General features: G+C 62.5%; 53 protein-coding genes and 7 pseudogenes (1 of these 60 only partly in view). 22 read left to right on the top strand and 38 right to left on the bottom strand.

Annotation, left to right across the window (positions count from 1 at the left end):
* The 4 genes from ACSBOB_RS09675 to ACSBOB_RS09660 all read right to left on the bottom strand — a co-directional run.
* Nucleotides 1–57, bottom strand: the start of a protein-coding gene (locus ACSBOB_RS09675) for an SH3-like domain-containing protein (protein WP_442582195.1). Its footprint begins 240 nt before the window's first position; 57 of the gene's 297 nt are visible here — the first part of the coding sequence; the start codon lies at nt 55–57; its stop codon lies beyond the left edge, outside the window.
* Complete coding sequence (locus ACSBOB_RS09670) at nt 54–404, bottom strand: hypothetical protein (protein ID WP_442582194.1); 351 nt, start codon at nt 402–404, stop codon at nt 54–56. Before ACSBOB_RS09670 ends, ACSBOB_RS09675 begins: the two co-directional genes overlap by 4 nt.
* A 17-nt stretch (nt 405–421) precedes the next feature.
* Nucleotides 422–1,195, bottom strand: coding sequence for a TetR family transcriptional regulator (locus tag ACSBOB_RS09665; protein WP_442582193.1), 774 nt, complete (start codon nt 1,193–1,195; stop codon nt 422–424).
* A 135-nt stretch (nt 1,196–1,330) separates the two neighbouring features.
* Nucleotides 1,331–2,281 (bottom strand): hydantoinase B/oxoprolinase family protein, encoded by a 951-nt coding sequence (locus ACSBOB_RS09660; protein WP_442582192.1) that lies wholly within the window; start codon nt 2,279–2,281, stop codon nt 1,331–1,333.
* 114 nt (nt 2,282–2,395) lie between these two features.
* On the opposite strand from ACSBOB_RS09660, the gene istA reads away from it, so the two are divergent.
* Nucleotides 2,396–3,925 (top strand): IS21 family transposase, encoded by a 1,530-nt coding sequence (gene istA / locus ACSBOB_RS09655; RefSeq protein ID WP_442583696.1) that lies wholly within the window; start codon nt 2,396–2,398, stop codon nt 3,923–3,925.
* Nucleotides 3,915–4,727, top strand: a complete 813-nt coding sequence (istB, locus tag ACSBOB_RS09650) for an IS21-like element helper ATPase IstB (RefSeq protein ID WP_442577702.1) — start codon at nt 3,915–3,917, stop codon at nt 4,725–4,727. The genes istA and istB overlap by 11 nt, the downstream gene beginning before the upstream one ends.
* Nucleotides 4,728–5,301: 574 nt before the next feature.
* Here the strand turns inward: istB and ACSBOB_RS09645 are convergent.
* Nucleotides 5,302–5,478 carry a hypothetical protein gene (locus tag ACSBOB_RS09645; protein WP_442582191.1) on the bottom strand — a complete coding sequence of 59 codons (177 nt, stop codon included), beginning with the start codon at nt 5,476–5,478 and terminating at the stop codon, nt 5,302–5,304.
* A 105-nt stretch (nt 5,479–5,583) separates the two neighbouring features.
* Here ACSBOB_RS09645 and ACSBOB_RS09640 point away from each other — a divergent pair.
* Nucleotides 5,584–5,936 (top strand): annotated as a pseudogene (locus ACSBOB_RS09640) (hypothetical protein); the annotation flags it as partial.
* Nucleotides 5,937–6,179: 243 nt separating this feature from the next.
* On the opposite strand, the gene ACSBOB_RS09635 reads toward ACSBOB_RS09640, so the two are convergent.
* The 16 genes and pseudogenes from ACSBOB_RS09635 to ACSBOB_RS09560 all read right to left on the bottom strand — a co-directional run.
* The gene (locus ACSBOB_RS09635) at nt 6,180–6,920 is read right to left on the bottom strand and encodes an AprI/Inh family metalloprotease inhibitor (protein WP_442582190.1); all 741 of its coding nucleotides are present in this window, start codon (nt 6,918–6,920) and stop codon (nt 6,180–6,182) included.
* A 149-nt stretch (nt 6,921–7,069) separates the two neighbouring features.
* On the bottom strand, nt 7,070–7,447 hold the full coding sequence (gene csgH / locus ACSBOB_RS09630) for a curli-like amyloid fiber formation chaperone CsgH (RefSeq protein ID WP_442582189.1): 378 nt from the start codon (nt 7,445–7,447) through the stop codon (nt 7,070–7,072).
* Nucleotides 7,448–7,457: 10 nt separating this feature from the next.
* On the bottom strand, nt 7,458–8,153 hold the full coding sequence (locus ACSBOB_RS09625) for a hypothetical protein (RefSeq protein WP_442582188.1): 696 nt from the start codon (nt 8,151–8,153) through the stop codon (nt 7,458–7,460).
* 26 nt (nt 8,154–8,179) lie between these two features.
* Entirely contained in the window at nt 8,180–8,674 is a 495-nt protein-coding gene (locus tag ACSBOB_RS09620) for a hypothetical protein (protein ID WP_442582187.1), read from the bottom strand.
* Between the two features lie 115 nt (nt 8,675–8,789).
* Nucleotides 8,790–8,960 (bottom strand): hypothetical protein, encoded by a 171-nt coding sequence (locus ACSBOB_RS09615; RefSeq protein ID WP_442582186.1) that lies wholly within the window; start codon nt 8,958–8,960, stop codon nt 8,790–8,792.
* Between the two features lie 197 nt (nt 8,961–9,157).
* Nucleotides 9,158–10,255 (bottom strand): CsgG/HfaB family protein, encoded by a 1,098-nt coding sequence (locus ACSBOB_RS09610; protein WP_442582185.1) that lies wholly within the window; start codon nt 10,253–10,255, stop codon nt 9,158–9,160.
* 143 nt (nt 10,256–10,398) lie between these two features.
* Nucleotides 10,399–10,977 carry a curli assembly protein CsgF gene (locus ACSBOB_RS09605; RefSeq protein WP_442582184.1) on the bottom strand — a complete coding sequence of 193 codons (579 nt, stop codon included), beginning with the start codon at nt 10,975–10,977 and terminating at the stop codon, nt 10,399–10,401.
* Between the two features lie 4 nt (nt 10,978–10,981).
* On the bottom strand, nt 10,982–11,398 hold the full coding sequence (locus ACSBOB_RS09600; protein WP_442582183.1) for a curlin repeat-containing protein: 417 nt from the start codon (nt 11,396–11,398) through the stop codon (nt 10,982–10,984).
* Nucleotides 11,399–11,441: 43 nt separating this feature from the next.
* Nucleotides 11,442–13,568, bottom strand: a complete 2,127-nt coding sequence (locus ACSBOB_RS09595) for a beta strand repeat-containing protein (protein WP_442582182.1) — start codon at nt 13,566–13,568, stop codon at nt 11,442–11,444.
* Between the two features lie 74 nt (nt 13,569–13,642).
* Nucleotides 13,643–14,863 (bottom strand): hypothetical protein, encoded by a 1,221-nt coding sequence (locus ACSBOB_RS09590; protein WP_442582181.1) that lies wholly within the window; start codon nt 14,861–14,863, stop codon nt 13,643–13,645.
* Between the two features lie 79 nt (nt 14,864–14,942).
* Entirely contained in the window at nt 14,943–17,102 is a 2,160-nt protein-coding gene (locus ACSBOB_RS09585) for a beta strand repeat-containing protein (protein WP_442582180.1), read from the bottom strand.
* Nucleotides 17,103–17,327: 225 nt separating this feature from the next.
* Nucleotides 17,328–18,323, bottom strand: coding sequence for a TRAP transporter substrate-binding protein (locus ACSBOB_RS09580; protein WP_442582179.1), 996 nt, complete (start codon nt 18,321–18,323; stop codon nt 17,328–17,330).
* Nucleotides 18,324–18,609: 286 nt separating this feature from the next.
* Nucleotides 18,610–19,593 (bottom strand): cupin domain-containing protein, encoded by a 984-nt coding sequence (locus ACSBOB_RS09575; RefSeq protein WP_442582178.1) that lies wholly within the window; start codon nt 19,591–19,593, stop codon nt 18,610–18,612.
* Between the two features lie 254 nt (nt 19,594–19,847).
* On the bottom strand, nt 19,848–20,792 hold the full coding sequence (locus tag ACSBOB_RS09570) for a 2-hydroxyacid dehydrogenase (RefSeq protein ID WP_442582177.1): 945 nt from the start codon (nt 20,790–20,792) through the stop codon (nt 19,848–19,850).
* A gap of 385 nt (nt 20,793–21,177) precedes the next feature.
* The gene (locus ACSBOB_RS09565; RefSeq protein WP_442583956.1) at nt 21,178–21,429 is read right to left on the bottom strand and encodes a hypothetical protein; all 252 of its coding nucleotides are present in this window, start codon (nt 21,427–21,429) and stop codon (nt 21,178–21,180) included.
* Nucleotides 21,430–21,679: 250 nt separating this feature from the next.
* A pseudogene (locus ACSBOB_RS09560) lies at nt 21,680–21,799 on the bottom strand (hypothetical protein); the annotation flags it as partial.
* Nucleotides 21,800–22,056: 257 nt separating this feature from the next.
* Here ACSBOB_RS09560 and ACSBOB_RS09555 point away from each other — a divergent pair.
* Nucleotides 22,057–23,184, top strand: coding sequence for an iron-containing alcohol dehydrogenase (locus ACSBOB_RS09555; protein WP_442582176.1), 1,128 nt, complete (start codon nt 22,057–22,059; stop codon nt 23,182–23,184).
* 40 nt (nt 23,185–23,224) lie between these two features.
* On the top strand, nt 23,225–23,971 hold the full coding sequence (locus ACSBOB_RS09550; protein WP_442582175.1) for an SDR family oxidoreductase: 747 nt from the start codon (nt 23,225–23,227) through the stop codon (nt 23,969–23,971).
* A 35-nt stretch (nt 23,972–24,006) separates the two neighbouring features.
* Here ACSBOB_RS09550 and ACSBOB_RS09545 read toward each other — a convergent pair whose 3' ends face one another.
* The 6 genes from ACSBOB_RS09545 to ACSBOB_RS09520 all read right to left on the bottom strand — a co-directional run bounded on the left by ACSBOB_RS09545 (nt 24,007) and on the right by ACSBOB_RS09520 (nt 30,400).
* Nucleotides 24,007–24,885 (bottom strand): hypothetical protein, encoded by an 879-nt coding sequence (locus ACSBOB_RS09545; protein WP_442582174.1) that lies wholly within the window; start codon nt 24,883–24,885, stop codon nt 24,007–24,009.
* A 105-nt stretch (nt 24,886–24,990) separates the two neighbouring features.
* Nucleotides 24,991–25,512 (bottom strand): prepilin peptidase, encoded by a 522-nt coding sequence (locus ACSBOB_RS09540; RefSeq protein WP_442582173.1) that lies wholly within the window; start codon nt 25,510–25,512, stop codon nt 24,991–24,993.
* A gap of 35 nt (nt 25,513–25,547) precedes the next feature.
* Nucleotides 25,548–27,782 (bottom strand): type II secretion system secretin GspD, encoded by a 2,235-nt coding sequence (gene gspD, locus ACSBOB_RS09535; protein WP_442582172.1) that lies wholly within the window; start codon nt 27,780–27,782, stop codon nt 25,548–25,550.
* Nucleotides 27,783–28,073: 291 nt separating this feature from the next.
* Nucleotides 28,074–29,351, bottom strand: coding sequence for a TRAP transporter large permease (locus tag ACSBOB_RS09530; RefSeq protein WP_442582171.1), 1,278 nt, complete (start codon nt 29,349–29,351; stop codon nt 28,074–28,076).
* Nucleotides 29,348–29,893 (bottom strand): TRAP transporter small permease, encoded by a 546-nt coding sequence (locus ACSBOB_RS09525; RefSeq protein WP_442582170.1) that lies wholly within the window; start codon nt 29,891–29,893, stop codon nt 29,348–29,350. The genes ACSBOB_RS09530 and ACSBOB_RS09525 overlap by 4 nt, the downstream gene beginning before the upstream one ends.
* 216 nt (nt 29,894–30,109) lie before the next feature.
* On the bottom strand, nt 30,110–30,400 hold the full coding sequence (locus tag ACSBOB_RS09520) for a DUF1330 domain-containing protein (protein ID WP_442582169.1): 291 nt from the start codon (nt 30,398–30,400) through the stop codon (nt 30,110–30,112).
* Between the two features lie 212 nt (nt 30,401–30,612).
* Between ACSBOB_RS09520 and ACSBOB_RS09515 the strand changes: the two genes are divergently transcribed.
* The 5 genes from ACSBOB_RS09515 to ACSBOB_RS09495 all read left to right on the top strand — a co-directional run bounded on the left by ACSBOB_RS09515 (nt 30,613) and on the right by ACSBOB_RS09495 (nt 34,791).
* Complete coding sequence (locus ACSBOB_RS09515; protein ID WP_442582168.1) at nt 30,613–31,422, top strand: IclR family transcriptional regulator; 810 nt, start codon at nt 30,613–30,615, stop codon at nt 31,420–31,422.
* A 205-nt stretch (nt 31,423–31,627) separates the two neighbouring features.
* Complete coding sequence (locus tag ACSBOB_RS09510; RefSeq protein WP_442582167.1) at nt 31,628–32,089, top strand: ZrgA family zinc uptake protein; 462 nt, start codon at nt 31,628–31,630, stop codon at nt 32,087–32,089.
* The gene (locus ACSBOB_RS09505) at nt 32,031–32,816 is read left to right on the top strand and encodes an ABC transporter ATP-binding protein (RefSeq protein ID WP_442582166.1); all 786 of its coding nucleotides are present in this window, start codon (nt 32,031–32,033) and stop codon (nt 32,814–32,816) included. Before ACSBOB_RS09510 ends, ACSBOB_RS09505 begins: the two co-directional genes overlap by 59 nt.
* Nucleotides 32,813–34,069 carry an ABC transporter permease gene (locus ACSBOB_RS09500; RefSeq protein WP_442582165.1) on the top strand — a complete coding sequence of 419 codons (1,257 nt, stop codon included), beginning with the start codon at nt 32,813–32,815 and terminating at the stop codon, nt 34,067–34,069. The genes ACSBOB_RS09505 and ACSBOB_RS09500 overlap by 4 nt, the downstream gene beginning before the upstream one ends.
* The gene (locus ACSBOB_RS09495; protein ID WP_442582164.1) at nt 34,066–34,791 is read left to right on the top strand and encodes a DUF3299 domain-containing protein; all 726 of its coding nucleotides are present in this window, start codon (nt 34,066–34,068) and stop codon (nt 34,789–34,791) included. Before ACSBOB_RS09500 ends, ACSBOB_RS09495 begins: the two co-directional genes overlap by 4 nt.
* A 76-nt stretch (nt 34,792–34,867) precedes the next feature.
* On the opposite strand, the gene ACSBOB_RS09490 is transcribed toward ACSBOB_RS09495, so the two are convergent.
* From ACSBOB_RS09490 to ACSBOB_RS09475, 4 genes are all read right to left on the bottom strand, one after another.
* A complete protein-coding gene (locus ACSBOB_RS09490; protein ID WP_442582163.1) occupies nt 34,868–36,361 on the bottom strand; it encodes a GspE/PulE family protein in 1,494 nt (497 codons plus the stop codon).
* Nucleotides 36,362–37,035: 674 nt separating this feature from the next.
* Nucleotides 37,036–38,439 (bottom strand): NAD(P)(+) transhydrogenase (Re/Si-specific) subunit beta, encoded by a 1,404-nt coding sequence (locus tag ACSBOB_RS09485; RefSeq protein ID WP_442581515.1) that lies wholly within the window; start codon nt 38,437–38,439, stop codon nt 37,036–37,038.
* A gap of 10 nt (nt 38,440–38,449) precedes the next feature.
* Complete coding sequence (locus ACSBOB_RS09480) at nt 38,450–38,878, bottom strand: NAD(P) transhydrogenase subunit alpha (RefSeq protein WP_442581514.1); 429 nt, start codon at nt 38,876–38,878, stop codon at nt 38,450–38,452.
* Complete coding sequence (locus ACSBOB_RS09475; RefSeq protein WP_442582162.1) at nt 38,878–40,248, bottom strand: Re/Si-specific NAD(P)(+) transhydrogenase subunit alpha; 1,371 nt, start codon at nt 40,246–40,248, stop codon at nt 38,878–38,880. The genes ACSBOB_RS09480 and ACSBOB_RS09475 overlap by 1 nt, the downstream gene beginning before the upstream one ends.
* 171 nt (nt 40,249–40,419) lie before the next feature.
* Here ACSBOB_RS09475 and ACSBOB_RS09470 point away from each other — a divergent pair, with 171 nt between their 5' ends.
* The 10 genes from ACSBOB_RS09470 (at nt 40,420) to ACSBOB_RS09425 (ending at nt 50,315) form a co-directional block, all read left to right on the top strand.
* Nucleotides 40,420–42,222, top strand: a complete 1,803-nt coding sequence (locus ACSBOB_RS09470; RefSeq protein ID WP_442582161.1) for an IlvD/Edd family dehydratase — start codon at nt 40,420–40,422, stop codon at nt 42,220–42,222.
* Nucleotides 42,223–42,621: 399 nt separating this feature from the next.
* Nucleotides 42,622–43,689, top strand: coding sequence for a PilN domain-containing protein (locus ACSBOB_RS09465; RefSeq protein ID WP_442582160.1), 1,068 nt, complete (start codon nt 42,622–42,624; stop codon nt 43,687–43,689).
* Entirely contained in the window at nt 43,686–44,300 is a 615-nt protein-coding gene (gene gspM, locus ACSBOB_RS09460; protein ID WP_442582159.1) for a type II secretion system protein GspM, read from the top strand. Before ACSBOB_RS09465 ends, gspM begins: the two co-directional genes overlap by 4 nt.
* Nucleotides 44,301–44,305: 5 nt before the next feature.
* Nucleotides 44,306–44,791: a hypothetical protein gene (locus tag ACSBOB_RS09455; protein ID WP_442582158.1), complete on the top strand. Its 486-nt coding sequence runs from the start codon at nt 44,306–44,308 to the stop codon at nt 44,789–44,791.
* Nucleotides 44,792–44,794: 3 nt separating this feature from the next.
* Nucleotides 44,795–46,003 (top strand): type II secretion system F family protein, encoded by a 1,209-nt coding sequence (locus ACSBOB_RS09450; protein WP_442582157.1) that lies wholly within the window; start codon nt 44,795–44,797, stop codon nt 46,001–46,003.
* 12 nt (nt 46,004–46,015) lie between these two features.
* The gene (gene gspG, locus ACSBOB_RS09445) at nt 46,016–46,456 is read left to right on the top strand and encodes a type II secretion system major pseudopilin GspG (protein ID WP_442582156.1); all 441 of its coding nucleotides are present in this window, start codon (nt 46,016–46,018) and stop codon (nt 46,454–46,456) included.
* Complete coding sequence (locus ACSBOB_RS09440) at nt 46,437–46,913, top strand: hypothetical protein (RefSeq protein ID WP_442582155.1); 477 nt, start codon at nt 46,437–46,439, stop codon at nt 46,911–46,913. Before gspG ends, ACSBOB_RS09440 begins: the two co-directional genes overlap by 20 nt.
* Nucleotides 46,910–47,278: a PulJ/GspJ family protein gene (locus ACSBOB_RS09435; protein ID WP_442582154.1), complete on the top strand. Its 369-nt coding sequence runs from the start codon at nt 46,910–46,912 to the stop codon at nt 47,276–47,278. The genes ACSBOB_RS09440 and ACSBOB_RS09435 overlap by 4 nt, the downstream gene beginning before the upstream one ends.
* Nucleotides 47,275–47,925, top strand: a complete 651-nt coding sequence (locus tag ACSBOB_RS09430; protein ID WP_442582153.1) for a PulJ/GspJ family protein — start codon at nt 47,275–47,277, stop codon at nt 47,923–47,925. Before ACSBOB_RS09435 ends, ACSBOB_RS09430 begins: the two co-directional genes overlap by 4 nt.
* 665 nt (nt 47,926–48,590) lie before the next feature.
* Entirely contained in the window at nt 48,591–50,315 is a 1,725-nt protein-coding gene (locus tag ACSBOB_RS09425; RefSeq protein WP_442582152.1) for an FAD-dependent oxidoreductase, read from the top strand.
* Nucleotides 50,316–50,577: 262 nt separating this feature from the next.
* Here ACSBOB_RS09425 and ACSBOB_RS09420 read toward each other — a convergent pair whose 3' ends face one another.
* On the bottom strand, nt 50,578–51,027 hold the full coding sequence (locus tag ACSBOB_RS09420; protein ID WP_442582151.1) for a hypothetical protein: 450 nt from the start codon (nt 51,025–51,027) through the stop codon (nt 50,578–50,580).
* A 214-nt stretch (nt 51,028–51,241) separates the two neighbouring features.
* Here ACSBOB_RS09420 and ACSBOB_RS09415 point away from each other — a divergent pair.
* Nucleotides 51,242–52,048 (top strand): annotated as a pseudogene (locus tag ACSBOB_RS09415) (IS110 family transposase); the annotation flags it as partial.
* A gap of 7 nt (nt 52,049–52,055) precedes the next feature.
* Here ACSBOB_RS09415 and ACSBOB_RS09410 read toward each other — a convergent pair.
* The 3 genes and pseudogenes from ACSBOB_RS09410 to ACSBOB_RS09400 form a co-directional block, all read right to left on the bottom strand.
* Entirely contained in the window at nt 52,056–52,490 is a 435-nt protein-coding gene (locus tag ACSBOB_RS09410; RefSeq protein WP_442583695.1) for an iron-containing alcohol dehydrogenase, read from the bottom strand.
* A 191-nt stretch (nt 52,491–52,681) separates the two neighbouring features.
* Entirely contained in the window at nt 52,682–53,608 is a 927-nt protein-coding gene (locus tag ACSBOB_RS09405) for a LysR family transcriptional regulator (protein WP_442582150.1), read from the bottom strand.
* Between the two features lie 155 nt (nt 53,609–53,763).
* A pseudogene (locus ACSBOB_RS09400) lies at nt 53,764–54,004 on the bottom strand (transposase); the annotation flags it as partial.
* 182 nt (nt 54,005–54,186) lie between these two features.
* Between ACSBOB_RS09400 and ACSBOB_RS09395 the strand changes: the two are divergent.
* Nucleotides 54,187–55,003 (top strand): annotated as a pseudogene (locus ACSBOB_RS09395) (IS701 family transposase); the annotation flags it as partial.
* A gap of 145 nt (nt 55,004–55,148) precedes the next feature.
* Here ACSBOB_RS09395 and ACSBOB_RS09390 read toward each other — a convergent pair.
* The 3 genes and pseudogenes from ACSBOB_RS09390 to ACSBOB_RS09380 form a co-directional block, all read right to left on the bottom strand.
* A pseudogene (locus ACSBOB_RS09390) lies at nt 55,149–55,340 on the bottom strand (transposase); the annotation flags it as partial.
* A gap of 409 nt (nt 55,341–55,749) precedes the next feature.
* Nucleotides 55,750–56,349 (bottom strand): IS5 family transposase, encoded by a 600-nt coding sequence (locus tag ACSBOB_RS09385; RefSeq protein WP_442583693.1) that lies wholly within the window; start codon nt 56,347–56,349, stop codon nt 55,750–55,752.
* An 11-nt stretch (nt 56,350–56,360) separates the two neighbouring features.
* Nucleotides 56,361–56,519: pseudogene (locus ACSBOB_RS09380) on the bottom strand (hypothetical protein); the annotation flags it as partial.
* Nucleotides 56,520–56,597 lie beyond the last annotated feature (78 nt).

Raw genomic sequence — 56,597 nt, 5'->3', positions numbered from 1 at the left:
GGCCTGGCGACGCGTGGAGACGCCAACACGGTCGCCGATGCGAAATCGCGCGCTCATTCGGTCTTTCGGCTCCTGATCTCGTCCATCTTTGCGGCAAGCTCATCCTGCGTAACGATCTGCTTCGACACCAGAATCCTGGACATCGCCGCCACCCAGCGCTCGTAGTAGTTGAAGCGGTCGTAATCTTCGGCGCTGAGTGACTCGCGCATCCAGCGCAATTCGTCGGCCCGGAGAATGTTGCGCCGCGAATCGGCCAGCAACTGGTAAACCGCATCGACGCGCAGTTCCCAATGGGTCGCGTCGTGATGGACCACATCGACGGGACCCGCAGGCTTCCCTCCGCAGTCGTGATGATCGTGTGCCGCCGCTTCCGGCGATGCTTGATCGCCGCAGAGTTCGTTCATTGCGGAAAGCTCCCGGGTCATTCCTCACGTTTCCGTATGGGATAGTCGGCTGGAGAATCGATGTTGCTGACCAGGACGTAGCGCATGATCATATCGACGATGTGCACCTTGCGCTGCTCGACGTATTCGGCCGTCTTCAAATCGCGATCGAAGATCAGCGACAAGGTATACTTGTTGGACAGGTAGAAATAGCCGAGGCCGGACATGGAAATGTAGAGATCGACCGGGTCCAGATTTCGCCGGAAGACCCCGGCCTCGACACCCTGATCGAGGATCGTCGACAGCGAAGACGCCAGACGTTCGTAAAGCATCCGGATGATCGGCGACTTCTTGACGTGCCGGCCGCGATGGAGGTTCTCCGTGTTCAGTATGGTGATGATGTCCGGCTCGTCGACAAACACCTGAAAGGTTTTTTCGCAAAGCGCGGTCATCGCGGCGACCGGCTCAACCCCCAGCAGGGTAAGTTCGTCCTGGCGCCGGCGAAGCGTTTCGTAGATACGCTCCAGCACACGGATGTAAAGCTGCTCCTTGCTTTCGAAATAGTAGTAGACGAGGTTCTTGCTGACCTTGGCGCGCGAGACGATGGCTTCGACGCGAGCTCCATCATATCCCTTGCCGGCAAATTCGGCCTGGGCGGCGCTTAGAATGCGATCCTGGGTTTTGACCGCGTTGCGCTGCGGCGTCACGTTCAGTCTCCGTGCGCCACGCCCAGACGGTTGGTCGGGCAAGGCCGCGGCCGTCGGGACCTCAACGGTCTTTCGCGGTTTTCCGGTTGCAGCCGATGCGGTCATGCATGTCCTCCGCGTTCCAACGCCTTCACTTGGACCTCCACCTCGCGATCCCATGCGCGGCCAGATCCTCCCGGCAATCCGAATGAAGGCATCGCCGATCCTTTGGCGTCATACAAGTCGGTTCGGTCAAGCTGATCATGCCTGTGCTATTTGCCTCGACTTGCGCAATGCCGATGTGCCGGCCTCATCGATCGCGTTGCCGGCAAGGACAACGCCGAAATGTTCGCGCGCATACGACAAGCTGATTTTCCCGTCCAGAACATCTCCAAGTATTGCGCCGAAGGGCCGGTCGTAGGGATTGCCGTAACCGCCGCCGCCGGCCTGCTCGTGACGGATCACGTCATTCCTGCCAACTTCGCGGGTCACCTTGCTGGCAAGGAGTTCGCTGCGACCGTCGCGGATGAGATAGTTGCGCGACAGAGCGCCGCCATTCCCGCCGAACAGACCGTAGGGAGCGGTGTGGTAGCGATCAGTGCGCAATTGCAGGATCGCTTCGTCCGCGAGCAGCCGATACTGGCGAACGACGCTCAACCCGCCCCTCGTTCGTCCCGCACCGCAGGAATCCTCGCGCAAGGAATACTCTTCGATGCGGAGCGGATAGGTGGCCTCCATGATCTCGATCGGCATGTTCGACATGTTCTGGGTCGGGTTGGTGATGGCGTCTATGCCGTCGCGCGTGGCGCGCGCGCCCAGAGCGCCATTGATCATGTCGACGACGATGAAGGGCTCGCCGGTCGCCTTGTCGTAGCCGCCGAGGCAGACGACGGAGTTGCCGCCTTCGCCGGCGGCGACGACGCGCTCCGGCACGATTCCAGCCAGCGCTCCCAGCACCGTGTCGGCGACCCGGTATCCGGTCAAGGCCCGCGCCGCGACAGGCGCGGGGAAGTTCGGGTTCAGAACCGTACCCTTCGGCGCGTCGACGTCGATGCATCGATAGACGCCGGAATTGTTCGGCACATCGGATTCAAGCACGCAGCGCACCGCCAGATAGGTCGCGGATTTGACGAAGGATAGGGTCGAGTTGATGGCTCCCTTGACCTGCGGTGAACTGCCGTCGAAGGAGATGGCAAGCTGGTCGCCAGCCACCTTGACTGTTGATTGCCTTTGAGAACTGACCCGGCAGCGCAGGATATTTCCATCGAGAATTGACCCATGTTTGAACCACCCCTGCATGACAGTGGGGGCATTGGAGTGATCGACATGGCGTTATTGAGCGTAATCCGACGCTGGCATTTTCGAGAGAATCTATCGATCCGTGAGATTGGCCGTAGGACTGGCCTGTCGCGGAACACCATCCGCAAATATCTACGCTCTGATGGCGTGGAGCCTCAGTTCAAGGTTCCGGAGCGGCCGAGCAAGCTTGACCCGTTTGCCGACCGTTTGTCGGCCTGGCTGAGGGCGGAAGCAAAGAAGAACCGCAAACAGAAGCGGACCGTCAAGCAGTTCCATTCCGATCTGGTGAGCCTTGGCTATGAGGGGTCTTACGGTCGTGTTGCTGCTTTCGCCCGGGAGTGGAAGGCAAATCTTCAGAGGGAATTGCAGACGACAGGACGAGGGACATTCGTGCCGCTGGCGTTCGAGCCTGGAGAGGCGTTCCAGTTCGATTGGTCCGAGGATTGGGCCATCATCGGCAACGAGCGCACCAAGCTGCAGGTGGCGCATACGAAGCTCAGCTACTCCAGGGCCTTCATCGTTCGAGCCTATCTGCTGCAGACGCACGAGATGCTGTTCGACGCCCACAATCATGCCTTCCGTGTCTTTGGCGGCGTTCCCCGGCGCGGCATCTACGACAACATGCGCACGGCGATCGACAAGGTCGGGCGCGGCAAGGAGCGCGACGTCAACGTCCGCTTCATGGCGATGGCCAGCCACTACCTGTTCGAACCCGAGTTCTGCAATCCAGCGTCAGGCTGGGAGAAGGGGCAGGTCGAGAAGAACGTCCAGGATGCGCGTCATCGCCTGTGGCAACCCATTCCGCGCTTTGCCTCGCTCGAAGCCCTGAACGACTGGCTGGAGCTTCGATGCAAGGAGTTTTGGCAGAAGACCCCGCATGGAAAGATGCGCGGCACCATTGCCGATATCTGGGCAGAGGAATCCCAGGCCCTCATGCCGACATCACGTCTCTTCGACGGGTTTGTCGAATACACCAAACGGGTCTCCCCGACCTGTCTCGTGCATTTAGAGCGCAACCGCTACAGCGTTCCGGCATCCTTTGCCAATCGGCCTGTCAGCGTTCGGATCTATCCGGATCGCATCGTTGTTGCCGCGGAGGGTTTGATCCTCTGTGAGCATCGCCGCATCATCGATCGCTCGCATGATCGGCCGGGTCAGACGATCTATGACTGGCGCCACTATCTGGCTGTTGTTCAGCGCAAACCAGGCGCGCTGCGCAACGGAGCACCGTTTGCTGAACTCCCCGATGCGTTCAGGAATTTGCAACAACACTTGCTCAAGAAGCCAGGCGGCGATCGCGAGATGGTCGACATCCTGGCGCTCGTCTTGCAACACGACGAGCAGGCCGTGCTATGTGCCGTGGAGATGGCGTTGGAAGCCGGCGTTCCAACCAAAACCCATGTGCTGAATCTGCTCCATCGTCTGATCGACGGCAAATCGCTCACACCCCCGACCATCAGTGCTCCTCAGGCCCTAACGCTCACCAATGAGCCGAAGGCAAACGTCGAGCGCTACGATGCCTTGAGGAAGGCCGCAGAGGTGCGCCATGCGTCATAACCCTGCCAGCGGCGCAATAGTCATCATGCTTCGAAGCCTGAAGATGCACGGCATGGCGCAAGCTGTCGGCGAACTCACCGAACAGGGGGCGCCCGCATTTGAAGCCGCCATTCCGATCCTGTCGCAACTGCTGAAGGCCGAAACGGCGGAACGGGAGGTCAGGTCCACAGCCTATCAGCTCAAGACGGCGCGCTTTCCAGCCTATCGCGATCTCAATGGCTTTGACTTCGCCAGCAGTGAGATAAACGAGGCCCTGGTGCGTCAGCTTCATCGTGGCGAGTTCATCGATGACGCCAACAATGTTGTCCTCGTCGGCGGCCCAGGCACAGGCAAAACCCATATTGCGACCGCGCTTGGCGTGCAGGCCATCGAGCATCATCACAAACGGGTTCGCTTCTTCTCGACTGTCGAGTTGGTCAATGCGCTCGAACAGGAAAAGGCACAGGGACGATCAGGCCAGATCGCCAATCGCCTCGTGCATTCCGATCTCGTTATCCTGGATGAGCTCGGCTATCTGCCGTTCAGCGCATCAGGTGGCGCATTGCTCTTCCATCTGCTGAGCAAGCTCTACGAACGCACCAGCGTGATCATCACCACAAACCTCAGCTTCAGCGAGTGGGCGACCGTTTTTGGCGATGCCAAGATGACAACCGCGCTTCTCGACCGGCTGACCCATCACTGCCACATCCTGGAGACCGGGAACGACAGCTTCCGGTTCAAGAACAGCTCTGCCCAAGAGCCGAAAAGAGCAAAGGAGAAAGCTAGAACCTTGACCGTCCCCGCAGAACCAAAACATACATGAAGGGCGGGTCACTTCTCGGTGAAAATGCCGGGTCAGTTCTCAGTGAAAATCAACACCCGGCCCTATCCCCGCATCGCAAAGGACGAGCCGGTCATGCCATCGCACAAGGAAACATCCGAGATTGGGACAAAAGAAACCGCTCGGGTCCAAACCCGAAAGCCTCAGCTCCTGCCAATCGCGAAGCCGAGTGCCCGGAAACGATTGGTCGACTGCAACGGAGGCGGGAGATGCATCGGAGATAGCGCTGACGAGACCAGCGAGCATGAGCAACACCCGAAATTAGTTCGTTCTTAGAACTAATTCATCATTTTCCTGTCGAGTCAAGTGTATCAGGATCGGCTACCTACCCGAAAAATAGTTATTATCGTTCCAATCTGGAACTATCTCGATGGGCAGGGTGTTGATTTCCGCTGAGAACCGATCCGGATTAGGATGCCTTCCGCAGCGGGACTAAATGTTTAGATGGGATATTCGGCTGTCCCTCTGCAGGCCGTCGCCCCTCTGCTCATGATCTGCGAGCGCCTGTCACCGTTCGTCACGCCGGTCATCAGTGCCACGAAAGAGCCGCTGTCGTTCAAACAAGTTCGTCAACGGAACGGTGCTGATCGGTATAGGATTTCGGTTTTCGGTCGTTACTAGGACTGGCCGGGCGGTTCAGCGGATGGGCCATGACGGTCAGAGCTTCGGGCGTCATGATCTCGGCCGGCGTGCCGCGTGCGGTGAGCTTGCCGGTGGCGAGCATGTCGCTCACGATATCGTCGCTGCAGGGTTTTTCCTCCGTTTGTCCTTGAAAAAACCAGCGAAGGTGTTGTCACGCTAACTTTTGCTCAGCGATCGTTGACCTAGAAGCTGCGGCATGAACACGCCAGCCGTCAGCTTCAAACACCACCGTTTTCCGCCTCAGATCATCGCCCATGCAGTTTGGCTGTATTACCGATTTCGGTTCTTTCGCAAACTCTTCTGTAATGACGGCGAGGGCATGAAGGCTCTTTGTTTTCGGGAGTCGTCATGTTCAAGGGCCGTCATTTCGACCAGTCGGTGATCCTGCTTTGCGTACGCTGGTACCTTGCCTACAATCTGAGCCTGCGCGATCTGGAAGAAATGATGGCTGAACGTGGCCTGAGCCTCGATCACTCCACCGTGCATCGCTGGGTCGTGCGCTTCGCGCCGCAACTGCTGGAGCGCTTCAACCGGCGCAAGCGGACCGTCACCGGCGCATCAAGCAGCGCATCCGATCCATGCTCGGCCTCAAGTCGCAGACGAGCGCCGCCATGATTTTATCCGGCATCGAGATGATCCACATGATGCGCAAAAGACAGGCGAGGTATGCCTACAATCCCAGGCCGTCGATCGCCGAACAGTTCGAAATCCTCGCCGCCTGAACGGCCCAAGTCTGCGCCGAGCGCATCTCTCGCGTGGGATTGCGACAGAACCGTCTACTGAATCGAAAGTCTAACTGCCCTGCTTGGGACAAAAGTTTTCGAAGGTGACGATGGCCCAGCGGTTCTGGCGCAAGGCCAGCTTTCGCATCCAGCCGGTCGTCTCGCCGAATTTGGCGCGGCACCAAGCGCCGTCGGTCGCCATCAAGCACAGTTCGGTCGTGACGCAGGTTTGCGTCGGCACCACGCCGACCACCTCGGCGTCGTCGCGCGCCTCGGCACGGACGTTCAGGTTGACTAGGACCTGCACGCTGGCGCGTTCCGGCGCGGGAGGCGCGGCCTCTGCCGCATCCACACACTTGCTGGTGAAGCCCGAATAGAAGCAGCCGCCGGCCCGCCTGGCAGCCTCGAGCATGGCTGCAGTGCCGGCAACACCTACCTTCTCGAATATCAACGGAGAGCCCGATGTACTTGTGCCGCTAATCCGCCGCTGACTGCCGCCAAGACGGGCGATCACCGCGCCGGAGGCATCGAACAGGGTCATCTGCCCCTCGCTGACGCCCCAGGATTTGACCATAGCGGCCTCGCCGCGGCAGCCCTGTCCCTCGACAGCGAAGCGGCCGTCTGCTTCAGCTTTCGAGCCCAGCACCATATTGCAGGTCGACGGAGGGTTGGAGTAGCGGCCATCGACGAGTTGCCAGCTGCCGTTGAATGCCTGGAGGAATTGGTCCACGGACTGCGCCCGCACCATCGTGGCCAGCGACAACGCGCCGGCCGCGGCCAACATGACCGTCAAAAATCTCGCTACTTTCATGGCTCCCCTCCGTTACGTAAAAGTCGAAAATTAGGGAGAGGTTTGTCAACTCACGCGCCGCGATTTCTATAGCACAAGTGCAGGTTTCGCAAAGAAAAGACGCGGCAGGCCGGGGAGTTTGAACGGGAACTCGAGACCTGGCGTTTGCCTTAGGGTTCGCCCGCCGAAACATTGGCCTCGCCGATCACCCTCCCCTCCTCCCGAAGTACCACTCTGATGGAGATGCGGTCGCCCTTGGCAAGAGAAAGCACCGTCCTGGCTATGTCCTGGGACTGGCCGGCGGAGAGCTTCAGCGTACGGTTCTGGCGCGTGGTCACTGTGCCCGAACCGCCGGTACGGTCGATCTCAACCGAGCCCTCGATTTCGGCAGCGCCAAAGCCGACGGCCGATGCGGTGATCTGGACACCGGCCTCCGTAGGCACGATGGCGATGGAGGGAACCGCAACGGCGCCTCCATCCTGCGCCACCGCGTCGCCTACACTGCAGGCGGCGGCAAGACCTACGACGAGTGCAGCCGCGCGGCGCATGGAAGCTTCGTTAGAAGCTGGTCTGGTTTATCGAAACCGTTCCCGGCGACGTCGAGAACACCTGCATGCCCGTCACGCCGACCGGGCTCAGATTGTTGCCGTTCTGCGTGATGGTTACGGAGGTGTTGGCGGCGACCGACGTGGAGAAGGTGTTGCCGTTGCCGTTCTGAATGATCTCGCCGCTGCCACCGGGGCCTACGGTGAGTGAGTTGGCATTGCCGCTGCCGTTCTGCACGATCAGACCGCTCGCGCCACCGCCGACGGTCAGCGATGCATCGTTGCCATCGCCGATCTGCAGGACGGCGCCAAGGGAATCGGCTCCAAACGCGCTCAGCTGAGCCGAATTGCCCGACGTGCCGCCAGCCGAATTGTCCTGGAGAAGCAGCAACTGACCGCCGTTGCCTTCGATGGTCAGCGTCGCAGTGTTGCGCTGGCCTGACTGAACCCCGGACGGCGCGGTCGCCTGGTCCATGCGGGACAGGTCGCCGACATGAAGCGCGCCGTCGAGCGCGTCCTCGATCATCTGCTGCGTCGGGCCGGCGACAAGCGAGTTGTTGGCCAGCGACTGGTCTGACGATAGGTTGTTGCCAGCGAGCGCGCCGGGAGGGCTGGTCTGGATAATCTTCAGGACGTTGTTGTCGCCAGCAAAGACCGGAAAGGAACCAAAGACGAGAATGCCCGCGAGAATAGCCGTATATTTGCCCATAATGCGAACAAACTCTTTGTAGGAGGTCACCAGGACGTCTGCGAGATACTGACTATATTGTCAATTCCGGTCTGTGAAAACCCCACAACGTTATTTATTCCGTTCTGGGTGACGGCAGCCTGGTTTGCCGTGCCCGAAATCGAGGCTCCAATCCGGTTGCCGCTGCCTTCCTGCGCGAAAGCGAAGAGATTGTGGCTGCCGATGACGCTGGCGGTGATGCGGTTGTCGAATCCACTCTGGGTAATCGAACCGGGCGTCAGGCCAACCGAGAGCGCGGCTCCGGTGAAGGACGCGCCAAGCGGGCCGCCGTTGAAGTCGCCCTTGATGTCGAGAACGATCATGTTCGGCGCGCCGAGACCGTTGTGGACCTGGGGAACGGACACCGCATTGAAGCTGCCGTTGACGTCGAGCATAAGCGAATTGGACACCTCGTCCTCGTTCAGGATGACCAGTTCGTTGCTGGCCTGGGCGGGCGCGGATGCCAGGACGACGCCGGCAACAAGGACCGAACGCATTTTCATTGTGAGAGACTCCCCGTGATGCGAGATATCATCGCAAGTGAGGCTTAAAGTTCAGGCCACGGGATCGATAAAAGTTGAAGCAATGTCGCTTTCTCCAGTCGGACCGAAGAGCACGTCAGTACTGGCGTACGAACGGGACGTTGGCAGAGCCCGCTTGAGCCAACTGCGACATGTTCGTTGCGCCGGTTTGGACAACGCCGAACTGGTAGCCCTCCTGGGCGATGATGATGGAGTTGGTTATGCCGGCCTGGCCTATCCAGACCTCGTTTCCGGGAAGCTGTGCCATGGCCGACCTTGGCACCAGCGTCGCAGTGCCTGCACGACAAGCAAAAAGGCCAGAGGCCCAAATTGCTTCTCGATCATCAGTCTCTGCCCTACGGCCTTTAGTCGGTCGGCCTGCTGCGTTGCGCTTCAGCTACACTGCATCGCTCAGCCGCAATCGCAAGGGTCCATGTCAACCAACGGTTAACCTGAACAGCACCGTCAACGCATAAGCGCTATCGAGGCCACATAGTCACGTTGCCGGGCCGCCTTCGGTGTCGGGGCAGGGTCTAGCGCCTTCGCTGCACCGACGACCGCAGGCAAAGCCTCGGGAACGGACCCTTCCACCTCCGTCTCTAGCGAGCCGACTGTTTCGTCGGGCGCCGCGGGAGGCGGAGCCACTGAAGGGGGCGGCCGGGACGGAGTCGTGGGACGCGGCGCAGCCGCCGGGCGCGGCCATGCGGCTGTCGTCTCGACGACGTCCGCGGCATTGCGCGTCTTTGGTGGCGGCACGATTTCAGCCGCCGCAGTCAGCTTGGTGCCGTACTTCTCGTTGCGGTAGTCGGCGATCACCTTGCGGCTGGCCTCGCTGTCCGCGAACGACCAGACGCCAAGTTCGGCGCCTTCGATGATGATGCCCATCACCGCCTTCTCGATGGCCTGCTGCACGGCGATCTGCTTCGGCTCGTTCTGAGTGACGCCCGCCTCAGCCTCGAGGATCTTGTCCAGGGCGACATAGCGGAACGCACCGCCTTGCAGCGCGTAGGAGGCGATCATCTTGTGGACCGCCACGCTGGACAGCACCTCTCCCGTGTTTGTCGAAACGGCCCGCAATGTGACGGTAACGGTGTCCTGCTGCCATTTCACATCAGCGCCGATGCCCAGATAGCGCGCGCCGATTCCGCCCGTCATGGTGTTGGTATCGTAACCGGTGATTCCGCCCTGGAGGATAATGCCCGCGTGATCGAGCGGCGGCAGGACGCTCGCGTCGATACGCTGCTCGTTGCGGTAGAGCCGCCGCATCTCGGTGACGATCTGCCGTTCCTTCAGCAGGTCGTCGAGGCGGGCGCGGTCGAGCACCGTGAACCACCGCTTCTCGCCAGCATCCTGCAAGGCCTTGATAAGCATCGGCGCGCCGCCCTGGGTGACAGCCCGCGACATGGTCTGGACGAGTTCGCGTTCCTTGTACTGGCCGGTCAGATCAGGGAAATCGTAGACGGCGACGGTAATTCGCTTCGCCGGCGCCGGGATGGTGCGCAGGCTGTTGCTCTGCTTCGTCACAGGCGTGTAAACGGGCTGCAGAACGCCTTCGACCGGCACCGCCTGGCATCCGCCAAGCACAGACGCGAGTGCGCATATGACGGCGACTTTTGCGACTATTGTCCCAAAGCGCCGGCCTTTCGGCATGTCGCGCTTCATCGATGCCGCTGCCCGCACGTGCATTGATCCGTCCCGCGCCGGAATCAATCGAGCCCCGGGCTGAGCGACGTGCCCGACGTCAGGTCGCCGCTCAGGGTGCCGGTGTTCAATCCGCCGGACAGAGCCTTGCTCGATCCGAGGGCACCTGCGTTCTGCATGAGGGAATTCGGAGTGTTGTTGCTCGCGACCAGCAGGGGCACCACGATCTCGGTGACGCCGGTTGGGTCGGTAATGATCAGCCGAATCGAATCGATGGTCCGCTCGAACGTGACGGTCGTGTCGCCAAAAGTGACAGTGCCCGAGTCCTGCGGATTCTCACCGAAGATCGCCTCGGTAACCTGACTTGCGAGCGCCGAAAGCAGGCGGCTCTGGAGCTGGCGGACGAAGAGGTCCGCGTCAGTAGAGCCCGGATTGGCCGGATTGGTCGGATCCGTGCCTGGGCGCGGCGTGCGGGCCGTGGCCGTACGCTGGGCGTTGGCCAGGCCGAGCAGGTGAGACGAGTTCAGCGGGCTGCCGCCGAAGGAGGGATTGATCGGAGTGTAGACCATATCCTGAGCGGCCGAATCGCCCGCGGCAGTCAGTACAACGCCAGCGGCCAGAAGCACCGCGCAAGCAATCTTCATTATTCTAATCTCCTACCCACCTTCTGAACGAGAAACACCATAACGGCGCTTCTTGCAAAAACTTCCAGGTACCGTTTCCGCCACCCTGCCGGTTTTCCCCGACGGACATGCCAGGATCGCTAGTGCGTCCGCCCTCATTGCGTTCTTCACGGAAAGCGATGACGGAAGCTGCCCAGCAACGCTCCTGCGAGACGCCGATGCTGTTGAAGTTGCCGATCTGGCTGAACGATGCGTAGTTGCTGTTCCCTGCCTGGACGATCGCGACCTCGTTGCCAATTCCCGCGGTTGACCCGTCGAGCGCTTTGCCGTCGCCGTGCCGCACGCAAGCGAACTGGTTGTCGTTGGAATTCGGCGACAGCGCCGACCCGACTTGGAGCACGATGGAGTTCCCGGCTCCCATCTGAACGAGGTCGGCGATCAATGCCGGAAGGCGGCCGGACGGTTTCCCGCCCGGCCGGTCGTGGTTACTGCGAGACGGAGAGGTTGTTCGAACCTCCACCGTTCTGGGCGAATGACGTCACGTTGTTCGACCCGTTTTGCACCACGGCAGCCTGGTTTCCATCGGATGCGCCGGCGTTGCCGACCAGGCCGGTGATGGAGTTGCCGCCGCCGATCTGGGCGAAGGCGAACTGGTTCAGATTACCTACGACCTCATAGGTCAGGCTGTTGCCCGACAGCGCCGAGGACGAGTCCTGAAGCGCCCTGCCCGCCACGAGCTGACCGCCAGACGTGCTGACCAGCGATCCTGCGGCGCCGGTCAGGGTGCCACTGCCGTTCGAGTCCCCCTGAAAGGTCATGCTGACCGTATTGACACTGCCTATCTGGTCGATCAGCGCCTTATTGTCGTTGCCGTTCGCCAGCGCCACCGCGTCGTTGAAATCGCCGTTCTGGTCGACGTCGAACTGGTTGCCGTTTCCGGAGATATCCACCAGCGCGCTGTTGATGGCGCCGTTCTGGTCGAGCGTTACGCCGTTAAGGTTTCCGGTGACGGAGACCTCGCCCGCATTGATGTCCCCCTTCTGGTCGACCGCCACGTCGTTCTCGTCGCCCTCGATGTCGACGGTCGCCTCATTGGAGCCGAGTTGGTCGACGGACGCCGTGTTGCTGTCTCCATCGACGAGGATCCCTGCTTCATTGCCGAGGGAAGCGCTGGAGTCCTGGTCGAGCGAAACGACGTTGAGGTTTCCGGTGACGGACACCTCGCCCGTATTGCTGCCCGCCTGGTCGACCGCCACGTCGTTCTCGTCGCCGAGGATGTCGACGGTCCCGTAGTTGCTGCCGATCAAGCCCAGTTGGTCGAGCGAGATCGTGTTGGCGTTCCCATCGACGTAGATCTCGCCAACATTGCCGAACGAGGCGAGGCTGTCCTGGTTCAGGACCACCACATTGTCGTCACTGCTGCCGGCGGTCCGGTCGCCGATCAGGATCTCGCCGAGATTGGCAATTCCGATCTGGCTCAGCGCGAGTTCGTTGGCGTTGCCATTCGCAAACGCCAGCGCCTCATTTCCTTCGCCAATCTGGGTAATACCAAACTGGTTGCTGTCTCCGAGGATCTCAAGTTCTGCGCTGTTGCCGTCGCCCTCCTGCGATATCGCGACCTGATTGGCGTTTCCGTCCACAGTACCAGCGATCCAGTTGTCGACCCCGTCCTGGACGAGACCGAACAGGTTGTCGTCGCCACTGACGACATAGCTGATGTCATTGCCTTCGCCGGTCTGGCGAACGCGCGACTGAAGCACTCCGACAGCGAGGGCCGGCCCCGTCAGGACACCGGAGATCGCGCCATTGCCGTCGCCGGAAAAGATCAGCGTCGCAGTGTTGTCCGCCGCGCCCGTATTGACCTGGCTCAGTTCGCGAAGCTGGTTGCCGTTGCCGCCGCCCTGGCTGATGTTCGCCGTGTTGGCGCCGCCGGCTGAGAGGTTGTTGGTCTGTGTCGCCGTATAGACGAGTTGCGAGTTACCCGTCTGGATGATCGTCAGCTCGTTGCCGAAGCCGGTCTGGTGTGCGCCGCTGCCATCGTTGCGCGGGCCGCTGCTGGTGTTGCCCACACGTGAGGACTGGCCGATCTGGGTAATGGTGACGTCGTTCGCATCGTCCGTTGCGCTGCCGGTGAAGGTCTGGCGCAGGTTGGAGACGCGCGCCGACCAGCCGCCGTTCTGGGTGATCGTTGCGTTGTTGGAAGCGGTCGTCGCTGACGTGCCGCCATTCTGCTGAACCTCGAAGACAGCCTGGTTGGCGCCTGTCTGGTCGATTCGCAGATAGTTGGAGTTTCCGATCTGGTCGACGCCAAGGCCCGCTTGGTCGCCCGGCGATCCCACCCGGTTGATCTGGTTGCGCGGCGGGCTGTTGACGTTCGAGTCATGCGTCTGGTTGATGATCAGCTCGTTGTCGGAGCCGTCTTGCCGGAGCTGATCCGTCGTATAGCCGGCCCTGTTGCCAACCACCGAACCGTTCGACTGGCCCTGGACGATCGCTGCCGAGTTACCGTCGCCGACCTGGTCGATGTAGACCTCGTTGTTGCTGCCCGCCAATGCCGCGCCCATCAGAAGTCCGAGCGCCGTGGTGGTCACAAGTGTCAGCTTGAATGTCATCGTGTAACTCCTGTCATGCGGTTGAATGTTGCTCGAAGAAGTCGGCCGGGCGGTTTCCCGCCGGCCGATAGTGCTCACTGCGAGACGGAGAGGTTGTTCGAGCCACCGTTCTGGGTGAAGGACGTCACGTTGTTCGACCCGTTCTGCAACACGGCGACCTGGTTTCCATCGGACGCGCCGGCATTGCCGACCAGGCCGCTGATGAAGTTGCCGCCGCCAATCTGAGCAAAGGCGAACTTGTTCAGATTGCCCACGACCTCATAGGTCAGACTGTTTCCCGACAGCGCCAAGGATGAGTACTGCAGTGCCCTGCCCGCCACGAGGAGGCCGCCCGAGTTGCTGACCAGGGTACCCGCGGCGCCAGTCAATCCGACGAGGCCGTTCGAGTCCCCTTCGAAGCTCATGCCGATCGTATTGAAGCTGCCGCTCTGGTCGATCAGCGCCTCGTTGTAGTTTCCATCCTGGAACAGCCGCGCGGAGTTCTTCGTATCCGAGGTGAAGTCGCCCTGCAGAACGCTGAACTGGTTGTAGTCGCCGAGCTGGTCGATGACGATCTGGTTGCCGCCCGAGCCAATCATGCGCGCGGTGGAGAAGTCGTCGCCGTTCCCCACGCCGTTCTGCTTGATGTCCAGCACCGCGTAACCGCCAGGGTTCGCCACCGGACCGGGTGACGAAGGGTGAACGCCCGGATTGTTGGAGCCTTCGATGGACGCCTCGGTAATCAGGTTGCCGGTGCCGATCTGCCAGAGCTGCATGCCCTTGTTGTGCCGGTTCACGCTGCCGCTGCCGTTGTTGGAGCCCTCCTGCGTTGCGCTGTCGATGGTGTTGCCGGTGCCGGTCTGCGTAACGTCCATCGAGTTTGAGTTGCCGTCCTGGCGCAGTTCGTTGACCGTGCTGTTCTGCCCGCTGTTCCGGAACACGTTGGCGCTGTTCGAGTTGCCGTCCTGCAGCATGTCCAGGATCAGGTTGTTGCCGGAGTTCCATCCGTTGTAATTGGAGGTGAACGTGTTGCTGTCGCCGAGCTGCCGTCCGGCGTCGACGACGTTGCCGCCCATGCTTGTGGACCCGCCGCCGAGGCTCTGCAGCTCGCGGAACGAGTTGCCGTTTCCGTCCTGAAGAATGGGAGCCAGCGCGGTGCCGACCCGGTTGTTGCCCGGTCCATTGCCCTGCTGGACCTGGATCGAGTTGTTGGCCCCGTCCTGCGCCGTATACGCCTGGTTGCCGTCATTTGCCGCGGCGGCGCCCATCAGCAGGCCAAGCGCGGTGACGGTCGAGAGTGCTACCTTGAGCCTCATGGGTTGTTTCCTTCTTCGTCCGGAGTGACTTACGCTATCCGTGGAGAGGCCGGGCGGTTTCCCGCCCGGTCGATAGTGCTTACTGCGAGACGGAGAGGTTGTTCGAGCTGCCGTTCTGGGTGAACGACGTCACGTTGTTCGACCCACTTTGCAACACGGCGGCCTGGTTTCCATCGGATGCGCCGGCGTTGCCGACCAGGCCGGTGATGGAGTTGCCGCCGCCGATCTGAGCGAAGGCGAACTGGTTCAGATTACCTACGACCTCATAGGTCAGGCTGTTGCCAGACAGCGCCGAGGACGAGTCCTGAAGCGCCCTGCCCGCCACGAGGAGGCCGCCAGAGCCGGTGACCAGCGTTCCCGCGGCGCCCGTCAAGCTGCCAGAGCCGTTCGAGTCGCCCTGGAAGGAGATGGTGGCCGTATTAAAGTTGCCGATCTGGTCGGTCAGCGCCTTGTTGCCGTTGCCGGTCGCCAGCGCCACCGCGTCGTTCAATGTGCCGGACTGGACAATGTCGAGCTGGTTGCTGTCTCCCAGAATATCGACCAAGGCGGTGTTGTCGGAGCCGTCCTGGTCGAGCGACGCCGAGTTCAGGTTACCGTTGACGAACACGGTACCCCCGTTTCTGCCGTCCTGATCGACCGCCACGCCGTTCTGGTTGCCGAGGATGTCGACAAGCAGGTTGTTGCCGTAGTCGCCGCCGGTCACACCGATCTGGTCGGCGGTCACCGTGTTGGCATTTCCATCGACAAGGATTTCCGCTTCGTTGCCAAAGGTGAGGCCGCTGTCCTGGCTCAGGTCGACCACGTTGTCGTTGCTACCGCCGTTCCGGTCGCCGATCAGGACCTGGCCGATATTCGTGCCGCCTGTCTGACCCAGCGCGACCTCGTTTCCGTCACCGCTCGCCCGCGCCGTCGCCTCGTTGAAGGTGCCGTCCTGGTCGAGCGCGAAGTCATTGTCGTTCCCGTAGATCTCGATCAGCGCGCTGTTGACGGCGCCGTCCTGGTCGAGCGTCGCGGCGTTGCCGTTTCCGATGACGAACACCTCGCCCTGGTTGCTGCCGTTCTGGTCGACTGCCACTTCGTTCGCGTCGCCCTGAATGTCGACGGTCCCCTCGTTGTAGCCGACCGCGCCGATCTGATCGACGGACACCTCGTTGCTGTCTCCATCGACGAGAATCCCGGCTTCATTGCCGAACGAGGACGTGGCGTCCTGGTTCAGCACCACCAGATTGCCGTCGCTGCCGGGGGTGCGGTCGCCGACCGCGATCTCGCCGAGATTGGCGTCTCCAGTCTGGCTAACCTCGACCTCGTTGGCGTTGCCGGTCGCCCGCGCCGTCGCTTCGTTGTAATCGCCGGACTGGTCGATGCCGGACTGGTTGCTGTCTCCCAGGATGTCGAGCTGCAGGCTGTTGCCGTTGCCGGCCTGCTTGACCAGGCCCTGTGTGACCGACGAGTTGGAGGTGACGAACAGGCCGAAGCCGGCATTGCCGTTGGAGTTGCCGACCTGCAATACGTCCGCGGTGTTGCCGTCACCGACCTGCGAGCCGCCGATCGCGTTGCCGTTGCCGTCCTGGCTGATGACGGTCGCATTGCCCTGACCGTCCTGCAGCGATGTGCCGATGCGGTTGCCTTCGCCGCTCTGGCTCAGATTGGCGTCGTTGCCGCCGCCTGTCTGCGTCACGCCGCCAGCGACGGAGTCGGCGTCGCCGGTGCCGATGATGTTGCCGCCGGCGCCTTCGCTGGTCTGGGTGATGGCCACAGTGTTGGCCGCACCCGAGACATGCGTCTGTGCGATGCCCGTGACCGTCGAGAGGCCGTCGACCGGCTCGCCCGGCGCGGTCTGCTGGGTGACCGTCACGCTGTTGAGCGTCCCCGGATCGCTTCCGCTGCTCTGGTTGATCTGGTTGACGCGGTTGCCGTCGGACGTCTGGTCGATGACCAGCACGTTGCCGTTGCCGGTCTGGTCGAGCCCGCTGCCGCGGGTGCCGACCTGGTTGCGATTGCCGGCCTGTTCGACGTCAAGGCTGTTGCCCGAGCCGTTCTGGCTGGCCGCGTCCGTCGCGGTGCCGAGTTCGTTCTCGTCGCCGGCCCCCTGCACCACGATGCCGGTGTTGCCGGCGCCGGTCTGCGAGACGTTTGCGAAGTTGTCGTCGGCCCAGACCGGCGCCGAAGCCAGCGTCATCGCCGTCGCGGCCAGAAGTGCCGAGGCGAAACGCTTGGAGGAGAAGAGAGTGGTTCTCATTTTAGTTGTCCCCAATTTGAAGTTGAGAGGTAGCGATGCCGGTCGACCCCGGAAGCAGGAAGCCGGATTGGAGCGCAGGCGCAACGTCGATATGTTGAACCTTGGTGTTTGCGGTGAGTCCTAACACCGCGCGCACTGCCTGCGGCTTCAAGCCGAATCAAACGCCCTATGCTTCTGCAAATGGACGCCGGAGCAGGCGAACCTGGCTCCGACGCAACAAGACCTTTACGGCTTGGCAACCGCGGCCATATCGGCGCGCGCTTTCTCGACCAGCTCGACTCCGATCTTTTCGCTGTACTCTTTCACGACAGGCGCGACGCGCTCAGCCATGGCTGCAAGCGCTTCAGGCGTGGGTTGGGTGATCTCGAAGCCGTTCTCCTTGAGCTTCCCTTCCAACTCCGTCGCCGCCTTGCGAGAGATATCCCGCTGGAAGGCTGCCGATTCCTTTGCCGCTTCCATGACGGCTGCCTTGTCCTCATCGGACAGGCTTGCAAACCATTTCTGGCTGGCAAGAAGAACGAACGGCGTATAGACATGGCCCGTCTTGGCCAGATACTTCTGAACCTCATAAAACCTGGCAGTATAGATCAGAGCGTACGGCGTCTCCTGGGCATCGACGGCGCCACTTTCGAGGGCGCTGTACAGCTCCGGCCAGGGAAGGGGTGTCGGATTGGTTCCCAACGCCGTCCAGGTTGCAATGAACAACGGATTGGGGATCACTCGAATACTGATCCCGGCCATGTCTTCCACCGTGTTGACCGGACGAACCTTGTTGGTCATGTGGCGGAAACCGTTATCCCACCAAGCCAGCCCGACGATGCCGGTCTTTTCCTGCAGCTTGGAAAACAGCTCCTTGCCGACGTCGCCGTCCATGACGGCATCCACAGCAGCGAAGTCCTTGTAGAAGAACGGCAGGTCGTAGATCATGAACTCCGGAACGACGCCGACCAGGTTGGGCGTCGGGCCGACCATGATGTCGATGAACCCGGCCTGAACCGACGCCTGCATTTCGGGCTCGCTACCGAGCAGCCCGTTGCCAAATGTGTCGATTTTGATGCGACCACCGGTTTTCTCTTCCACCAGCTTCGCAAAATGACGCGACGCCTGTCCGACCGGATGATCTTCTGTGGGTACGTAGCCCAGGCGCGGATTCTCAGCCATGGCCGGAGCGGCAGCCAAGAGACCTCCCAGAAGTGCCGCAGTTAGAAGCAGTGCTTTCATAAATTTATCCTCCCAAGAATAGTTCACAAAGGAACCAGGATACAGGACTGTCACCAATCAGGGACAGGACCGGCAGTACGTGAATTTAGCCCTTGGCCATCGAGGCGACGGGCATGTTGCTTAGTTTGATCACCGCGGTGAGCGCTGCGCCGACGGCAACGAGACTACCCATTGCTGCAGCTGCGACGAACGCAGCTTCGGAAGTCACGGGGTCGCCGCATCCGCATTCACCACCGATGGACGAGACCAGCGACCCGCCCTCGATGAGGACGGGCCATCTGCAAGATCAATCGAGCCAGCCCGCGCCCGAGATCGGAGGCAACGGGGGGTTGGGCTGGCTGGACGTCGGCGGCCAGTTATGCGTGCCGGTCGGGAAGGGATTGATGGCAATCCGCGTGTCGTTCCCCGGGCAATAGTTCGCTGCCGAATGCCAGCGGCCGGCCGGGACATAGACGATATCGCCAGCTTCCGAGACGAAGCCGTCCAAGCCTTCGAGATTGTATTGGATCTGACCTTCCATGATGAACCAGAATTCACCATAGTTGATGTGCCTGTGTCCGAGCGCCGTGGGGGACTGCATATTGCAGTTGGGCGCGCTACCGCGGATCGAATTCACAAACAGGCTGGGAGCGACCACGAACTGGAACGCACCGGGCTGAGCGATGAAATTCCTGGTAGTCACGTTGGTCGTCACCCCAGGGGGGTTAAGGGCTTCCGCACCCGGATCCTGCCGCGTCAGCGCCCAAGTCATCCCCGGCTGCGGCTTCGGCAAGCTTGCCGCCAACTGCGGGTAAGTGATCTTGGCGTCCGCGGTGAAAACCTCGAAGTGCAGGGACGGCACCGCGCCGACGTTCTTCATCTGGAACTGCGTGCGCGCGGGCACCTGGACCATGGAGCTCTTGGTGGCGATAAACGGCGCCTGGCTCCCGATCGTGAACTCGACTTCACCCTCCCACACGATGAAGCCCGCGCGGGTGTCCGATATGAACATGGCCGGCGACTGGTCACCGACCGCCAACTGCACCCATGAAGCCTGCAGGTGCTGGTCGCTGACGACCTTCTGGTGCCACGTCTTGGACTGATTGGCGGGCGATATCTTGGCGCGCACTTCCGCTATCGTCGTGCGCGGCTTGTTCGGCGCCTTGTATGGCGCCAGCGCCACCGGCTTCGGCGTCCAGGTGAATACGGTCTGCGCGAGAGCGCCGGTAGAAGCTACCCCCCCGATCGCCAGCGCGGCCATCATGGCCAGTCCGCTTTTCCACAACTTCATCTCAGTCTCCTCCGCTGTATTTTTGATAGATTTTGACATCGTGCCCCCACCCCAAAACCCAAACCTCCAACTGGGGGATGTCCATAATATGGACAAGACGTCCAACTACTTATGATGGCCAGACTATTAACAGATTGTCAACGCTTCTTCGCCGTGCTTCCAGGCCATTGGTCATATGCCGGCCACTTGGGTTAATGTTGGGGCCGCTGCCGCCGCTGGCGGTGTTCGAGGCCCGGCGACCGATCGGATGCCGCCTAGGGTACGGGTGTGAGCGCAGCTCCGCTCCGGAACCAGGCGATCACGTTCTGGGCCACCAGATCCGCCATTGCGGTGCGCGTGCCGACCGACGCCGAACCGATGTGCGGCAGGATCGTCAGGTTATCGAGCGCCAGCAGGTCATCGGAGACGTTGGGCTCATCCGCGAGCACATCGAGGCCGGCGGCGGCAATGGTTCCCGTGCGCAGGGCGCTGATCAGGGCATCCTCGTCCACGACGGTTCCGCGGCCGACATTGATGAATACGCCGTCAGGCCCGAGCGCGGACAACACCTCGGCGTTCACACTCCTAGCAGTCGACGGGTCGCCGGGAACGATGGAGATCAGGACGTCGACGGCAGTGGCGAGTCCAACCAATGAAGGAAAGTAGTCGTACGCGACTCCGTCCGCCGGGCGCCGGCTGTGATAGGCAATGGAAAGCCCGAATGCTTCAATTCGACGGGCGATGCAGCGGCCGATTCGCCCCATCCCGTAGATGCCGACCTTGCGGTTACGAAGCGTCAGGCGGCTGAGGGGATAATCCGATGATTTCCACCGGCCCTCGCGAACAAAGGCTGCGGCCTTGGGTATCTCGCGCACGACACTGATAAGGAGCCCCAACGTAAGGTCGGCGACCTCTTCGTTCAGGACATCAGGGGTGTTCGTGACGACGATGTTCCTGGTGCGTGCGTAGGCAGCGTCCACCGCGTCGTAGCCGACGCCGTAGCTGGCGATGATCTCGAGGTTGGGAAGGGCGTCGATGAACTGCCGATCGATCCTGGCGCGACAGGCCACGCCACGGATTGCAGCCCGCTCTACCTCGGACAGATGCGCCTGAACGTCACCGTCAGGCGTTTCGACAAGGTTGAAATGCGTTCTGAGCGTGCACCGGGCATGCTCATGCATCCAGCCTGGGATCAACACGGTGGCAGCGGGTTTTGACAACGGTCTTCCTTCCGATTCGGGTGTTGCTTCCGGTACGAACGGCCGCAGATGAATGTCTTTTCGTTGCGCGGGACGCTTGTGGACCGAGCTCTGACGGCGCGCCGAAGTTTGACGCCGGCTCTCGCCCCGCTTGCAGGCGTCGCACGAAGGATCCTGTGTCGGATCGTCTTTTGCCGTTGAAGAAATCTCCTCTCCTTGTTGCGAGTTCGCAGCCCCTGCTGCGCGCCGGCCAGACCGGCATGCCGGCGGTCCTAAACCGTCTCCTCCAAGACCGTCATTCACGTGACCATAATGTGGCCATTTTGCCCACAAGTCGGGTAAAGCTGTGCAGCCTCTTTGTCAAGATGGCGGTCTCGCCGCAACCGTGAGGCCACGGCAATTCAATTCATGAGTTGATGACCGCTCGGATTGCAGCCTTTGGGTTGGCGGCGAAAGCCTCGCGAGCGGGTTTGGTTTTGAGGTTGCGTTTTCGGATGAGGGAGAGCGAAGCGTCGCGCAGATGCGCGAGGGCTGCGGGGGGCGTTGCCGGATCGGACGCCGCAGGCGTCCTCGGCGAGGTTCCGTCGCGGACACGGAAGAGCCTGTTCTCGATCTGCCAATGGGCGCGGGCGAGGTCGAGCAAGGCTTCGGCGTCCATGGCCTCGGGTGCAATGGAGGTTATGGCGTAGACGACCTGCCGCGCAGCCGCCTGCCGTCGATGGCGACATGACCGAGCGGTCCCTCGGCCAGCACAAGCCCGCCCAGCGCCCGCTCCAGGTCCGCCGCCGAGATCGATTGGAAAATATAGTGATAGGTCGAATGGCAGGGCGTGCGTCCGCGATCGATCCCAGCATCTCAAGCGCTTTCGGCGTCAAACGCTTGCCCCACCGGCAAATCGACAGAAGGTCGTTGGCGCCAGACAGCATCGCTGCAAACGACAGCCCAACTATCGACGCCAAAGGATAACGCCAGCCCTTGCGTGTTCGACGGTCGGGAAGCGCCTCAAGCGTTGACCACAACGTTCCCATCCGCATCCCCCAAATCAGAGAATGCTTCAAAACCCGCTTCCTCTCCAGTCCGCTATGCGGTGAATTGAATCACCCTGGCCGTGAGGCGGAGCTTGACAAGCGAAGAGTTCCGCCTACACATGTATGGGCAGGGTGTCCATATAATGGTCAGATGTGTCGGTAGTCCTGCTTTGTATGTGCCGGCTAACGATGCATGCCGAATGCCAGACGGTGGCTGCAGCAATGCAGATGGGCGGAATATCAAGGAGAGTGGCAGCGTGCATACTATAAACTATCTAACAAACATCAGCTTCGGTCTTGGGGCGTCCGAGTTATTGGAAGAAATTTTGCGCGACCTCGGCGTGTCGCGCCCTCTGGTGATCAGCGATCACGGCATCAAGTCTGCCGGTTTGCTTGAGCGCGCGTGTTTCGCGTTCCTGAAAACGGCGCCGGTCTTCCTGGACGTTCCCACCAACCCGACCGAGAGCGCAGTCGCTGTTGGCCTCGAGCTATACAGGCAAGGCGGCTGCGATGGGGTCGTGGCGATCGGTGGGGGCTCTCCGATCGACCTGGCCAAAGGCGTGGCGCTGCTCGCCACGCATGATGGCGAACTTGAGCGTTACGCGGCGATCCTGGGTGGCGTGGCACGCATCACGAGCGCGGTGGCGCCGCTGGTAGCCATTCCGACCACGGCTGGCACGGGGTCCGAAGTTGGGCGCGCGGCACTGATCACGCTGGATGACGGCCGAAAGCTCGGCGTCATCAGCCCGTTCCTGATCCCGCGCAGGGCGGTCTGCGACCCGGCATTGACGATGGGGCTTCCTCCGGGTCTGACGGCCTCGACAGGTCTCGACGCACTGTCGCACTGTATCGAAACGTACCTGTCCCCTCGCTTCAACCCGCCCGCCGAGGCAATCGCCACGGACGGCTTCAAGCGCATCTGGAAGGCTTTGCCTGTTGCGTACGCAGATGGTGCGAACGCCGAGGCGCGGACCGAGCTCATGATGGGCGCCCTGGAAGGCGGTATGACGTTCCAGAAGGGTCTCGGAGCCGTCCATGCGCTGAGCCATGCGCTGGGCGGTCTCAAGGAGGCGAAGCTTCATCATGGAACGCTCAACGCCATCCTGATGCCGACCGTCCTTCGATGGAACGTGGACGTTGAAGCAGTCGCCAAGAAGGTCAGCCACCTCGAAAGCCTGGCGGGACTTGAAGGAACAACCCTCGCAGACGCACTGGACGAGTTGAACAGTCGATTGGGCATTACACCCAGATTGTCCGAACTGGGGGTGCCCCGCCACGTCATCGATTGGGTGTGTGAGCGAGCCCTTGCAGACCACAGTCACCCCACCAATCCACGTCCCCTGACCAAGGAAGACTATGCCGCGATCCTCGAGGCCGTTTTCTGAGCTGAGAACGCTCGCAGACAAGGATCGAGGAGTTGATTCCGTGAGACCTATTGTAATCGTGACGGGCGCGAGCCACGGCATCGGCGCCGCAACGGCTCGGCTGTTCGCCGCCGAAGGCTATGATGTTTGCATAAACTATCTTTCGGACACCGCCGCAGCGTCCGAAGTAGTCGAGGCCTGCAAGACCGCTGGCGCCCGTGCCATCGCCGTGCAGGGAGACGTGGGCAAGAGGGAGGATATCCAGGCGCTGTTCAGCGCCTGCGACGATGAACTTGGGCGAGTGACCTGCCTGGTCAACAATGCCGGGATCATTGGGAAAGCCGGCAGGATAGAGGAGTTGCAGCCTGCGGTGCTGGAGACCGCCTTCAGGATAAACGTCTTCGGCGTCATGTACTGTATCCAGGAGGCCGCAAAACGCATGTCCACCCGCAGGGGCGGCCAGGGCGGGACGATCGTGAACATGTCGTCGCTGGCCGCCTTCCTCGGCAGCCCCAACGAATATGTCCACTACGCCGCCACCAAAGGGGCAGTGGAATCCATCACCTTCGGCGCGGGCAAGGAGCTGGCACCCGAGGGCATCCGCGTCAATGCCATCCGTGTCGGGACCACCAACACGCGGATACACACGCAAGGCGGAAATCCGGAGCGCCCAGCCAGGATTGCCGCGGCAACGCCCATGGGGCGCATCGCGGAGCCCGAGGACATCGCGCGCGCTGCCCTGATGCTCGCGTCTCCCGGCTCCGGGTTCATGACAGGCACCCTGATCACGGTGTCCGGGGGGCTTTGAGGCCCCGCGGCCGGCCGCCGGCACCGCAGGAGCATTCATTCCAGCTCAATCGCCGCGCGACGCCAGCCAAGCACTCTGTAGGGGGCCTCGTCCGCGTTCGATACAAGCATCAATGCCTCGAACGATTCGCTGTAGCCCGACTGCAGTGTCGTCCTGAGATCGACGCGCCAGCTCGGTGCCTGCGCCGGCGTGTTGAAGGTCACCCCCGCCAACGACTGGTCGAGTTGCTCGCGCGACAGACGGCCAGCGTGGAAATCCCCGATCGCCTTTCGCACCGACGGCGGCAGGCCGGGAATGTCGCCCAGCAGTGCATCATCGAGCGCTTCCAGGCGAACGCCGGCCAAGCCGGAGGAGACGGTGACATAGGGTTCGATGGCGATGGCCATGTCAGGCGTTATCCCCGGGAAGGCGGCGAGTTCGGAGACCGTCTGAAACAGCTTCGTGTCGTTTCCAGCCTGATGCGGTTCGGAACCGGCCGGCTCTCCGTTCAGCGGATTCGGCCCGGAGCGGTGGCCGATGATCTTTGTCGCCAGATCGTCCGCAGTTGCGGGAGCGGCGCCGGCGGCTCGCAACGCGCCAACGATCAGCGGCCGCTCGGCGGTGTTGAGATCGATCCGCAAGGCTTCATTTGTCGCAGAGACGGAAGCGACCCCGGCCGGCAGGGTGATCGTGGACGATATCTGATCGCTCAGCGTGCCAACACCGTCCGGCGGGCCTGCGCGAATCTCGGCAGCGGCCTGCGACAGTCCGGCTTCAGCCAGAATGCGCGCCGACGCCTTGTCTTCCGTGACGCGCACGCTGGCCACCACCCCGGTCATCTGCATACGAAGGATGACGGCAAGGAACCCCAGGAAAATCAGAATCCACAGCACGCTGACAAGGATTGCACCCCGCCGGTTCGTTCCCGAGTTCATGCCCACCGCCGCAAGACCCATTTCGGCCCCATGCTTCGCCATGAAAGGTGAGGCCACCATCCCGGCGTAATCAAGACTTTGCCTTCCGCGGCTTGAGCAATGTGATCACCATGCGGCGGGCAGCCACGCCCAGACGACGACCAGTGCTGGCGCGAGAAACGTTCCAAACGGAACTCGCGCCGCGCCTCGGAGCGGGCGGCGCAGGCGAACCGCGCGGATGACGCTGAAGATGAGCGCCGCGACCGAAGCAAGCATGATCTGGGCGCCGACGCCGGCCAGCCCGACCAAGGCGGCGGATACACCGATCAGCTTGATGTCGCCGAAGCCGATGCCGTCGCGGCCACGCAGCCTCCCGTACGCTACGTCGAACAGACACAGCAGAAGCATTAGCGCGCCCCCGGGCACGATGCGCCAGACCAGCGCGGCGAAATCGCCCGACTGGAACCACCAGTCGGCGAGTGCGACGACCAAGATTCCAGCAGTGTAGCGGTCAGGAATGAGCAAAGACGCAAGATCGTGGACCGCGATTGCCGCTGCCAGAAAGCATAGTGCAAGCGTCGACGCGACGAAGAATGCGGGGCTTCCGATGACAGCGGGCACGGTACCGACGGCGAGCGTGAATGCCACGGCGGCGGTAGACCGCCGCCGCGCCCTCAGAAGCTTCATTCGATTACCGTCTTGGCCGGCCGCCGCAGCGGCACGTTCCTGGAAGGCTCGTTCATCAGCCGCAATTGCGACCGCATCTGCTCGGCCACATGCTGCGCATCCATGCTGTCGCGGATGACCTGCGGACGGATCAGGATGATGAGTTCGGTGCGCGTCGCGGAATTCTGGTTGGACCGGAACGCCTCGCCTATCACCGGAAGGTCGCTGAGAATCGGCACGCCGTCGCGGCCGCGCTGCTGGCGTTCGGCGATCAGTCCGCCGAGCATCACGGTCTGGCCGCTGGCGACCGATACGGTCGAGCTGACCTTTCGTTGCGATATGGTCGGCGTCAGGGACTGGGCCTGGCTGCGCTGGACCGAGCTGATCTCCTGTTCGATGACGAGGCTGATCGTGCCGTTTCCGGTGATCCGGGGCAGAACCTTCAGGATCACGCCGGTATTTCGAAACTCGACGTTGTTGACGATCGGCGCTTCCGGATCGGTGATGGACTGCGCGGTGCGGGTGACGATCGGAATCTCGTCACCGACCTGCAGCAAGGCGGGCTTGTTGTCGAGCACCACAACCGAGGGCGTGGAAAGCACCTTGACCTCGGTAACGCCGCGCAGCGCATCGATGACGACGCGCGGCTCGGTGTCCGAACCGAGGAGGAGGTTGAACCCCGGAATGGTTCTGGACAGCACAGCCTTGCCTGCTTCCGTGAATAAGCCCACCGAGCCTTTGTTGTCGCCCAAACCAAGATCCTTGGAGTTCAGGAAGAACTGCACGCCGTAGCGCAACTCGTTGGTCAGGGTGACCTCGGCGATCGTCGCCTCGATGGCAACCTGCTCCTGTGGGCGGTCGAGCGCGGCGAGGGCCTGTTCGATGAGCCGCTGCTGGTCCGGCCGCGCGAAGATGAGAATGGTGTTGTTTTCCGGGTTCGCGGTGATGCGCACGCCGCCTTGCGACCCGCCGCCGGCAGCGCTCGGAAAAGGCTGGTCGGTGTTTCCACCGGGGGTCGGCAGGCTATCCGCCATGCGCTGATCTGGCGTCGCATTGGCCAACTGCGAGCCATCTGCGCTCTGATTCTGGCCGTCGGCCTGCGAGCCGGGCGGAAACTGCGAGGCCGGGTCTTCCGATGCCGGCGATGCCGAGGCGCCGTTGAACATCTCGTTGACCATCGACGCAAGGCGCCGTGCCTGCAGGTGCTGGACCTTGTACACCCGCAAATTGGAGGCAGCCGCGTCCATCCTGTCGAGCCGCTCGATCCAGCTTGCGGCGCGCTGCAACTGGTTGCGCGTCTTCGCCACCACCAGAATCGCATTGCTGCGCTCGATCAGCTGGACCCTGATCGTGTTGCGCCCGCGACCGCCCTCCCCGATGTCGAGCACACGGGTCAGTTCGGGCATCATGGCGGCCGCGCTGGAATTGTTGACGGGGAAAATACCGACCGACTGTTCCGCCAGCCAATCCTGGTCAAATGAGCGCGCTGCTTCGATCGCCGCGGTCCGCTCCGCCGCCGTCCCCTGGAAGATCAGCGCGTTGCGGCTGGGATCCTCGCGCACCATGCCGGGACGGGCGACGAAGTTTTCGAGCAGCGGCAGGATCGTGCTGGCGGAAACGTTTTTCAGGGGAAACACCGTGACGGCGTAGCCGGGTTGGATGGTCGTGCCCCGATCGAGTTCGGCGGTTCCCATCGCATCGGCCGCGGGCATCAACCGAAGTCGGTCGCTTTCGCGCACCATGGCCACGCCGTTACTGCGCAGCGCGGACTCGAACATGGTGAGGATTTCCGCGGCCGGCGTAGGCCTCGACGTCGTGATCGAAACCCTGCCCGCGACCCTGGGATCGATGGAATAGCTTATGCCAAGCACTTCGCCGAGAACGGTCCGCGCGGCAACCTTGATCTCGGCTTCCTCGAGATTGACCTCGAACTCTTCGCCGCTCAGCCGCTCGAGCGACTGGCGCTCGCCGGCAGTCAGCTGCTGTCCGTAGCCGTAATATACTTCACCCTGCCGGTTGTTCTGCGTGCGGCCGAAGCCGAGCTTCGACAGAAAGCCGCCGCCGGAAGACTTGCGCGCACTCAAATCAGCGTTCGTGACCTTGTCCAGCGGATCCGGCCGCGCGGCAACGTCTTCAAGATAATCACCAGCGGAGGTACATGCGGCTAATACCATCATGGCGCAGGCCGCCGAGCTTCTGCGAACCCACACGGCATAGGCATTTGGAGCGCCGCCCTGCCGACCTACCCTCACCTACACACTCCACCCGGGCTTGCATCCGGCACCCTATGCCCGGAAAAGCACCGTCCTATTAAGCGCCTGACAACCATAAAGCACTGCTTCCCACACCATACACGGCATCGACATAGGTAAGCTGCAACTACCCAAATAGCTCGAGCTTGTGCGCCGGTTCGACATCGACCGGCGCCAGCGGCTGCAATTCCTCCCGCGTCAGAGCCTCCTCCGTCCTCGTCGGGACCCTGTGTCGCATGGGCGGAAAAGCCGTCGTCGAATGTTCAGCCTAATTCCTCCACGGTTCGAGCCTCAATGGAGCCAGTTCGCCGGCACGGTCACCAATGCCGGGAACAGAACCAGCAGCACAATGAGGATCATCTGGACCACGAGGTAGGGCATGGCCCCCTTTGTAGCCGCCTCCATTGAAACTCCGCTGATTCCGCACACCGTGTTGAGGACCGTTCCAACAGGAGGCGTGATCAGGCCGACCGCGTTGACCATCATGAAGATGACCCCGAAATAGACCGGGTCGATCCCGGCCGCATTGACGATCGGAATGAGGATTGGCACCAGAATGGTGATGCAGGGTGCGAAATCGAGCGCCGTGCCGACAACAAAGACGGCTATGACGATCATGCCCATCAGCAGGATCGGCGAGTCGATGAATGGATCGAGGATACTGACAAGCTGGGCGGGCATATTGGAAATCGTCAGCATGAAACCGGAGATCATAGAGGCTGCCACCAAAAGCATGATCACTGCCGTCAGGCGCCCTGCCGCGAGCAGCGCGTCGTAGAGCAGCCGCGGTGTCAGCTCCCGATAAACAAACAGCCCCACGAACAGTGCATAGAAGGCGGCAACGACGCCGGCCTCCGTGGGAGTGAAGACACCGAACCGCAGTCCGGCCAGGATGATCACCGGCATCATCAACGCCCACCCGGCGGTCATGATGGTTTTCGGGATATCGCTGCGCGGCAGTTTGAGCCGGACCGTGGCCGTTTCCTTTTTGGAGAGGAACCACCAGGCGACCATGAGGCTCAGCCCCATCATGAGGCCCGGCACGATTCCGGCGAAGAACAGGCCGATGATGGAAATGTTTGCGGTGACGCCCAGGATGATGAACCCGACAGAGGGCGGAATCACAGGGGCGATGATGCCCGTCGCCGCCATCAAGCCCGAGGCTCGACCCATGTGGTAGCCCGCATCCCGCATCAGAGGGACCAGCATGACCGCGAGCGTCGCCGTATCCGCGATTGCGGAGCCGGAGACGCTGGCGAGCACCAGACCCGTGCCGATGACCACGTAACCGAGGCCACCACGTATGTGACCGACGAGCGCCAAGGCCACGTTCACGATGCGGCGCGAGAGTCCGCCTGCGTTCATGAGCTCGCCCGCAATAAGAAAGAACGGGATCGCCATCAGCGGATAGCTGTCGGCGCCATTGACCAGTCGTTGCGCCAGAATCTGCGCATCCAGATTTCCCATCAGCAGCATCATCGCGACCCCCGACAGCATCAGGGCGAAGGCAATGGGAACCCCGATGCCCATCGCACCAAGGAGGGAACCGATAAATACCAAACCGCTCACGGTGTTTTCTCCGAAATAAGCGCAGGGGGCACGACCGGTAGCGGCTCAACATGCTCCACTCCCGACCAGGGGGCGGGCAGGATGCCGCGCAGCGAGCGCCACAGATCAAGAAGGAGAACCAGAGCCATAAGGATGGCAGCGGCGAACCCCGCGGCGTAGATGGCGCCGACGGGAATTCCCGACAGTGCCTGGACGTTGCCCCACTCGATCAGGGTGAGCGACCAGCTGCCCTCAGCCAGGAGCCAACAGCACCAAAGCATCAGGCCGTATGAAACAAGAAAGCAGACGAAGCGCGCCTTTGGAGGCAACCGGATGACCACCGACTCGACGCCGAGATGCGCACCCTTGGCCAGGGCCACCACGGATCCCATGAAGATGACCCAGACGAGGACCACACGGGAGACTTCAACGGCAAACGGAATGCCTGAGCTGAAGCCGTACCGCAGCACGACATTTGCAAAGATTAGGAGGCTGATAACGGCCATGCCGACGACGACGAAGACGTCGAAAGCCTTGAAAAGCCACTTTAACAGGGTGGGCATAACTGCTCCCAAAAGGGTTGCGCACGCATGCAACGACCTTCGCCGCGCTCTGACGAGGATCCGGAGATTGCGAGCAGGGTGCTTCCAGCATGCTGGTCAGGTATCAACACCCAATCGTGATGAATGCCTGACTTGCTCATTCAGTCGAACAGCGAACAAGGGATAACGATCCCTCCAACCAGTATGATAGGAGGGTCTCAAGCGATGCTTCCGGTGTCAGATACCTTCCACTACGGCCAGATGCGCTTTGGCATGCTTCTCACGTGCCTTTATCGCCGTCTGATACTCGGGAGAGTTGTAGCAGGCGAGAGCGGTCTCGTAATCTTTGAATTCGATTACTGCCAGGCGGTTCGCGTGAGGGCCTTCCATAACCTGGCTAGTTCCCGCGCGAACAACAAAGGCCGCCCCGTATTTGTCGAACGCTGCCTTGTTCAAGGCAATGTATTCTTTGTAGCCCTCCTGGTCTGCAATATCGACCATTGCAACCCAGTACCCTTTTTTAGTCATTTGATTTCTCTCCCTACAGAAACTCCCGCGCCCACTTGCGGAAGACACAGACGGCCCGATGCGTTTACATTCGGCACACATGAGTTTGCCGTTGATCCTCCTCGATCATACGGCTAGAACCGAAAGCACTACGCTGACTACAATATGGACAGCTTGTCCATAGACCTGTAGTAGCAGGATGTTCCGTTGTCAAGCTCGCAAGGAGATGCGCCATGAGCCTGAGTGACCTCCAGGACGAACCCGATGAAAAAGCTCCTACTCACGTGCAGGGAGCGGCCTCGTTCTCGAAGTTCGTCGCGGTGCTGCAGATCATCGCGGATGCCCCCGGAACACTGGACATCGCCCAACTGACAAAGCGCGCGCCATTCCCCCGCGGTACGGTCTACCGCCTCGTTTCGGCGCTCATCGCGGAGGGACTCGTCACGCACTCAGTAGAGGCCGGAACGTTTCGCCTGGGGCCACGCCTCCTCCAGCTCGCTGCCAAGACCTGGGAGGACTCCGACTTGCGGACGATCGCAAGGGACTTTCTGGAATCACTTCGCGACGCAACGGACGAGGCCGTGCACCTGGCGGTGCCCAGCCACAACCGGATGGTCTACATCGACAAGCTGGTAGGCTCCAACAGGGTGCAGATGAAGACCAGTATTGGGGGCCAGGTTGAACTTCACTCCACGTCCGTGGGCAAGGCGTGGCTGTCTGGCCTGCCGGACCAGCGGCTGCTGGAGGTCCTCAAGACCCTGGATTTGAGGCGCCATACCGCCAAGACGTTCACGACAACCGAAGCGCTGTTCGAGGAACTGAAGCGGACACGCGAGCAAGGGTTTGCGTTCGATGACGAGGAGAACGAGCCGGACATCCGCTGTGTCGGTAGCCCGATCTTCAATCGGTTGCGGGAACCGGTTGGAGCGGTAAGCATCAGCATGCCCGTGTATCGGCACGACGCGCGGCGCCACGAGCTCTGCGCAAGGCTGGTGCGCCAAACGGCGAAACAGATCAGCGCCGAATTGTCCAGGATGGTGTAGCGCCGGGCGCCACCGCTCGCGGTCGCGCTACGCGCCGACACTTGTCGATAGCGGCTACTGAACATATCGATCTGGAGAGACAGAGATGGGATTGCGTCACTACGCCGGGACATTGGTTGTCGCTGGCATGCTTATTGTCGTTTCGGCTGCGCACGCAGAAGAAGAACGTCGAGAGCTTGGTCCACATGTCCATGGACACGGGACATTGGCAATCGTCGTCGAGGCCAACGATGTTCAGATGGAGTTCGCCGCTCCTGGCATGGATATTGTCGGGTTCGAGCACGAAGCCGAAACCGCCAGGCAGAAGAAAACTGTGGAGGCCGCGCTCGCGGACCTCAAGGAGCCGTTGAAGCTGTTCGTGTTGCCTGAGGCCACAGGTTGCACCGTCACCTCTGTCGACGTCAAACTGATCGCGGGAGAGCACGAGCACCTTCAGGCTGCGCAGAATGCAGACAAGACCGCGGAAACCGACGAACACGAGGGGGGTCACTCAGAGTTCCGAGCAACTTATGCTCTCGCCTGCACAGATGCATCCCTGCTCAGGTTCATCCACTTTGCCTTTTTCGAACGCTTTCGCGACGCCGAAGAACTCGGGATAACAATCATCGATGCCAACGGGGAGACCACCGCCGAGGTGTCCCGTCAGGCACCCTCTCTTGAAAACTGAGAAGAACGCTGAAGCAGCGTCAGACGCCGTGCGCTTGCGCGGCGTCGAATACGAGTGGAACGCGCGCGACGCCTTTGGCCTATCAATCGACAAATTCGATGTGCCTCGCGGCGAGCGTCTCCTGCTGCTTGGCCCTTCCGGCAGCGGAAAGTCGACGCTCCTCGGTCTGTTGACCGGCATCGCGCTGGCGCAGGCCGGGAGCCTGGAAATCCTGGGTCTACGGCTCGACAAGTTGAGCGGCAGCGGACGCGACCGGTTTCGGGCGGAACATTTCGGCATCATCTTCCAGATGTTCAATCTCCTTCCCTACGGCACCGTCATCGACAACGTGCTGCTGCCGCTCAGTTTCGCACCGGAACGTCGCGCCCGCACAACGGCTGCGGGCGGCGCGGCGAGCGAAGCCCGGCGCCTCCTGTCGGCTCTGGGGCTTCCGGCGGAGATCGGCCAGCAAACGGCAGCCACCTTGAGCGTTGGTCAGCAGCAACGCGTCGCGACGGCGCGGGCGCTCATCGGCTCACCCGAGATTATCGTCGCCGACGAGCCGACATCGGCTCTCGACGAGGACCGGCAGCAGGATTTTCTCGACCTGCTGCTCAATCAGGTCGACGCCACGAAGGCGACCCTGATCATGGTCAGCCACGATCGGCGCCTGGCGCGACATTTCACCAGAGTGGTCCAACTCACCGACATCCTCGCAACGTCGAAATGCGAAAGCGACGGGAGATGATCGTCGCGCGCCTGGCCCTGCAATCACTGCGCAACCGCTGGATCACGGTGTTGCTGACGATCCTTGCGATCTCCGTCAGCGTCATGCTCCTGCTCGGCGTCGAAAAGGTGCGCAGCGGGGCGCGAGAGAGCTTTGCAGGGACGGTGTCGGGCGCGGACCTGGTCATCGGTGCCAGGTCGGGCGGAATGCAACTCCTTCTCTACTCGGTGTTCCGCATTGGCAACGCCACCAACAACGTCACGTGGCGCAGCTATAAAGACAATGTTTCGCGCCCGGAGGTAGCCTGGGCAATTCCGCTTTCCCTTGGCGACAGCCATCGCGACTTTCGTGTCATCGGGACCACGCCGGATTATTTCGAGCACTTCCGGTATCGCGGCGGCCGGACCCTAACGTTTGCTGTGGGCACCCCCTTCAATGACCTGTTCGATGTCGTCCTCGGCTCGGAGGTTGCGACCCGGCTTGGCTATGATATCGGCGACAAGATCACCGTGGCGCACGGCATGGGCTCCCTCGGGTCGCAGCACGACGATCTCCCGTTTCGCGTCTCCGGTATTCTGGCGCGGACCGGCACGCCTGTGGACAAATCGCTCCATGTCAGTCTCAAGGCCATCGAGGCCATTCATGTCGACTGGCGATCCGGTTCACGGATCCCGGGACAGGTTACGCCTGCCGACCGTCTGCGACAGATGACGCTTTCTCCGAAGGCGATAACCGCGGCCATCATCGGTTTGAAGTCGCGCCTGCAGGTCATCGGGTTCCAGCGATCTGTGAACGAGTACAGGGCCGAGCCTCTTTCGGCTGTGCTGCCGGGTGTCGCCTTGCAGGAGATGTGGGGACTGGTCGCCACCGCCGAGACCGCATTGTTTGGCGTCTCCGCGATGGTCGTGGTGACTTCGATGCTCGGTCTGTCGGCGATGATCCTGTCGACGCTTAACGAACGACGCCGTGAGATCGCGATACTGCGGTCGCTGGGGGCGGGACCCCGCACGGTTGCAGGTCTTCTTGTCGGAGAGGCGACACTCCTGACCGTGGCGGGAATCGCGATCGGTACGGCCGCGCTCTATGCGGTCCTGATGGCAGCCCGCCCGCTTGTTGACAGACAGTTCGGCATCGACATCGGCATCCAGCCTCCATCCACGACCGATGCCCTGTTGCTGTTTGCAATATTGATCGGTGGAATGGCCGCCGGTTTCCTGCCTGCCTATCGCGCTTACAGGATGTCGCTTGCAGACGGCATGATGGTGAGAACATGATGACTTCCAGATTCATCTTCGGCAACGCGAGATCGATGCTCCGTGGCATAGCTCTCATTCTGGCTGTCCTGGGCCTTGGCTGCGGTGCGGCATTCAGTGAAGGCGCCACCCGGCTGAAATGGGAGATGCTGATCCCGCCGGCAGGGCCGCTGGCATTTTCACCGAATGAACTCCCTCTCGAGCAGCAGGAGGCGTTGAGGAGTGTCCTGTACTGGAAAGGTCATCCGTCGGGCGAGATCAGCGAAGAGTTTGCCCTTCAGCGCGAGCAAGCCAAGAAAAGGGTCGACGCCGACCGGGAGAAACTCGCAAAGCAGGGCGTCGATCTTGATCAGCTCTACGAACAATACGCAGCGTGGGCTGGAGAGACCGAGAGGCGTGGAACGCTTACCGAGACGAAGTATGACGGCCAGCGGGTCGCCATTGCCGGCTATCTGCTGCCGCTGGATTTCGACCCGGCCGGCACGACCGAGTTCCTGCTTGTCCCCTATTTCGGTGCATGCATCCATGAGCCGCCACCGCCGCCGAACCAGGTGATATACTTGAAATCCTCCACTCCATTCGCGGCCACGAGTCTGTTCGAAGGCGTCATGATAATCGGCACGATGCGCGTGCAGTCTGAAAAGAAAGACCTCGCCTTCGTAGATGGTTCAAGCGAGGTTGCCTCGGGCTATCTTTTGGAGGGCGAAAGCATCGAGCCCTATCAAGGCGATGAAGGCGGGTAATAGTGGCCAAGTCCTGAGCGGAGATTCCAACTGCCAGTCGCAGGTCAGAGGCAAGTGCGTCCGTGGATGGGTGCGCTCAGCGAAACCCGGTGACCCTGAGCACCTCCGCCGGCGAGGTGAGACCTTGCCCTGCCTTCTTGGCACCGTCATGCGCCATCGTGCTCATACCTCGCTCCAGCGCGAGCGCTTCGATCCTGGAGTGGTCTGCCCCCTGTGAAGCGAGTTCCGTGATCGCCTCGTCGAGGACAAGGATCTCGAACACCGCGATGCGGCCTCGATACCCTGTGCCGTTGCAACGGCCGCAACCCACCGCGTTGAACACTTTCTGGCCTGGCGAGAACCCGACGGCCTCGTAGCGCGTGTCGGAGGAGAAAGTCTCGGTCGAAAGAATTCCTGCCTGCTTGCAGTGATCGCACAGCCGCCGCAACAGGCGCTGGGAGATGATGCCGCGCACGGCGCCGACCAGCAGATAGGTCTCGACACCCAGGTCGCGCATACGCGTGAAGGCCGCTGCCGCGGTGTTCGCGTGGACGGTGGTGAGTACGAGGTGTCCGGTGAGCGCTGCCTGGACGGCGGCCCGCGCCGTCTCACCATCGCGTATCTCGCCGACCAGGATCACGTCGGGATCCTGACGCACGAACGTTCGGATCGCGGACGAGAAGGTGATGCCGATCGCCGAGTTGATTTGCGACTGCACGATGCCGGGGATCTGGTACTCGACGGGATCCTCGATGGTCACGATCTTGCGGCTCGGATCGTTGAGCTTTGAAAGCGCGGCGGCGAGCGTCGTCGTTTTGCCGCTGCCGGTCGGGCCGGCGACGGCGATCATTCCATGGGTGTGCTCAAGTAGACGGTTCAGCGTCTGCCGTTCTTGCTCGTCCAGGCCCACGCCCGCGAAATCCAGCAGGACGCTGTCGCGGTGCAGGATGCGCATGACGACGGTCTCGCCATGGATGGATGAGAGGGTGGCGACGCGCAGTTCGACTTCGCGGTCGCCGATGGGAAGGCGCATCGCACCATCCTGAGGCTTGCGGCGCTCGGTGATGTCGAGGCCGGCGAGAACCTTGATGCGCGAGACGATCGCATCGCCCATTTCATGCGGCGGCGAAGGCATGATCCGCAAGACGCCGTCGATGCGGAAACGCATCACGAGCCGTCCGCGCATCGGTTCGAGGTGGATGTCGGTTGCCCTCAGGTCGAGCGCACGCCTGAAGATATCATCGACGGCAACCACGACCGGCGCTCCGCTCGCGAGATCCCGGAGGCTTGTGATAGCCGCTTCGGAGGTTGCTCCTTGGCCCGTGACCTGAGCAACATCCTGGTTACCTGAAATGCGCTCCAGACAGGATTCAAGATCGGGTGCGGGAACCACACAGACTTCGGCGTCGACGTCGAGGACGGATCGCAGCGCCTCTATCGGGTCTGCGTCTCCGGGGTGGAGGACGCCGATGACGGCACGTCCGTCCGGCGCCGTGAGCGGCGCGATCCAGTTCTCGACGAGAAATCGGCTCGAGAGGTTCTGCGCGACGGGCGTGTAGTCTGCGAGCTGCTGCCGGTCGAGAAGCCGCACGCCATAATAGGACGACAGGAAGCTTGCGAGGGCGTCGGCATCGACGATCTGCGCTTCGATCAGCCGATGTAGGTCGGAGGCTCGCGAGGCCGTGCTCTCACCGAAAAGGCCCCGCGTAGCGTCGCGGCTCGCCAGTCCGGCATCGGCCATGGACGACAAGAGTGGGTGCAAGTCTGTAAGCTTTGGGTTCATTGAACGTACCTGTCGCACTTGACCCTTGAGCACAACGGACTCCGGCTTGCGCAAGCCGAATCCGGCTGTCGGCGTTGTCCGCAGAGCGGTCTGCCTAAGGTACAATTCCGGATCCGGCGGTTCCCCGGAAAGCTGCGCCAGACCAGAAGGCGGTGCGGTATAGGTGTCAAGGGCCCGTGCCCTTCTACTCCCACCAGATGGTAAACCGGGTGCCACACGAGGTAGCGATTGAGAATCTTTCGCTACACCCACCTATCGCCGCCAATGTCGCGCAACCCCCGCTCGACCACGGCAAGCGTAACGCCCGCCAGCAGCTGGTGGGAAATCGTCATGACCATGCGGCTGTGACGATCGCAGCCGAGGGCCGCTTCGGCCGAGGAAGGGTATCTTAGCCGCAAAGACAGACTGCGCCGCGTTGGAATGAACAGGCTTGGAGTGGCTGGAGCCCTTCCCGCTTCATCGCCTTGCTGGGCGTATCAATCTCAGTGATCCATCGCCTTGACGATTTCCTCGGTCATCTTCTTGGCGTCGCCAAGCAGCATCATGGTGCCGTCCTTGTAGAACAGCGTGTTGTCGATGCCGGCATAACCCGAGCCGAGCGAACGCTTGACGAACAGGCAGGTGCGCGCCTTGTCGACGTCGAGGATCGGCATGCCGTAGATCGGCGACGACTTGTCGTCGCGCGCCGACGGGTTGGTCACGTCGTTGGCGCCGATGACATAGGCGACGTCGGCCTGCGCGAACTCGGAGTTGATGTCCTCCAGCTCGAACACCTCGTCATAGGGCACGTTGGCTTCGGCCAGCAGCACGTTCATGTGGCCGGGCATGCGGCCGGCGACCGGGTGGATGGCGTATTTCACCTCGACGCCATGCGCCTTCAGCTTGTCGGCCATCTCGCGCAGCGCGTGCTGCGCCTGCGCCACCGCCATGCCGTAGCCCGGCACGATGATGACTTTTTGGGCGTTCATCATCAGGAAGGCGGCATCGTCGGCCGAGCCCTGCTTGACCGTGCGCTCGATGCCGTCGTCGCTGGCTGCAGCCGTCTCGCCGCCGAAACCGCCCAGGATGACCGAGATGAAGCTCCGGTTCATGCCCTTGCACATGATGTAGGACAGAATCGCGCCCGACGAGCCGACCAGCGCGCCGGTGATGATCAGCGCCAGGTTGCCCAGCGTGAAGCCCAGCGCCGCGGCGGCCCAGCCGGAATAGGAGTTGAGCATCGACACCACGACCGGCATGTCGGCGCCGCCGATCGGGATGATGAGAAGGACACCGAGGGCGAGAGATGCCGCCACGATCAGCCAGAAGATCGTCGTGCTCTCGGTGGTCACCAGCATGACGATCAGCACGACCAGCGCGATGCCGAGAGCCGCGTTGATGACATGGCGCATCGGCAGCATGATCGGCTTGCCCGACATGCGGCCGTCGAGCTTCAGGAAGGCGATGACCGAACCGGTGAAGGTGATCGCGCCGATGGCGACGCCCAAGCTCATCTCGACCAGCGCCTGCGAATGGATGTCGCCGGCGGTGCCGATGCCGAAGCTTTCCGGCGCGTAGATCGCAGCAGCAGCCACCATGACGGCTGCGAGGCCGACCAGGCTGTGGAAGGCGGCGACAAGCTGCGGCATCGCGGTCATGGCGATGCGCCGCGCCGTATAGGCGCCGACGCCGCCGCCGATGGCGAGGCCAACGGCGATCAGCAAGGACTTTCCGGTCGTCAGCGTCTCCATCGTCAGCGCAAGCGTCGTGACGATGGCGATCGCCATGCCGATCATGCCGTAGAAATTGCCCTGCCGGCTGGTGGTCGGGTGCGACAGGCCGCGCAGCGCCAGGATGAACAGGATGCCGGAGACGAGATAGAGGAAGGACGCGAGGTTGGCGTTCATGACGTTGCGCTCACTTCTCTTTCTTCTTGTACATCGCCAGCATGCGCTGGGTGACCAGGAAGCCGCCAAAAATGTTGACCGAGGCAAGCACCAGCGCGACGAAGCCGAAACCAGTGGCCGCGCCCGAGGCCGAGATGCCGACCGCCAGCAGCGCGCCGACGACGATAACCGAGGAGATCGCGTTGGTGACGGCCATCAGCGGTGTATGCAGCGCCGGGGTCACCGACCAGACCACGTAGTAGCCGACGAAGATCGCCAGCACGAAGATGGCGAAGCGGAAGACGAACGGGTCGATCGCCCCGCCAGACAGCGCGTGCGCCGCGTCGCCCGCCGCATCGGCGGCGGCCGGCGCGTTGGCCAGGTCCTGCACCGCGAGCTTGACCGTCTCTGTCGCCTTGTCGAGCTGGTCGAGAGCCTGCTGAAGCGCCGACTGTTCCATCATGCCTCTCCCACGGTCTTCTTGGCCGTCTTCCTTCGCACCGCCGGCTTGGCGGGCTCAGGCGGCTCGACGTGTTTGTACGGGCCGTCAGTGGATGCTGCGCCCGCACCCTTCTTCCTGACCACCTTCGGCTTGGCGGGTTCGAGCGGCTCGACATGGCGTGCCGGGCCTTCGCTAGCCGAAGCCACCAGGACCGTCGCCGGGATCGCCGCCGGTTCGACATGCGGCTGTTCCGCCGCCTTGGCGAAGTTCGGATGCACGACCTTTCCGCCGTCGGTCAGCATGGTCGCCTTAACCAGTTCGTCGTCGCGCTTGATGGCGATCTGCTTCGCCGCCTTGTCGACCATCGTCTCCAGGAATGCGAACAGGTTCTTGGCGTAGAGCAGCGAGGCCGACGCCGCGACGCGGCCGGGCACATTCAAATGGCCGACGATCTTGACGCCGTTGTCGGTGGTGACGACCTTGCCGGCCACCGCGCCCTCGACATTGCCGCCGCGCTCGACCGCCAGATCGACGATCACCGACCCCGCCTTCATCGAGGCGACCATCGCTGCCGACACCAGTTTTGGCGCCGGCCGGCCGGGGATCAGCGCCGTGGTGATGACGATGTCCTGCTTGGCAATGTGGTCGGCCGTCAGCGCCGCCTGCTTGGCCTGGTATTCCCTGGACATCTCCTTGGCGTAGCCGCCCGCCGTCTCGGCCGCCTTGAACTCCTCGTCCTCGACCGCCAGGAACTTTGCGCCGAGCGAGGCGACCTGTTCCTTGACCGCCGGACGAACGTCGGTCGCCGTGACGATCGCCCCCAGCCGCCGCGCCGTGGCGATCGCCTGCAGGCCGGCGACGCCGACGCCCATGATGAACACTTTCGCCGCCGGCACCGTGCCGGCCGCCGTCATCATCATCGGCAGCGCCCGGTCGTATTCGGCGGCTCCGTCGATCACCGCCTGGTAGCCCGCAAGGTTCGCCTGCGAGGACAGAACGTCCATCACCTGCGCACGGGTGATGCGCGGCATCAGTTCCATCGCAAATCCGGTCACGCCCGCCCGCGCCATGTCGGCAAGGGCTGCGTCGTTGCCATAGGGATCCATGATCGCCAGCACCGCGGCGCCGGGCTTGTAGCCCTTGAGCTCGGCGTCGGTCGGCCGGCGCACCTTCAGCACGACATCGGCCCGTCCGGCATCGGAGGCCTTGCCGATCACCGCGCCCGCCGCCGCGAAATCCGCATCGATGATGCGCGACGACAGGCCGGCGCCCGCCTCCACCACAACCTCGAACCCAAGCCCGACGAGACGCTTCACCGTATCGGGCGACGCCGCGACCCGGGGTTCGCCCGAGCCGCCCTCGGCGGGAATGAAGATGATCTGTTTCACGCTTGGCTACTCCTCCCCCGGCACGCGGTGCATCTGCGCGCCTGCCGTATCGTTCAGATCTTTCCTACAATCCACAAAATGGGCAACTTGTCCACATATTTGACTGAGGGTACTTGTCCGACAATTGCCGATGCCATATCGATGGCCAAACCGCGGTTTTGGGAGGTGTAAATGTCCAAGATCAATGGCGCGAAGCGGCTGCGCTCGCGCGAGTGGTTCGACAATCCGGACAATCCCGGCATGACGGCGCTCTACCTCGAACGCTATCTGAACTATGGGCTGACCCGCGAAGAACTGCAGTCCGGAAAGCCGCTGATCGGCATCGCCCAGACGGGCTCGGACCTGTCACCGTGCAACCGGCATCATATCGAGCTCGCCAAGCGCGTGCGCGACGGCATTGTGGCCGCTGGCGGCGTACCGCTGGAATTCCCGGTCCACCCGATCCAAGAGACAGGCAAGCGGCCCACCGCCGCGCTCGACCGCAACCTCGCCTATCTCGCTCTCGTCGAGTTGCTTTATGGCTACCCGCTGGATGGCGTCGTGCTGACCATCGGCTGCGACAAGACCACACCGGCGCTGCTGATGGCCGCGGCCACCGTCAACATTCCAGCCATAGCGCTGTCCGTCGGCCCGATGCTGAACGGCTGGCACAAGGGTGAACGCACCGGCTCCGGCACGGTCGTGTGGAACTCACGCGAAAGGTTGGCGGCAGGAGAGATCGACTACGACCAGTTCATGGACATCGTCGCCTCATCGGCGCCGTCCGTCGGCTACTGCAACACGATGGGCACGGCGACGACGATGAACTCGCTGGCCGAGGCGCTCGGCATGCAGTTGCCGGGCTCCGCCGCCATTCCAGCACCCTATCGCGAGCGCGGCCAGATCGCCTACCAAACCGGCAAGCGCATCGTCGACATGGTGCGCGAGGACTTGAAACCCTCCGACATCATGACGCGGGAAACCTTCGAGAACGCCATCGTCGTCAATTCTGCCATCGGCGGCTCGACCAATGCGCCGATCCACCTCAACGCCATCGCGCGGCATCTCGGCGTGTCGCTGACCGTCGATGACTGGCAGAAGGTCGGTCACCACGTTCCGCTGATCGTAAATCTACAGCCGGCCGGTGAATATCTCGGCGAGGACTATCATCATGCGGGCGGTGTGCCGGCCGTGGTGGCAGAGCTGATGAAGGCTGGCTTGCTGCCGCACCCTGGAGCCATGACCGCCAACGGCCGCACGATCGGCGACAATTGCGCCGCGGCGGAGAATCTCGACGGCAAGGTCATCCGTACCGTGGCCAATCCGCTCAGGAAGGATGCCGGCTTCATCAACCTGAAAGGCAATCTGTTCGATTCCGCAATCATGAAGACGTCGGTCATCTCGCCGGAATTTCGCGACCGCTATCTGTCAAATCCGCGAGACCCCGATGCCTTCGAGGGCGTCGCCGTCGTCTTCGACGGTCCAGAAGACTACCACCGTCGCATTGAGGATCCATCACTCGGCCTGAACGAGAATACCATCCTGTTCATGCGCGGAGCAGGCCCAGTCGGTTATCCGGGCGGCGCCGAAGTCGTGAACATGCAGCCGCCGGCCTACCTGCTGAAGGCGGGCATCCACTCGCTGCCCTGCATCGGCGATGGCCGCCAGTCCGGCACTTCCGGCTCTCCATCGATCCTCAACGCCTCGCCCGAGGCGGCCGTCGGCGGTGGCCTTGCGCTGCTGCGTACGGGTGACCGGGTACGCATCGACCTGCGCAAGGGGACCGCCGACATCCTCGTGTCTGACGACGAGATCAAGCGCCGTCGCGTCGACCTGCAAAACGAGGGCGGCTATGCATATCCGAAGCATCAGACACCCTGGCAGGAGATCCAGCGGTCAATGGTTGACCAGTTGTCCGAGGGAATGGTTCTGAAGACGGCGGTGAAGTACCAGAACATCGCCGTCACCAGCGGCGTGCCGCGCGACAATCATTAGGACAGTTCCTACTTGGGGCCGAATTGCTCGACAGGCAGGAAATATTGGCGCCGCCATCCTCTGCAAGTGCCGTGCAGACAGCGCCCCGCACTAACGTTCATGCCGGGTAATCGCCATCGAAATACAACCCCGTGTCACGGCCTCGTCGGCCTTGCCGGGCATTCGCCTCGAGAAGCTGATGTCTGTCGAAATCGAATCGAAGCCGAGGTCAATTGCCGACAGCTTCTGCAACTCCGCCGCCAGGTTGGTCGTCCCAGTCTGCGTTCAAGATCGGTGCCCGATGGGCGAAGAACTGTGATTGATCTGGAATACGGGCCTGAAGATGCGCTATGATTTGTTTTCACACGGCAACGGAACTCTGGATCCTGTGCCGGCTTTCAGCTCCAAGGTTTGACCGGAATGGCTTCTCCTTTCGCCGCGGCGATCCGCGGCATGGATGACTGGATCGCGGGACCGGCCTCCCTGCTGGATGAACTCGCGCGCGTCAAATCCAGCAGCCGCGTGGTCGCGCGGGTCGCGGACGACGGGAGCGCGCTTGAAATCGCGCCGGCGACCAGCCGAAAGCCGGCAGCACCCCTGTTGATACCGATTTCTCCAGAAGAGCAGACGCCGGCCGCATTGCGTACCGCGGTGAATGGAAAGGTGGTCCATCTCGACATCCCGGCAAGCTGGGTGATCGCGCGCCGGATCGAACTGCCGATTGAGGCTGCCAGCCACGTCGAGGGCATCGTTACGTCGCGGATGGGCGCGCTTTCGCCATTGCCTGCTTCCGATATCCATTTCGGCCACAGCGTCCTCGGGATCAGCCGTGAGACGCGGCAGATCACCGTCGCCGTCGCGATCGTTGCGAGGTCGCGTGTCGCTGCCGCCTTGGCCTGCCTGAATGCGGCCGAGGCCCGCCAGGTCGTGATCTCGGCGCCGTTTCCGGAAGGCGATGCCGTGAAAGTATTGACACAGCGGCAACGGGTCGCCGGCACGCGTGGCCGAATAAAGCTTGTCCTAGCCGGAGTTCTCGGCGCCAGCCTGGCCGCTGCCGTCACGGCTTTGGCAGCGCGGCCGATGATCCAGAACAGCTATGCCGAGCGCCGAGCCGCAGTCGAGATCCGGGCCGAGAAGGCGCGCCAGGCAATCGCGCTGGCGGCGACTCCGGACAAGGCTGAAACAGCGCCGGAGCAGGAGGCGCTGAACATAAAGGACGATGCAATCAGCGCGCTGGGAGCGTTGGACGATCTGGCGGCGGCTTTGCCGACTCATTCCTACGCCAGCGAGGTCTCCTTCGCCGATGGCCGCATGCGCCTCTCTGGCCGAACAATGGATGTGCCCGAAGTCCTGACCGCGCTGGAATCGTCGGGCCGCTTCGAAGACAGCAAGCTGGTCGGCTCGGCCCTGCGGAGCGAGGATGGCCTTACATCAGAGTTCGAGGTCGACACCCGCCCGCTCATCCGCACGGGGGGGGGGCTGCGATGAGGACGACGACACCCCTGTGGCGCGACACGCGGCTTCAGTCCCTGGCCGTCATGGCCCTGCTGGTCGTCGGAGCTCTCGTACTTGTCGGCGATACGCTGCTGTCCTGGCGCGCGGACGCCAGCGCGCTGGCGCTCTACGAGGAACGTACCACCTTGCTTGAAGGCAAGGCATCCGTTTCCCCGGCCCCCCAGGGCGAGAATCAGGCTCTGGATCCCGGCGAGGGGCAGATTCTTCTCGATGCGCAAACCAGCGGGCTCGTCTCGGCCGAGTTCCAGCGTCTGCTCTCCAGCCGCGTGGAACGCGTGGGGGCCGTCATCCGGCGCGTCGACGTTCCACCAGACGGTCAGCTCGCCAGCCTAGACGATCCTCAACTTCAGTCTTTGGAACGCATTCGTTTGACCGCCGATGTCGAGGTCATGGAGCAATCGCTGCCCGATCTCATGTATGCGATCGAGGCAGGGTCGCCGGTCATGGTCGTCGACAGCTTCAGACTTCGGTTGAACCGAAAGATCGATATGATGGGGGGAGAGCTGACTTCGAGTTCCATGGATCGGCCGCTGTCGCTGAGCGTCACGCTGTCGGCCTTCCGGGAGAAGGGACCGCGGTCATGAGGACCATGCAGCGCGCGGCCCTGATGCTCGCAGCCATCGCGGCCTCTTCGAGCCTGTCCTTCGGCACTGAAAAGCTGTCCGTCAGGGAGCGTCCGCTGAGTGACTATTCGGCGCTTCGGGATCGGCCCCTGTTTTCGCCGGACCGGACTGCCCCTGTTACGTTCGTCGCCGCCGAGCCGGAACCCGTTGTCGTGCAGCCCGAGCCGGAACCCGAACCGCCGCCGCCCGCTGCTGCGCCGGATTGGCAATTGGTTGGCATCGTACGGTCGGAAAAGCTCAACAGCGCGACCTTCACCGCCCCGACCGAGGTGGCGGCCTTCACGCTGCGCACGGGAGAGAGCCGGGAAGGCTGGACGCTCAAGGTCGTCGGCCAGTTTGAAGTCAACCTCGATGGAGCGGGAGGACGGGCCTCGCTGCGCTTTTCGGATGAGCCGGGCGGTGAACAAATGTTTCCGCCGGAGGGGCCGCCGCCCACGCTTTCCGGGGGCTGATCCATGGGCTCCACGGCATTCGCATACAAGGCTTTGAATGGCGAGGGTCGTATCGAACTCGGACGGATCGATGCGTCCGATTCCGACGATGCCGTCCAGAAGCTCGGGGCGCGCGGGCTGATCCCGGTAAGTGTCGAACAGAGCGGGCAGCCTGCATCGCGCGCACCGCTGTTTTCGACCCGGATACCGGCGGCGCAGGTCACGCGGCTGCTCTCCGACCTGTCGATCATGCTGAATGCGGGGATCCGGATCGACGAAGCGCTGGCGATCATGGAAAAGGAATTCGACAGCGGCAGGCTTCAGCCCGTTGTTGCCGGCATTCGCACCGACCTGGCGTCGGGCAAGTCATTCTCCAGCGCGCTGGAAGCCTGGCCTGCTCTGTTCCCGGCGTTCCAGGTCGCCATGGTTCGTGTCGCGGAGACCTCCGGAAAATTGCCCGCCCTCCTGTCGCGCATCGTGCAGGAGCGCCAGAATTTCGAGGCATTGCAGGCCAAAGTCAGCGAGGCGCTGCGGTATCCGGCAGTCCTGTTTGCCGGCACGATCTGCGTACTGGTCTTCTTCTTGGTGGGGGTCGTCCCTCAGTTCGAACCGATGATCATGCAGAGCGGCAAGAAGGACACGCTGATGGTGGTGATGTTCTCGGTCTCGAATTTCCTGCGCGCCTACGGGCTGGTCCTTTTGCTTGCCGCCTCGATACTCGTATTGCTGGGATTCGTGGCGGCGCGGCGGGGCCTTCTCTCCGCATGGCTATGGGGTTTCGCCAAAAAACTTCCGCTGTTGTCGGAGATACCGGGCAGCTATCGGACTGGGCGCTTCGCCCGCCTGCTGGGCATCATGGTCGAAACGGGCGTGGCGGTTCCTGTGGCTTTCAAGCTCATCAGCGACACCATCGATCATGGCGAGGCCGCCCGGGCGCGCGCTCAGCAGGCATCCGACGCGCTGAGGCAGGGGAACAGGCTTGGCCATGCGCTCGAGATACTTCAGCTTCCCCCGCTGGCCGTGCGCATGTTGAGGCTCGGCGAGCAAAGTGGCGAACTTGCGGGGCTGGCCTATCGTGTCGCCGACTTCTATGAAGTGCGGCTGGAGCGTTCGCTGTCCCGCATCGTCGGGCTCGTCGGGCCCGCGGCGGTGGCAACCATCAGTATCTTGATCGGTGGTATGATCGTGTCGATCATGTCCACCCTTATGTCCTTCAACGATATGGTCCGATAGGAGCCTGTTTGCATGAACATACATCTCTCAGTTGGTCCCCATCTCATGCAGCGCAAGCGTGCCCGGCGCCGCAGGGCGGGCTTTACGTTGATCGAGATGCTGGTCGTGCTGGCCATCATCGGCCTGATCTCGGCGCTCGTCGGTCCTCGTGTTCTCGCGCAGTTGTCCGACTCGCGCGAGCGCGCGGCCAAGCTTCAGATCGAGGCGTTTTCCAGCGCGCTCGACATCTTCTACATCGATGTCGGCCGTTATCCGGTGCAGGCCGAGGGCCTGGGAGCCCTGGCGCGCAAGCCCTCGACCGTCCAGGTCTGGAACGGGCCATACCTTCGCGGTGAGAACGTTCCGCTCGATCCGTGGGGCAATGAATACAAATACGCGAGCGACGGAAAGACGTTCAACATCACCAGCGACGGGCCCGGTGGGCGCGGCTCCAATGTGTCCGCCCAGCCGTAAGGGCAACAGCAACCGCAAAAGGGCGCAGCGCGGTGTCGTGCTGCTCGACGTGATCGCGGCGCTTGCGATCGTCGCCCTCGCGGCCTTCGTGCTGATGCCGCGCCCGCGTTCCAGCATCGGGGCTGCCGAGCTTACCGCCGAGGCGGTTCGCGTCAGCGGGGAATTCCGCAAGAGCAGGGCGAAGGCGCTGATCACGGGCAGCGTCGCCGACGTGACAGTCGATCCGGGAAACAAGCGCATCCAGGTGGACGGCGCCAGTCCGATCTCGATCAGGGACGGGGTGACTATCAACTGGGTCACGTCGGACCGGTGTCCCATGCGAGGCGGAGCCAGAGCCTTGCGCTTCCTTGCCGACGGACGCTCCTGCGGGGGCGTCATGACACTGTCGGCCAGCGGCCGGGAGATCGAACTGCGCGTCGACTGGTTGACCGGCCGCGTGGAAATGAGCCCGAAATGACAGCGCGGAGCAGACGCGGCTTCACGCTGATCGAGGTTCTGGCCTCGCTTGCCGTCGCCGTGCTGCTGATGATTCCGATCGCGCGCATGATCACGGGCACAGCAGGTACGTTCGCGGGTCTGGAACGATCGACCGAACGCCGTGTCGGCATGCAGGCCGCCATGGCGGCAGCGATGACTTTGACCCCGTTGCGAAAAGGCCGGAGCGTGATCGGAGATTTCACGGTCATCGTGGAACCACACCGCTTCGAACGCGGCTCTGCGCTGGCTCAGGCCGGATGGCAGCTTTACTCCGTCACCGTTCGCAGCACCGACGGATCGGATGACGACGTGATACAGACCGTGCGCCTCGGCAAGCTGCAATGACGAGGAGGCGCAAGGCTCGGGCCGGCTTCACGCTGATCGAGGCATTGGCTTCGCTGGTGCTTGCGACGATGCTGTTTGGTGGGCTGGCGCTCTACACCGGAACCTGGCTGCGCCAATGGCAGGGGATGATCGCCAGAGGCGGTCAGGAGGACACGGTGGCGGTAATTCTCGATCGGATGGTCGAGGATCTTGAGGCGGCCCAGCCCGGCTATTCCAGAACGGAAGGCGCCGCTGCGGTCCGCTTCACCGGCCATGCCGGCGAGGTCACCTTCGTGCGCCCGGCACTCGGCTACGAGCCGCGTGCTGGACTTGACGACATCACCTATTCGATGGGTCGGGCTGGAGCCGACGCGGCGCTCGTTCGTGGCCGCCGCGATCACATGATGGGGGGCGGCGGCGAGGATCTTCCGCTGATGCGCGGCGATCTGAAGCTTTCGTTCAGCTATGCCGGGCCGGACGGCGCGCTCAGCCCCGAATGGACGAGCACCAGCCGCATGCCGTCCCTCGTCCGCATCGAGATATCCGGCAGTTCTCCGCGCCCCTGGCGGCAATGGGCCTATGCGCGGCTGCGCGTCGAACTGCCCGCGCGTTGCGGCGCCGCTCAAGCGCTCGAAAACTGTCTGCAGCGCTACAGCATCGGCTCCTGAACTCCCCAGGGCAGCACCACGGCAGAGGGTCGGCAAGAACCTCCTCGTCCGGGGCGTGAAGCAGATGTTTAACGAGACCGACGGCCGTGATCTCCACAGCAATATCCTTGGCGATCGCTGCCAGGCGGACATGGGGAACACCGTAACCATCCGGCGTAGGACCCCACCCGCCCGCTCTGGCCACGCATGATTCCGACGATCTCGTCGCGCAGGTGCGCGAGATCCATCCGGATCAGCCGCGCATAGCGAATCACGCAATGGCCGACGGCATTGGGCTCCTGGCTCCGGTTGGTGCAAACGAACAGTGGCGTGCCGAAGGTCGTCTCGATACCCGAAATCCCACGATCGCGCCCGGTTGCGTCAACGCGCCTGCTGCGAGGACTTCAGGAGCGAGCCGAACTCGCCCAGCGCGACGGGAGCCGCAGCTGTTTCAGGCGGAGCCTGGAAATGATCGAGTGGAGCGGTGGAGACATGCCTGGGTTGCGTAAACGTTATACCGAGATCACATCTTCTCAGTTGTCGCACAAGCGAATGCTGCAATAGTGCGGTCGGCCAAGTCTCTACGGCGATCACGATTAATAAGTTTGCTGTCAGGCCGAGATCCACACAATCCCGAATGCGCTGGCCCGAATGCGCTGGTTTAAAAATATCAGGAGGAGAACGTAATGAAAGTCAGCCGACGCTCATTGTTGAAGGCCGGTGCCGGAATCGCCGCCGCAGGGGTGGCCAGCAGCATTTTGCAGCCGAGCATTGCGAATGCCGCGGACCCGCGCGTGGCCGATATCATCGTTGTGGGTTGTGGCTCGGCCGGCCTCGGTGCCGCAGTCGCCGCTGCGGAGGCGGGCGCGTCGGTTATCGTTCTCGAGGCCCAGCCCCACATCGGGGGACGTGGCATCGTCAGCTCGGGCAACATTCCCCTGGGCGGCGGAACCCCTGCCCAGCTGGCGAACGGCATCGCCGACTCGCCGGATCTCCTGTTTCGCGACCTGACCGACTGGTCCGTCACCCTGTCGAACGGCTATTCGAGCTACCGCTACAACGATCGCGAGCTCATCCGAGCCTTCGCGGACATCAACGTCGACATGTACAACTTCCTGGTCCGCCACGGCGTCGTGTGGACGACCCAGAGGCCCGACAATGTCGGCGGCAACGAGGTCGGCAACTCGGTGAACCGTATGATGCATACGGCTATCAGGAACTATGTCTCGGTCCGCACAGGCTTGACGGCGAGCCCCAATACTTCTCAGGGGCCCGGCTTCATCCGTCCGCTGGAGGCCGCGGCAGTGGCGCGTGGCGTGAAGATCCTGCTGAACTACCGTTTGGAGTCGCTGCTCCGGACGAACGCGGGCGTGGTCGGGGTGGTCGCCTCCAATCAGGGCCGCCTCATCAATATGCAGGCCCGCAAGGGTGTCATCATCGCGAGCGGCGGCGGAAACGGCAATGTGGAATACCGCCGGCAGTTCGACCCCCGGCTCACCGCGGAGTACTGCGGCGTCGCCGGCGAGCCCTATTCCTTCCAGGACGCCAGCGGCATCCTCGCGGGACTGAATGTCGGCGCGTCCCTCGCGGGCACGTACAACCAGACCGCAGAGTTCGGCACCAACATCACCAAGCCGACCGCCATCGGAACGCGGTACAATTACTCGTTCCTGCAGTGGGGACCCCAGAGCCCTGTCTTCCATCTTGCGAAGGCTTCGGGACTGTCCGGCGTCAACAATCAGAACGTTATCCATGTCAACATGCTCGGGAAGCGGTTCTTCGACGAAACGGGGGGGCAATTCCCGACAAACAGTGCTGGCTCGGTCAACCCGTACGTTCAGGGCAGCTACCTGAACGCCAAGAACATCACATACAACCCGCAAAACTGGATCAACGCCGCTCTGGCTGGAATCGGCGACGGCAAAAATGGCGGTGGCCCGATCTGGGCCATCTTCGATGCGGACGCCGTGGCCCGCCAGAGATGGACCGTGGCGCCGCCCTTCGTCGATCCTGACGGCTTCTTCTTCCAGGCAAACACGCTGGAGGAACTCGCACAGAAGATCGTCATGCAGCATCAGCGGGTTCCCATGCCGCCAGAAAACCTGGTCGCCACAGTGGCGCGGTACAACAGCTTTGTTGGGGGTGTCGACGCCGACTTCGGCAAACCGTCACCGCAATACAGGATCCAGAAGGCGCCCTTCTATGCTGCCTGGTCGACGCCGGTCATCCACGACGCCCGGTCGGGCCTGCGCATCAACGGCTCAAGCCAGGTTCTCGACTTTGCCGGCAAGGCAATTCCCGGCCTCTACTGCGCCGGCGAAGCTGCCGGCGGATTCAGTCAGCATGGAAACGGTCGAGCTCTCTCTCAGGGCATCATCGCAGCAAGGCACGCAGCCGTTCGTTCGCTTTAGGACCGCAGCTCTCAACAAGAGTCCCGCCAAGCCTCCCGGTCCGGCGGGACTATCTGTTTCTGGGACCCGAGGCCAGGGATTCCAGCACCGGCGGCATGGGACCGGCCGTCAGCGTCGCCCAATCATACCAGCGGCGGTAGACTTTGACCGCCATCGGCATCGGAACGCCAACGCCGCCAAGCGCGCGGGGGCGGATGGCGTTCGCACTGTCGAGAAGCTGGAGCCCAGTCCGAAAGCCGGACGGCAAACACCCGGCCGGCGGTCATGACGTGTCGATGCGTCCCGTGCCGCGAAAGGCCGTTGCGCGCCGCGCCTGCCTTGCGTGGCTCTGCCAGGCAATCGCCGGCACGCTTTGCGCAAGAGGCCGATCCGGCCCGCCGCGAAACGGTCGCCGCCCGGCGGCAGAACCCTGCAAGTCCGCCGTGATGATGGCGGCCAGCACGCGAAAACAGAGAGCAAGGCGCAACGCTTCGGCGCAGCCGTCGCCATCTGGTCCGCAAACCGTAGCCGGAGGCAGCGCGAGCGCGCCGCCCGCCTGTTCCATGGCAAATGCCCGCGCCACGGCCTCGGACGGCCGTAGCAGCGATAGGACAAGGACCCGAACCCGGAACGGCACGATGAAAAGGAGCTCGGCCAGAACGGCCAGGCAAAGCAGCGTCGCCGCGATGCCCTTCAGTTCCTGCTGCTCCTCCTCGTATTCCGCCCTGCCCATTCCAGCCTCCGTCGGAAGGCATAATAGCAGAGCGGCCGGAATGAGCAAGGAAATTTTTCCTATATCCACTTCTTCGGCACCGCATCGTGTCAGCGTGGAACACCCGGCGGCGGTCAAATTTAAACGCCGTTGATGGTGTGGAACGACCCCTTCTCTGCGGCATCATGTGCCAAAGGAGGGGCGAGTCGCCTCTCGATAGAGAAAGGAGCGTTCCATGAAAGAGATTAGCACGATCGGACTGGACTTGGCGAAGTCGCTCTTCCAAGTCCACGGTGTCGCAAGCGAGGGGCAGGTTGTTGTCCGCCGGCAGTTGCGACGTGGAGAGGTGCTGAGCTTCTTTGGCAAGCTCGCACCCTGCCTGGTCGGCATGGAGGCATGTGGCGGGACGCATTACTGGGCGCGTGAGATCGCCGCTCTCGGCCATGAGGTGCGGCTGATCCCGCCGGCTTACGTCAAGCCTTATGTGAAGCGCGGCAAGACCGACGCGGCGGATGCCGAGGCCATCTGCGAGGCGGTGACGCGGCCGACGATGCGGTTCGCTCCGGTCAAGAGTGCCGACAGCCAAGCCAGTGCGATGGTGCTGAAGACGCGCGATCTGCTGGTGCGCCAGCGCTCACAGACCATCAATGCGCTTCGCGCCCACCTTGGCGAACTGGGCATCGTGGCCGGGACAGGGGTGGCAAAGGTCGCCGGTCTCATCGCGATCGTGCGCGATCACGAGGATGCCAGGCTGCCGGCGGCGGCGCGGTTTGCGCTGAAAGCTCTGGCCGACCATATCGACAGGCTGACGAACGAGGTCGAGGCGCTGGAGCGTCAGCTCGTCGCCGAAGTCCGCCGCGACGACGGGATGCGTCACCTGACCACCATCCCCGACGTCGGGCCGATCACGGCGGCCGCCGTCAAGGCGCTCGTGCCCGACATTGCCGGCTTCGCGTCCGCGCGGCACTTCGCCGCCTGGCTGGGGCTGACGCCGAAGCCGCATTCGAGCGGCGGCAAGGAGCGGCTCGGCGCGATCTCGAAGGGCGAGATCACGCCGACCTTGCGGCCATCGTCGAGGATGAGGATCTCGCCCGGCCCACTTCGCTGCCGGTGCCGGCGGTCGTCGGAATGGCGATGACGGGGGCCGTGCGGCAGGTAATGCGATCGGCCCTGCCTTCGATCACGGCAAAGCTTTGCAGCGGGCCGTCTTGTGTCGCGCAGACGGCGACGCCCTTGGCGAGATCGATGGACGAGCCGCCGCCCACGGCGACGATGCCATCGCAATCGCCCTCCTTGTACGCGCGCACCGCCTCGCGCACAGCAGCCTCGTTCGGGTTCGGCGGAGTGCCGTCATAGAGAGCAACGGTGCCCGCGTGAGCGATCGCGTCCAGGACGGTGTCGATGATGTCGGCCGCCTTCACGCCCCGGTCCGTCACGATCAGCGGACGGCGGATGCCGACCCGTTCGCACTGCTGCCTGAGCAGGCTGATGGCGCCGAACTCGAACTGGATCTGGGTGATGTAGTTGATGAGAGTCTTGGCAATGAGCGATGGTTACAGCACACGAGCCGGCCGAGATTACCGCCACAGGGCCGTTTCCGATGCTTTTTCTTCAGGGCGACGGCGACGCCTTGGCGGATACAGCGCTGACCCGCGCGGTCGCGCCGACCTGATGCTCAGGACTGGCGATGGACCAATTCGTCGATCAGCAGTTTGGCGGCGGGCGGGACCCACGCCCCCTTGCGGGTGACGAGCTCATAGGCCTCGCTTCGCGACGCCAGGGCCAGCGGCAGGATGCGCGTCATCTGCCGGTGCGCGAAGAACTGCGCGACTTCGATCGACACCAGGGCGACGAAGGACGGGTTTGCCTGCAACAGCGCCAGCGTCGCAAAAGCGGAGGTCGTCTCGAGCAGGTGCTCCGGGAACCGGATCCCGCAATCGCGATATTCGCGTTCGAGCAAGAGCCGCATCGGCATGTTCGCGCGGTATACCACCCATCGGTATGGCGCCAGCTCCTGCAGGGTGAGCTTCGTCGCGTGCTGCAGCGGATGGCCCACGTTCGAGATCACCGCGAGCGTTTCGTCCTGGAGCTTCACGCTGTCGTAGACCTGCGGCGCCTGGCTGATGGTCGTACGGCAGATCGCCAGGTCGAGTCGCCCGGCGTCGAGTTGGGCCAGCAGGGCGGCGCTGGTGTCCTCGACGATCTCGACGGACAAGTCGGCCTGCCGCGCAACGAGCGCGGAGATGGCATCGGTGAGCAGCGGCACCGCGCCCATGATGACGCCGGCCGCCACCCGCCCGCCCTGGCCACGCATGATTCCGACGATCTCGTCGCGCAGATGCGCGAGATCCGTCTGGATCAGGCGCGCATAGCGGATCACGCAATGGCCGACGGCATTGGGCTCCAGGCCCCGGTTGGTGCGAACGAACAGCGGCGTGCCGAAGGTCGTCTCGATTTCCTGCAATGCCTTGCTCGCGCCCGGTTGCGTCAACGCGACCTGCTGCGAGGCCTTCAGGAGCGAGCCGTGCTCGCCCAGCGCCACGAGGAGCCGCAGCTGTTTCAGGTGGAGCCTGGAAATGATGGAGTGGAGCGGTGGGGTCATGCCTGGATTGCGTAAACGTTATACCGAGATCACATCGACCGCAAGGATTTCAAATGAAGATCATTGGCGGTCCTCCGCCAGATTGGGTCCCACACTACAGAGAGATCACGGCTGCTGCCGATAAGGCCAAGACAGCCATAACCACCTAGAGTCTGTTATGAAGCTGCGGCAAGAGCCGCGACTTGCTTGATCATGAGACAAGCGAAATCGACGACATGTAGTCCTGCGAGAGTGTGGGGATATCGTTCGTAATCTTTGACGAGCCTGCGGAATTTCGTGGCCCATGCGAAGGATCGCTCGACGACCCAGCGTCGTGGCAGGAGAACGAACCCTCGCTTTTGCCTCGGGCAGTTTGACGACTTCAAGGGTGATGCCGTGCCGTTTGGCGGCCTGCGCGGCGTCAGATACGGCGCAACCAGCGACCATTCTTCATCAGACACATCGGATGGATACGGCTTGCGGCAAGCGCTCATGCACAACCGTTTGAATCTTATCCATTCTTATGTCCATAACAAACTCTAGCATTACAGTCGTAATTTTCTTGCGTGAATAGGCGACGTCTGAATCACTTGGCCACCATGATTCGGAGGATCGTGGAGGGCGCAGGCATTGATCGAGACGACATTGGAGCTTTGGGCGGGGTCGCTGCGGCGGGCGAAGGAACGGTTGAGTCCGTTGTTTCGCAGCAAAGCGACGGTGGCCTCGGCGGAAGCCTTCATTGACGGTTTGCTTGAGCCGCGCAAGACCGGGTGGACGCGAGCGGAAGCGGTGGGGGACAAAGGCCCTTGGCGCCAACAGGATTTGCTCTATCGCAGCCGGTAGGATGCGGACGCGCTACGGGATGTGGTGCGCGAATATGGGTTGGAGACGTTGGCGGACGACCAAGCCGTGCTGGTAATCGACGGTCCGCAGGACGGCTTTCTGAAGCAGGGCAAGAAGTCGTGCGGCGTGGCGCGCCAATATACCGGTTCGGCGGGCAAGATCACCAATTGCCAGATCGGCGTGTTCGCCACCTATGCCTCGCGCCATGGGCATGCCTTCATCGATCGGGCTCTTTATCTGCCCAAGGCCTGGACGGACGATGCGGCAAGGCTGAAGGCAGCTCATGTCCCGCCGGACACGAAGTTTGCGACCAAGCCGCAATTGGCACTGGCGATGATCGAGCGTGCCCTGGGCGCCAAGGTTCCCTTTGCCTGGGTGGCGGCGGACAGTGTCTATGGCACGGGGCAGATCGAGGCGGCCCTGCGGCGCGCCGGCAAGGGTCATGTGCTCGGCGTCAGCTCCGACCATCTCTTCAATTCCTGGGGGGACAAGCCCCCAATTGGCGGAAGTGCCGAACGGATCGCGCGAGACCTGCCGCCGTCTCAATGGCGGCGTCCGTCGGCGGGCGATGGCAGATCGTGTCTCAGGGAGTGGTGTAGCTGACGGTGTTGGTCAGCGTTTTGCCGGCAGGTGCCGGGCTTGTCAGCGTGCCATTGCGGGCAGCATGACGATGGGATTATCGCTCAGCGTGGCGATGGTTCCCAGCGTCATTCTCACCCCAATCGCGTTCCCAGTAGCCGTTGCGCTGCGCCAGACGCAGCGGCGACTTCTCGCCATAAGCCGCACCGGCCGCCGCTCCCACCTCCAGCTCCATCAGCCGCTCGGCCGCAAAGCCGATCATCTCACGCAGCAAATCCGCGTCGGGGCTCTTCTCCACCAGCGCCCGCAGGTACATCATGTCGTCGCTCATCGATCCTTCTCCGAAGCAAGGTTGGTCTTCGCAACACGACCCTACCGGCGAAACTCGATGACCGCCCGCAAGCCGCTCGCTACAGCGCTATTAACGGCGCGCTCCCGAGCGGCTTGCTACTGCCGAGCTACACCACCGCACGGGACGCAACCGCGATGTGATGCGGTATCCCGCCACCAGGCTTCCATTTCTTGGGGAACATCCACTACTTCGTGTGACTCAAGAAGCGCGCGCGTGCTCGCTACCGGACAGGTTGCTCGATCATGTAGGTAGCCGATCAGTAAGTTAGACTTCAGATGGGCGAAGCGACAGGAAGGGGGCCGACAGCGGCCTGTCCGCTCCTGGCCGAGAAACTCAGCAAGCCGCCGTTCGGATGGCGTGCCGAAAACGGACTGGCAGCATCTGCCTGCTAGGCTGTGTGGACGAATTTGATCAAGCATAGTCCAGCAGCGAAGCTGACGATTGATCGATAGTTGCGTTCGGTTTTCTCACATCGCAGGGCGACGCGCTTGAAGCGTTTGACGAGGCCGATGCCCTGTTCGATACGGGCTCGCGCCTTGTAGAGCACCTTGGCGAAGTAGGCGGGCCTGTCCTTCTCGTTGCTCTTGTGCGGGATGACCGGGGCTATGCCTCTGGCTCTCGCGGCGGCGCGGTTGGCTTTGCTGGAATAGCCCTTGTCGCCGATGGCGGCGCGCGGCGTGATGTCGGGTCCGATGTCGAGCAGGATGGGGAAATGGGGCGCATCCGCCTTCTCGCCTCCGGTCAGGTCGAAACCGATCATGGCTCCCGATGCATCTGATTTGGCATGGATTTTCGTCGTGAACCCGCCTCTGGAACGACCGAGCGCCTGACCTTCCTGCCCCCCTTTGCGCCGGCCGCCGAGACATGGGCGCGCACCACGGTGGAATCGAACATCTGGATGAGATGCGCCGATGCGCTCATCGAAGCCAGCGTGTCGAAGAAGGCCTCGAACACGCCCGCCTTGCTCAACCGGTCGAAGCGTTTCCACACCGAGTTCCAATGGCCGAACCGATCCGGCAGCGCCCGCCAGCGCACGTTCTCAAGCGTGAAGAAGTGTATCGCCTCCAGGAAAAGCCGGTCGTTCGACGCCGTGCGTCCACGCCGCGGCAGGCAGGCCCGAAATACTTCCAACGTGTGATCCCAATCTGCTTCGTCCATCCGCGTTGACATGGTTTCCGATCTCCGAATCAATCGGAAACTCATGAATCACAACCGCTTCAACCGAGGAATCCTCAA

Source organism: Mesorhizobium sp. KACC 23794 (assembly GCF_052180275.1).
Taxonomy (GTDB): Bacteria; Pseudomonadota; Alphaproteobacteria; order Rhizobiales; family Rhizobiaceae; genus Kumtagia.
Note: the sequence above shows the minus strand (reverse complement) of the source record. Positions and strands in the feature narration are given on the sequence as shown.

Bases quoted from the DNA above. Each gene is read 5' to 3' on its own strand.
- ACSBOB_RS09670 (WP_442582194.1), bottom strand. From the start codon at position 404: ATGAACGAACTCTGCGGCGATCAAGCATCGCCGGAAGCGGCGGCACAC.
- ACSBOB_RS09440 (WP_442582155.1), top strand. From the start codon at position 46,437: ATGTGTCCGCCCAGCCGTAAGGGCAACAGCAACCGCAAAAGGGCGCAG.
- ACSBOB_RS09405 (WP_442582150.1), bottom strand. From the start codon at position 53,608: ATGACCCCACCGCTCCACTCCATCATTTCCAGGCTCCACCTGAAACAG.
- ACSBOB_RS09515 (WP_442582168.1), top strand. From the start codon at position 30,613: ATGAGCCTGAGTGACCTCCAGGACGAACCCGATGAAAAAGCTCCTACT.
- ACSBOB_RS09450 (WP_442582157.1), top strand. From the start codon at position 44,795: ATGGGCTCCACGGCATTCGCATACAAGGCTTTGAATGGCGAGGGTCGT.
- ACSBOB_RS09635 (WP_442582190.1), bottom strand. From the start codon at position 6,920: ATGAAAGTAGCGAGATTTTTGACGGTCATGTTGGCCGCGGCCGGCGCG.
- ACSBOB_RS09545 (WP_442582174.1), bottom strand. From the start codon at position 24,885: ATGAACTCGGGAACGAACCGGCGGGGTGCAATCCTTGTCAGCGTGCTG.
- ACSBOB_RS09615 (WP_442582186.1), bottom strand. From the start codon at position 8,960: ATGGCACAGCTTCCCGGAAACGAGGTCTGGATAGGCCAGGCCGGCATA.
- ACSBOB_RS09605 (WP_442582184.1), bottom strand. From the start codon at position 10,977: ATGAAGATTGCTTGCGCGGTGCTTCTGGCCGCTGGCGTTGTACTGACT.
- ACSBOB_RS09625 (WP_442582188.1), bottom strand. From the start codon at position 8,153: ATGGGCAAATATACGGCTATTCTCGCGGGCATTCTCGTCTTTGGTTCC.
- istA (WP_442583696.1), top strand. From the start codon at position 2,396: ATGGCGTTATTGAGCGTAATCCGACGCTGGCATTTTCGAGAGAATCTA.
- ACSBOB_RS09480 (WP_442581514.1), bottom strand. From the start codon at position 38,878: ATGGAACAGTCGGCGCTTCAGCAGGCTCTCGACCAGCTCGACAAGGCG.
- ACSBOB_RS09435 (WP_442582154.1), top strand. From the start codon at position 46,910: ATGACAGCGCGGAGCAGACGCGGCTTCACGCTGATCGAGGTTCTGGCC.
- ACSBOB_RS09425 (WP_442582152.1), top strand. From the start codon at position 48,591: ATGAAAGTCAGCCGACGCTCATTGTTGAAGGCCGGTGCCGGAATCGCC.
- ACSBOB_RS09455 (WP_442582158.1), top strand. From the start codon at position 44,306: ATGCAGCGCGCGGCCCTGATGCTCGCAGCCATCGCGGCCTCTTCGAGC.
- ACSBOB_RS09505 (WP_442582166.1), top strand. From the start codon at position 32,031: ATGCCAACGGGGAGACCACCGCCGAGGTGTCCCGTCAGGCACCCTCTC.
- ACSBOB_RS09575 (WP_442582178.1), bottom strand. From the start codon at position 19,593: ATGAAGTTGTGGAAAAGCGGACTGGCCATGATGGCCGCGCTGGCGATC.
- ACSBOB_RS09580 (WP_442582179.1), bottom strand. From the start codon at position 18,323: ATGAAAGCACTGCTTCTAACTGCGGCACTTCTGGGAGGTCTCTTGGCT.
- ACSBOB_RS09430 (WP_442582153.1), top strand. From the start codon at position 47,275: ATGACGAGGAGGCGCAAGGCTCGGGCCGGCTTCACGCTGATCGAGGCA.
- gspG (WP_442582156.1), top strand. From the start codon at position 46,016: ATGAACATACATCTCTCAGTTGGTCCCCATCTCATGCAGCGCAAGCGT.
- ACSBOB_RS09465 (WP_442582160.1), top strand. From the start codon at position 42,622: ATGGCTTCTCCTTTCGCCGCGGCGATCCGCGGCATGGATGACTGGATC.
- ACSBOB_RS09495 (WP_442582164.1), top strand. From the start codon at position 34,066: ATGATGACTTCCAGATTCATCTTCGGCAACGCGAGATCGATGCTCCGT.
- ACSBOB_RS09485 (WP_442581515.1), bottom strand. From the start codon at position 38,439: ATGAACGCCAACCTCGCGTCCTTCCTCTATCTCGTCTCCGGCATCCTG.
- ACSBOB_RS09590 (WP_442582181.1), bottom strand. From the start codon at position 14,863: ATGAGGCTCAAGGTAGCACTCTCGACCGTCACCGCGCTTGGCCTGCTG.
- ACSBOB_RS09665 (WP_442582193.1), bottom strand. From the start codon at position 1,195: ATGACCGCATCGGCTGCAACCGGAAAACCGCGAAAGACCGTTGAGGTC.
- csgH (WP_442582189.1), bottom strand. From the start codon at position 7,447: ATGCGCCGCGCGGCTGCACTCGTCGTAGGTCTTGCCGCCGCCTGCAGT.
- ACSBOB_RS09585 (WP_442582180.1), bottom strand. From the start codon at position 17,102: ATGAGAACCACTCTCTTCTCCTCCAAGCGTTTCGCCTCGGCACTTCTG.
- gspM (WP_442582159.1), top strand. From the start codon at position 43,686: ATGAGGACGACGACACCCCTGTGGCGCGACACGCGGCTTCAGTCCCTG.
- ACSBOB_RS09525 (WP_442582170.1), bottom strand. From the start codon at position 29,893: ATGCCCACCCTGTTAAAGTGGCTTTTCAAGGCTTTCGACGTCTTCGTC.
- ACSBOB_RS09565 (WP_442583956.1), bottom strand. From the start codon at position 21,429: ATGGACGCCGAAGCCTTGCTCGACCTCGCCCGCGCCCATTGGCAGATC.
- ACSBOB_RS09470 (WP_442582161.1), top strand. From the start codon at position 40,420: ATGTCCAAGATCAATGGCGCGAAGCGGCTGCGCTCGCGCGAGTGGTTC.
- ACSBOB_RS09500 (WP_442582165.1), top strand. From the start codon at position 32,813: ATGATCGTCGCGCGCCTGGCCCTGCAATCACTGCGCAACCGCTGGATC.
- istB (WP_442577702.1), top strand. From the start codon at position 3,915: ATGCGTCATAACCCTGCCAGCGGCGCAATAGTCATCATGCTTCGAAGC.
- ACSBOB_RS09595 (WP_442582182.1), bottom strand. From the start codon at position 13,568: ATGACATTCAAGCTGACACTTGTGACCACCACGGCGCTCGGACTTCTG.
- ACSBOB_RS09520 (WP_442582169.1), bottom strand. From the start codon at position 30,400: ATGACTAAAAAAGGGTACTGGGTTGCAATGGTCGATATTGCAGACCAG.
- ACSBOB_RS09620 (WP_442582187.1), bottom strand. From the start codon at position 8,674: ATGAAAATGCGTTCGGTCCTTGTTGCCGGCGTCGTCCTGGCATCCGCG.
- ACSBOB_RS09420 (WP_442582151.1), bottom strand. From the start codon at position 51,027: ATGGGCAGGGCGGAATACGAGGAGGAGCAGCAGGAACTGAAGGGCATC.